The sequence below is a fragment of the Bacteroides sp. OF04-15BH genome, assembly GCF_003477995.1.
Classification (GTDB): domain Bacteria; phylum Bacteroidota; class Bacteroidia; order Bacteroidales; family Bacteroidaceae; genus Paraprevotella.
The window spans coordinates 1-57671 of the sequence record NZ_QUEM01000004.1; the positions used below are offsets into that span (position 1 = coordinate 1).

General features: G+C 47.5%; 43 protein-coding genes and 3 tRNA genes (1 of these 46 running past the window's edge). 16 read left to right on the top strand and 30 right to left on the bottom strand.

The genetic code is table 11. From position 1 onward, the window contains the following. Window positions 1–168: 168 nt before the first annotated feature. The 18 genes from cas2 to DXA74_RS02735 all read right to left on the bottom strand — a co-directional run bounded on the left by cas2 (window position 169) and on the right by DXA74_RS02735 (window position 25457). Complete coding sequence (gene cas2, locus DXA74_RS02650) at window positions 169–504, bottom strand: CRISPR-associated endonuclease Cas2 (RefSeq protein WP_233550431.1); 336 nt, start codon at window positions 502–504, stop codon at window positions 169–171. Between the two features lie 25 nt (window positions 505–529). Continuing rightward, window positions 530–1477 (bottom strand): type II CRISPR-associated endonuclease Cas1, encoded by a 948-nt coding sequence (gene cas1 / locus DXA74_RS02655; RefSeq protein WP_118525395.1) that lies wholly within the window; start codon window positions 1475–1477, stop codon window positions 530–532. Between the two features lie 17 nt (window positions 1478–1494). Continuing rightward, window positions 1495–5793, bottom strand: coding sequence for a type II CRISPR RNA-guided endonuclease Cas9 (gene cas9, locus DXA74_RS02660; RefSeq protein WP_118525287.1), 4299 nt, complete (start codon window positions 5791–5793; stop codon window positions 1495–1497). 408 nt (window positions 5794–6201) lie between these two features. Then, window positions 6202–7311: a sulfotransferase gene (locus DXA74_RS02665; RefSeq protein ID WP_118525288.1), complete on the bottom strand. Its 1110-nt coding sequence runs from the start codon at window positions 7309–7311 to the stop codon at window positions 6202–6204. 14 nt (window positions 7312–7325) lie between these two features. Beyond that, a complete protein-coding gene (gene cysN, locus DXA74_RS02670) occupies window positions 7326–8750 on the bottom strand; it encodes a sulfate adenylyltransferase subunit CysN (RefSeq protein WP_118525289.1) in 1425 nt (474 codons plus the stop codon). Between the two features lie 12 nt (window positions 8751–8762). After that, complete coding sequence (cysD, locus tag DXA74_RS02675) at window positions 8763–9674, bottom strand: sulfate adenylyltransferase subunit CysD (RefSeq protein WP_199666064.1); 912 nt, start codon at window positions 9672–9674, stop codon at window positions 8763–8765. 5 nt (window positions 9675–9679) lie between these two features. Then, a complete protein-coding gene (gene cysC / locus DXA74_RS02680; RefSeq protein ID WP_118525290.1) occupies window positions 9680–10285 on the bottom strand; it encodes an adenylyl-sulfate kinase in 606 nt (201 codons plus the stop codon). 12 nt (window positions 10286–10297) lie between these two features. After that, window positions 10298–11845: an SLC13 family permease gene (locus DXA74_RS02685; RefSeq protein WP_118525291.1), complete on the bottom strand. Its 1548-nt coding sequence runs from the start codon at window positions 11843–11845 to the stop codon at window positions 10298–10300. Window positions 11846–11857: 12 nt separating this feature from the next. Continuing rightward, complete coding sequence (carB, locus tag DXA74_RS02690) at window positions 11858–15079, bottom strand: carbamoyl-phosphate synthase (glutamine-hydrolyzing) large subunit (RefSeq protein ID WP_118525397.1); 3222 nt, start codon at window positions 15077–15079, stop codon at window positions 11858–11860. Window positions 15080–15095: 16 nt separating this feature from the next. Then, window positions 15096–16172, bottom strand: coding sequence for a glutamine-hydrolyzing carbamoyl-phosphate synthase small subunit (carA, locus tag DXA74_RS02695; RefSeq protein ID WP_118525292.1), 1077 nt, complete (start codon window positions 16170–16172; stop codon window positions 15096–15098). 413 nt (window positions 16173–16585) lie between these two features. Beyond that, window positions 16586–17716, bottom strand: a complete 1131-nt coding sequence (locus tag DXA74_RS02700; protein ID WP_147401008.1) for a DUF6057 family protein — start codon at window positions 17714–17716, stop codon at window positions 16586–16588. Window positions 17717–17765: 49 nt separating this feature from the next. Continuing rightward, window positions 17766–19805, bottom strand: a complete 2040-nt coding sequence (locus DXA74_RS02705) for an alpha amylase C-terminal domain-containing protein (protein ID WP_118525294.1) — start codon at window positions 19803–19805, stop codon at window positions 17766–17768. Window positions 19806–19847: 42 nt separating this feature from the next. Beyond that, window positions 19848–20960: a phosphatidylinositol-4-phosphate 5-kinase gene (locus DXA74_RS02710; RefSeq protein ID WP_118525295.1), complete on the bottom strand. Its 1113-nt coding sequence runs from the start codon at window positions 20958–20960 to the stop codon at window positions 19848–19850. A gap of 459 nt (window positions 20961–21419) precedes the next feature. Next, window positions 21420–21797, bottom strand: coding sequence for a VOC family protein (locus DXA74_RS02715; RefSeq protein WP_118525296.1), 378 nt, complete (start codon window positions 21795–21797; stop codon window positions 21420–21422). 15 nt (window positions 21798–21812) lie between these two features. After that, window positions 21813–22574, bottom strand: coding sequence for an MBL fold metallo-hydrolase (locus tag DXA74_RS02720; RefSeq protein ID WP_118525297.1), 762 nt, complete (start codon window positions 22572–22574; stop codon window positions 21813–21815). Beyond that, the gene (locus DXA74_RS02725; protein WP_118525298.1) at window positions 22561–24225 is read right to left on the bottom strand and encodes an AMP-binding protein; all 1665 of its coding nucleotides are present in this window, start codon (window positions 24223–24225) and stop codon (window positions 22561–22563) included. The genes DXA74_RS02720 and DXA74_RS02725 overlap by 14 nt, the downstream gene beginning before the upstream one ends. A gap of 62 nt (window positions 24226–24287) precedes the next feature. Further along, the gene (locus tag DXA74_RS02730; protein ID WP_118525299.1) at window positions 24288–24959 is read right to left on the bottom strand and encodes a YggS family pyridoxal phosphate-dependent enzyme; all 672 of its coding nucleotides are present in this window, start codon (window positions 24957–24959) and stop codon (window positions 24288–24290) included. A gap of 18 nt (window positions 24960–24977) precedes the next feature. Continuing rightward, the gene (locus DXA74_RS02735; protein WP_118525300.1) at window positions 24978–25457 is read right to left on the bottom strand and encodes a DUF4494 domain-containing protein; all 480 of its coding nucleotides are present in this window, start codon (window positions 25455–25457) and stop codon (window positions 24978–24980) included. A 223-nt stretch (window positions 25458–25680) separates the two neighbouring features. Between DXA74_RS02735 and DXA74_RS02740 the strand changes: the two genes are divergently transcribed. From DXA74_RS02740 to DXA74_RS02765, 6 genes are all read left to right on the top strand, one after another. Further along, window positions 25681–26883 (top strand): pyridoxal phosphate-dependent aminotransferase, encoded by a 1203-nt coding sequence (locus tag DXA74_RS02740; RefSeq protein WP_118525301.1) that lies wholly within the window; start codon window positions 25681–25683, stop codon window positions 26881–26883. Window positions 26884–27023: 140 nt separating this feature from the next. Further along, on the top strand, window positions 27024–28274 hold the full coding sequence (locus DXA74_RS02745) for an ABC transporter permease (RefSeq protein WP_118525302.1): 1251 nt from the start codon (window positions 27024–27026) through the stop codon (window positions 28272–28274). Between the two features lie 270 nt (window positions 28275–28544). Further along, entirely contained in the window at window positions 28545–30782 is a 2238-nt protein-coding gene (locus DXA74_RS02750) for an inorganic phosphate transporter (protein WP_118525303.1), read from the top strand. Between the two features lie 90 nt (window positions 30783–30872). Further along, on the top strand, window positions 30873–31568 hold the full coding sequence (locus DXA74_RS02755) for a response regulator transcription factor (RefSeq protein WP_118525398.1): 696 nt from the start codon (window positions 30873–30875) through the stop codon (window positions 31566–31568). Window positions 31569–31571: 3 nt separating this feature from the next. Continuing rightward, a complete protein-coding gene (locus tag DXA74_RS02760; RefSeq protein WP_118525304.1) occupies window positions 31572–33371 on the top strand; it encodes a cell wall metabolism sensor histidine kinase WalK in 1800 nt (599 codons plus the stop codon). A 67-nt stretch (window positions 33372–33438) separates the two neighbouring features. Further along, the gene (locus tag DXA74_RS02765) at window positions 33439–33825 is read left to right on the top strand and encodes a 2-amino-4-hydroxy-6-hydroxymethyldihydropteridine diphosphokinase (RefSeq protein ID WP_147401009.1); all 387 of its coding nucleotides are present in this window, start codon (window positions 33439–33441) and stop codon (window positions 33823–33825) included. 114 nt (window positions 33826–33939) lie between these two features. Here DXA74_RS02765 and DXA74_RS02770 read toward each other — a convergent pair whose 3' ends face one another. The 4 genes from DXA74_RS02770 to DXA74_RS02785 all read right to left on the bottom strand — a co-directional run bounded on the left by DXA74_RS02770 (window position 33940) and on the right by DXA74_RS02785 (window position 37273). Further along, window positions 33940–34548 carry a Crp/Fnr family transcriptional regulator gene (locus DXA74_RS02770; protein ID WP_118525306.1) on the bottom strand — a complete coding sequence of 203 codons (609 nt, stop codon included), beginning with the start codon at window positions 34546–34548 and terminating at the stop codon, window positions 33940–33942. 4 nt (window positions 34549–34552) lie between these two features. Further along, a complete protein-coding gene (gene lepA / locus DXA74_RS02775) occupies window positions 34553–36334 on the bottom strand; it encodes a translation elongation factor 4 (RefSeq protein ID WP_118525307.1) in 1782 nt (593 codons plus the stop codon). 92 nt (window positions 36335–36426) lie between these two features. Continuing rightward, complete coding sequence (locus tag DXA74_RS02780) at window positions 36427–36633, bottom strand: winged helix-turn-helix domain-containing protein (protein ID WP_199666066.1); 207 nt, start codon at window positions 36631–36633, stop codon at window positions 36427–36429. Window positions 36634–36793: 160 nt separating this feature from the next. Next, window positions 36794–37273, bottom strand: a complete 480-nt coding sequence (locus tag DXA74_RS02785; RefSeq protein WP_118525308.1) for a C-GCAxxG-C-C family protein — start codon at window positions 37271–37273, stop codon at window positions 36794–36796. A gap of 74 nt (window positions 37274–37347) precedes the next feature. On the opposite strand from DXA74_RS02785, the gene DXA74_RS02790 reads away from it, so the two are divergent. Then, entirely contained in the window at window positions 37348–37782 is a 435-nt protein-coding gene (locus DXA74_RS02790; protein ID WP_233550432.1) for a hypothetical protein, read from the top strand. Between the two features lie 96 nt (window positions 37783–37878). Here the strand turns inward: DXA74_RS02790 and tilS are convergent, their stop codons facing one another. Then, on the bottom strand, window positions 37879–39201 hold the full coding sequence (gene tilS, locus DXA74_RS02795; RefSeq protein ID WP_118525309.1) for a tRNA lysidine(34) synthetase TilS: 1323 nt from the start codon (window positions 39199–39201) through the stop codon (window positions 37879–37881). 173 nt (window positions 39202–39374) lie between these two features. On the opposite strand from tilS, the gene DXA74_RS02800 reads away from it, so the two are divergent. From DXA74_RS02800 to DXA74_RS02810, 4 genes are all read left to right on the top strand, one after another. After that, window positions 39375–39581 carry a hypothetical protein gene (locus tag DXA74_RS02800; protein ID WP_118525310.1) on the top strand — a complete coding sequence of 69 codons (207 nt, stop codon included), beginning with the start codon at window positions 39375–39377 and terminating at the stop codon, window positions 39579–39581. A gap of 43 nt (window positions 39582–39624) precedes the next feature. Beyond that, window positions 39625–39695: transfer RNA gene (locus tag DXA74_RS16265), tRNA-Cys, on the top strand. A 25-nt stretch (window positions 39696–39720) separates the two neighbouring features. Continuing rightward, window positions 39721–39791, top strand: a tRNA-Cys gene (locus DXA74_RS16270). Between the two features lie 25 nt (window positions 39792–39816). After that, a tRNA-Cys gene (locus DXA74_RS02810) sits at window positions 39817–39890 on the top strand. Window positions 39891–40009: 119 nt separating this feature from the next. Here the strand turns inward: DXA74_RS02810 and DXA74_RS02815 are convergent. Both DXA74_RS02815 and DXA74_RS02820 read right to left on the bottom strand, forming a co-directional pair. Continuing rightward, on the bottom strand, window positions 40010–41641 hold the full coding sequence (locus DXA74_RS02815) for an RluA family pseudouridine synthase (RefSeq protein WP_118525312.1): 1632 nt from the start codon (window positions 41639–41641) through the stop codon (window positions 40010–40012). Between the two features lie 356 nt (window positions 41642–41997). Beyond that, window positions 41998–43665 (bottom strand): formate--tetrahydrofolate ligase, encoded by a 1668-nt coding sequence (locus DXA74_RS02820; RefSeq protein ID WP_118525313.1) that lies wholly within the window; start codon window positions 43663–43665, stop codon window positions 41998–42000. Between the two features lie 141 nt (window positions 43666–43806). Here DXA74_RS02820 and DXA74_RS02825 point away from each other — a divergent pair, with 141 nt between their 5' ends. Beyond that, window positions 43807–44682, top strand: a complete 876-nt coding sequence (locus tag DXA74_RS02825; RefSeq protein WP_118525314.1) for a hypothetical protein — start codon at window positions 43807–43809, stop codon at window positions 44680–44682. Between the two features lie 89 nt (window positions 44683–44771). On the opposite strand, the gene DXA74_RS02830 is transcribed toward DXA74_RS02825, so the two are convergent. Further along, window positions 44772–45689 carry a glycosyltransferase family 2 protein gene (locus DXA74_RS02830; protein ID WP_118525315.1) on the bottom strand — a complete coding sequence of 306 codons (918 nt, stop codon included), beginning with the start codon at window positions 45687–45689 and terminating at the stop codon, window positions 44772–44774. A 218-nt stretch (window positions 45690–45907) separates the two neighbouring features. Here DXA74_RS02830 and DXA74_RS02835 point away from each other — a divergent pair, with 218 nt between their 5' ends. The 3 genes from DXA74_RS02835 to DXA74_RS02845 all read left to right on the top strand — a co-directional run bounded on the left by DXA74_RS02835 (window position 45908) and on the right by DXA74_RS02845 (window position 50737). Beyond that, window positions 45908–47176, top strand: coding sequence for a replication-associated recombination protein A (locus DXA74_RS02835; RefSeq protein WP_118525316.1), 1269 nt, complete (start codon window positions 45908–45910; stop codon window positions 47174–47176). Window positions 47177–47564: 388 nt separating this feature from the next. Further along, complete coding sequence (locus DXA74_RS02840) at window positions 47565–49292, top strand: glutamine--tRNA ligase/YqeY domain fusion protein (RefSeq protein ID WP_118525317.1); 1728 nt, start codon at window positions 47565–47567, stop codon at window positions 49290–49292. A gap of 2 nt (window positions 49293–49294) precedes the next feature. After that, complete coding sequence (locus tag DXA74_RS02845) at window positions 49295–50737, top strand: lipopolysaccharide assembly protein LapB (RefSeq protein WP_118525318.1); 1443 nt, start codon at window positions 49295–49297, stop codon at window positions 50735–50737. 137 nt (window positions 50738–50874) lie between these two features. Here DXA74_RS02845 and DXA74_RS02850 read toward each other — a convergent pair whose 3' ends face one another. The 4 genes from DXA74_RS02850 to gyrA form a co-directional block, all read right to left on the bottom strand. Next, on the bottom strand, window positions 50875–51810 hold the full coding sequence (locus DXA74_RS02850; RefSeq protein ID WP_118525319.1) for a tRNA-dihydrouridine synthase family protein: 936 nt from the start codon (window positions 51808–51810) through the stop codon (window positions 50875–50877). 9 nt (window positions 51811–51819) lie between these two features. Beyond that, window positions 51820–53046 (bottom strand): hypothetical protein, encoded by a 1227-nt coding sequence (locus DXA74_RS02855; RefSeq protein ID WP_118525320.1) that lies wholly within the window; start codon window positions 53044–53046, stop codon window positions 51820–51822. Window positions 53047–53138: 92 nt separating this feature from the next. Then, window positions 53139–54341, bottom strand: a complete 1203-nt coding sequence (locus DXA74_RS02860; protein ID WP_118525321.1) for a hypothetical protein — start codon at window positions 54339–54341, stop codon at window positions 53139–53141. Window positions 54342–54366: 25 nt separating this feature from the next. Beyond that, window positions 54367–56958 carry a DNA gyrase subunit A gene (gene gyrA / locus DXA74_RS02865; protein ID WP_118525401.1) on the bottom strand — a complete coding sequence of 864 codons (2592 nt, stop codon included), beginning with the start codon at window positions 56956–56958 and terminating at the stop codon, window positions 54367–54369. Window positions 56959–57210: 252 nt separating this feature from the next. On the opposite strand from gyrA, the gene DXA74_RS02870 reads away from it, so the two are divergent. Further along, a protein-coding gene (locus tag DXA74_RS02870; RefSeq protein ID WP_118525402.1) for an ATP-dependent Clp protease ATP-binding subunit crosses the window boundary here: on the top strand, window positions 57211–57671 show its 5' portion. Its footprint extends 2080 nt past the window's final position; 461 of the gene's 2541 nt are visible here — the first part of the coding sequence; it begins with the start codon at window positions 57211–57213; the stop codon falls past the right edge of the window.

Consider the following 57671-nt stretch of genomic DNA (forward strand, 5'->3'; position numbering starts at 1 on the left):
TTTGCTTACATTTTAGTATCTTTGACTTGTTGGAAACAACAGACTTGCTATAACAAACATTATATCAAGCAATTAGTTCGACTCCTTCAATTTAAAAAAGCAAAGCTATAGAAATGATAAATCCAGTAGCATTACAGGATTTATCATTTCTACTTACCAACAGTTCTTTTAAAACAGTTCCAGTTGCTGCTCAGAAGCAATTACATCTATAGTTTTTTTTCCATAAAAAAGTTCAATATTTCCAAACTGCTTATCGGTTATACAAAGAATTCCAACACTTCCGAACTCCGGTAAAAATGCTTTTACCCTTTTAACATGAACAGCCGCATTCTCGCAACTGTTGCAGTGCCTGATATATATTGAAAATTGAAATTTCGTAAAACCATCTCTTAAAAGGTTATTCCGAAATGTTGTATAAGCCTTTTTATCCTTTTTGGTTTCTGTAGGCAAATCAAAGAAAACAAGCAACCACATAATCCTATATTCACTAAGTCTGTCTTTCATACACAATCATTACTGCTAAACATGATTACATCTCCGGGTAAGATATTTTGCGCAATTCTCCTGCAAAACATTTGTATAATGACGATGTTGTTATACTTGCTGCAACCATCAGAGGACTACGTTTACCATTAATTACGACCTCTAAGGTAGGAATAGACAATAGTTTGGCTTTCAAATCTCTTGACAGTTCAAAATCATTGTTATAAGGGTTGGCAAGCATTTCGGTTTTCCAAATTCCATAGACCAAATTATCAACATATGGTCTATAAGGCTCCATAATATCATCCGCTAAACAATAAGCATTATATCTATTATGATGATGTATTCCTAACGTAGGTAATAAACCACTTGATACTAAACTTCTTGCAATTATTGCACGCAGTATTGCATAACCATAATTCAACAGATTATTAGGCGGCATGCCTTCCCTATCTCTACAGAAGCCTTTTATGGGGAACAGATTTTTCCAATAAAAAGCCGCAGCCCGGGCTTCCATGTTCTCTGCATCACCACTTTTAACCTCATCTACCCATACTCGCATACACCGAATCTCATGATCGCAATAAATTCCCAAGACCTTCCACTGATTATAAATTTTTGCTTTAATTGTTTGTTGCCATAATTGTTTTTGAAGAGGAACAGAAGCATCCAATTGCATTCTAAAGCGTTCATTTTGAGTTGTATTTCCATAAAGCGGAAGCATTAACCCAACAGGCATATTTTTATGATCACAAGTGATAATAGCACAATTATTCTCAAGCAAAGCTTCCAATAATCCAGATGTTATTGTAATCTGTCTATTATCAATAACCACCACACCGATATCTTCTATGGGCTTGGTTACTTCAGAAGCCTTTTTGAAACTATCAGAAACGGAGGTGCATTTCTGCACCTCCGGAAGCTTTATTACCATCTGATTGTTTCTCAACGAGAGATATGCCGGATTTCCAAAATATAGTGTTTTCTTGATCATGGTAATAATGTTAGTCATTAATATTCACCGACAGAAACTATTTTGCCAATATGATTAACTCTGACCTTGACTATTTTATCCAATCCTTTTGAACTTCGAAAATCAGTCCAGGTAATTCCTTTCATTTTGGTAGAACTATTATCAATAGTCGTTTCTAAATGGTGTCTGAAAACATATTTTCTATATGATATTTTCTGAACACGGAATAAATTCGGACTAATCAAACTATAATTATCTGGATTGAGTAAATCGATATTGGCAGGATCAAACCCAGTCTTTGCATTCGGAAAAACAAAATACTCATTCTGTTTCATCGTAAACAGGAATTGCCATCCTTCATCAGTTTTATAATTCCGATCTACAGCAGGCAAACCTTGATTAACCCTTTCTACCACCTCAAAGAAAGGCACCACTTTTTCTGTTATTTCATATTCTATATTCCCTTCTTTATCTAATTTTATCTGTCCATTCTTGTCTTGTTTTGGTTTCTTATATACAGCAACATGATGATTATTGCCTGTTGACACAAAGTCACAGCCTATCATATCACCATTTTCGTCCAAAAGTGCTTGGCCATCCTTATCTTTTTTATGATGCAAAGCAACAACCGTGCTTGGCCCTTCGACTTTCACACATTTTATACAGATACCCTTTTCTTTATTCAGCCATATTGGATTCTCTTCTAAATTAGAAAATGCTTTATCTTTGTTTCCTCCGAACTCAGCAAGTCTCTTTTCCAGAACTCTTCTTATTGAAGGATCGACAACTTTCTCCAAATTCAAATCTTTACTTATAGGCTTCCGAACCGTATATAGTATTTCCCAATCTGACAATCTAACCTTTTCCGGCACCTGTTCACGCTGCCGTTCATCTATATACAAGGGAACTTTCTCCAGCGAATTTGATCCGGTAAAGGCTTTCTTTGGATTTCCATCGAACTCTCCCAGTCGCTTCAACAATGCGTTTCGATATTTTTCGTTACTGACACGCATAATTTTTTCTTGCGTGAAGGATGCGTTGACACATTCTTCAGAAAAAATTCGACGCTTTGACACACCATAAATAGTTTCCAAATGTAACTGCCCACGTGGTGTTAACTGGATTTTACTCCTTTCTCCATTTTTAAATTTACCACGGTTCACATTATTGGTAACGACCTTATTTTTCGCTTTTACAGAAACAAGCAGGCTTTCCATGAGACGTTTGGTTTCGGCACGGAATTTATTTAAAGGCATGGGAGGATTTATTCTTCCATCCTTAAAATACTTGTTCTTAATAGCCATAATATTGCTGTGTTCTTTATGTTCTGAATCATACGCAGCATTTCTATAATTAAAGAACTGCACATAAGCTTCTTTGGTAAAAGCAACAGTCAACGCATCCATGGCATGATGACGATGATCATTTCTTTTTGTCCAGTTCACAATTCTTTTTACAGTCCGCCCGTCTCGGTCTTGATAAGTTTCCACTTCTCCCAATGCTTCATACTTCGAAAGATTCAGTTCTTTCATAACATCAACAAGCTGCCAATCCTGGCGTAATTGTTCTGTTATGGACCCCGATGTGGCAATAACTCTGCGACAAATCTCATTCAGCATCTCAAGCGCTTTCTTGGCTATATATTGTGTATTCCGCAAATCACGGTCAACAAAACCATCAGGAATTTCAAGGGCACTCATTTTCAATTTTCTAAGTTTGGTGGGCTTTCCTCTGAAGATATTTTCACAGCGGTTCACATATGCTTCTAGTTCTTCCTCTCCATACTTAGACTGAACAAAATCATACGCAGTCATTAGTCCTTTTTCAATATTTACAGAACGATATTCCAAAGTTTTATTGGAAAGTGAATCGTCAAAAATCCTCGCTTTAGGAATAATGTGCTCTATGTCTATCTCCTTAGAAAACAAAAGTTCTCTGGGGATATATTTATTTGAATATAAAGTATGGTAATTGTTCTCCTTCAATTCTTCATACAATTTATATCTGATAATATCTGTCCTGCTTACGGTTGACAGATTGAACTCTTTAAGAAGAATCTCACGAATCTTCTCATTTTCCTTAGTGTTTGAAGCAATGGATTTTATTAATTCCTCTCTTTCCTTAGAACTCTTTTTGAGTTCACGTGCCAATTCTATACGTATCTCATCAGGCCTTCCATATTCATTTATAATCTGATTGACCACATTAATCATCTGGTTAAGAATTTTTTCTACAACAGGATTACGCAAACCGTTTTTCGGTATCAGCTGCAGTTTGTCCTTTAAGACCTTATTGGCTATTTCTTCTTTTGTCAGTGATGATCTTGAATGACGATATCCGGCATAATCGCAAGCGACACTATATTGATTTCCTTCTTTCATATAAGGCAAAATCTTACGAATAGCCTTGGCACTCAAACTTGCATAATCACCCTCAAAAGTAACATTAGCTATGGACTGCGCATAGTCGCGTTCCATGCCGCACAAGCTCATCAATTTCTGTATCAGACTTTCGTTTCCTGTACGAGAATTATCCCCTTCGAAAGAATATAACAGATGCCATAACCGGAAAAAATCTTTGCGCTCCATTTCTTTATTGCTTTCGCCCAAATCCATGACCAACAAATTCGTATTCCAACCCAAATCGGTAAAAATTTGGAAAAGCATATCCATTATTTCCTGAGAAGACTTCTTGAAATCAACAGGTTCATAACCATAAGTTTCAATAGCTCTACTAAATGCAGAGAATAAAGCAAACCCCGTACGATTACCTTCTATTGATTTGAAATTCAAATCCAGATTCAAATCGCTTTCATCAAACAACAGTTTCAAGACATCAGACTTTTTAAGACTGCTCTTGATCATCAGTTCCTTGGCTAATATTTCCTTTTCTTCTAAATAAAGAGGCCTTCTACCATTTGTCAGCAAAGCATCCTCATAATCTTCAAATAATGTCTGCGGTTTCTTGGTTTTCTTTCTTTTTGTATTCTTATCTACAACAAAAACCTCTATATCATTGAGACATTGCCATATTTTGAATTCCTGAAATAAAGGATGAGAGCGTGATATTACTTTGGCTCCTATTATTTTTTCTCTGCCATCAGGAAGAATCCGTTTTTCCCTTTCAAGTTCACACACACTGACAAGTCCTTTCTGACTCTTCAACTTTCTCTGATAGAAAATAACAACGTCTCTTATCTCATTTTTTAAAGATTCCGTGAGTTCCCCATGAAACTTAGCTTGTGTTTCCCAAATCTTATCAAACTCATCCATGTAGTCCTGTCGGTAAAATACTATATTACGTAAACCTCTATTGGGATTCTCTTGGATAATTCTCAAAAGATATTGGCCGACAGTTTCACGATTGAAGTACAATTCCTTACTTCGGTCACTAATTGCACCGAGATAACCACTCGAAGAACTAATCTGACCATTGATTTCCTGAATCACAATGGCCAACATCTCAGGTGGAAGTTTCTCCCTTTGTGCTTGAACTCTCCAGCTATAAGTTTCTATTTTCTGTTCCTGCCCTTTTGTTGTTCTTTTTAATCCGGATAAATGTAAATCCTTTATTACATATTGAGTTTCTGCTTTTTCTTCATTCCACACTTCAACAGTTTCTTGCCAAACAAAATTTTCAGCAAGTTTAGTCCAAGTTTGGGTTTTATTTTTTCCACGCAACCCTTCTTTAAGAATATCCGTTAATACATCTGGATAAAAGGTTTTCTGAAAATCCCAAAGACGATTTAATTCATTCTGTAAATCAGAACGGTAAAAATCAGGCAAGATTTTTCGTCCTTGTCGCAAATATTCCAAACAGAGCTCTCCAGGTGTCAGATTATCTTCATAAAGCTTTTTAGCTATGTCCATGGAATCAATCAGGCTGCCATCTTCTTCTGTTTTTTTGATTTTACGCGAACTTTTATATCCTCGCTTTTTATTTATCATCAGCAAGACTCTTGCAAGATCTTTCAATGATATCTCTTCGGAAACAGCCTTTGCCCGTAAATGATAAGTTTCAAATGTAGATTTATTACCAGATTCTGATAAAATATCAGAATCGGTAATGAAGCCATGCTCTTTCAAAATCTGAATAAGAATATCTCTTCTGTATTTATATCTTTGCAGATTATGTCTGGCACTTCTTTTTTGGGTTCTTGCCGCATTCGTGGTTATGCTTTTACCTTTCTCAAAATCCTGAATCTCATCAGAAGAAAGAGGATTCACTCTTACACCAGCTTTTATTATATTTGACTCCTCCTGAGGATTTTCAGCTTCATTAACCAATGCCCAACCGATACTTGTCGTACCTAAATCAAGTCCTAATATCTTTTTCATTGCTTATTGTATTTTATATATTTCTATTTCATAAACAGAACAATAAGCCAAATATAATAAATATATCTATAAAAAAACAAACAAAATATTGTTTTATTAATCTACATCTATTATTTTTGCAATACTAAAATGTAGCAAATCACAATAAGGTTTATCCGTTGTGAAAACATTAGGTTCCCTCGTCCTTTAACGGGGGATTTTTTATTTATATAATCTCACAGCCCTATATTTATCTCATTGATTATTCCGTTCAGATATATTATTTAATACAAACTAATTTTCAGAAGATTTGAAAATCAACGATAGAAAAGAATCCGATATACAAAAAACTCCGTCCCCTCTCCCGAATCGCTCGGAAAAGGGGACGGAGCCATTTTATACAATAATATTCGTCAAGCCATGCTCAGCTTAGTGCACCGGGTAATCCCAGTCCTTCAAGGCATAGCCCCAGTTGTCGTTCACCAGCTGAACGGTGCGCGGCTTGTATTCATACTTGTTCTTCTTGTAGCCTTTCTTCTTGCCCACATAAGCCTCAATGGCCGGACGGGCTTCTTCCCATCCCGGAATATTCAGCTTGCGGTAAATATCCTCGGTGGTGGCCAAAGCGTCACGCTCAAACTCCTCAAACTTCACCTCATAGAGATTGCCTTCGGGGATGAACTTCTTCTGCTCCTCGTAAGCGCGATACAGCTGTGTATAGGCATCGAGAATGTTCTGCTCCATCACGTTCTCATCGTAAGGCTGGAGCTCCAGCGGCTTGATGGTGTTGTTAAAGAAGCTGCGGGTACTCTCGAACACGGTGTAGGGATTACGCATCAGATAGATGAACTTGGCGTTGGGGAACAGTTCCACCAGGGCCTTTACACGACCAGTGTGTGGCGGGTTCTTGGACAGATACTGTGTACCGCCGGTATTCCACAACGAAATCTTCACCAGTTTGAGGAAGGTCTCCTTAAATACCTTCAACTCCTCGGGGGTGATCTTCTCAAAAGTGAGGTAACGCTCGCAATACTCCATCATGCGCTCCGGGAAGAACCAGAAGTCATAATAAGAATAAGGCATCATGTTCGACAGGGCGAACTCTTCCTCCTGAGGCAGATCGGGCGCCAGCTCCATATTGTCGGTCGGACGCTTGTCCGGCATCAGCCAGCCCATGGTCTTCTTGAACATAGGTTGTCCGAACATCATCAGGTGCGGGAACACAGTCTGATAAGTAGTGGTGTAACCGAAATGCTTGTCCTGCGCAAAGATGTTGTGCACAAAAGTGGTTCCGCTGCGCCAGTGGCCCAAGATGAACACGGGGTCGTTCTGCAACGGCTGTGAAGCCAGCAGCTTTTCGTACTTCTTGTCCTGCAAACCCTTGAGGGTGCTCAACAGGCGGCACACGCCCTTGGTCAAATAATACTTGTTCTTGTATTTGGAACCGATATTCTGCCCGTCGGTCATCTTCTTAAATGTATCCCAGTCTGCGCCTACAAGCGTATTGACCGGCAATTTACTGAATTCCAGTAGTCCCATTCCTTCCTCCTCTCTTATTTGATGATGTTAATGGCGATACCCTGACGTGAAAGGTCTTTCACAGCCTTCTCAATCGCGTCGTAATGCTCCGGAGCAATGCCCAGTTTCGGCAGGTTCAGTTCCGGAATATCTTCGTGCTCGATGTCGGCTACATCTGTAGGACCGATGATCATACCCACCGCACTGGTGTTGTTGGTAATCGGGTCGATCAGGATGAATGAACCGGTAGCCTTGTTCTTGGAATAAGCGTCGAAGAACAGGGTCTTGGCTGTGGTGATCTGCACACGTCCGATCTCGTTGAGTTTGAAGAACTCGGCCGGGCTTTGCTCCATAGTGTTCACGTCTACCTTATAGGCAATCTGATCGATGGTGGCACGGGTGGTATTGGTATTGTGCTTCAGATAGAACTGCTTCTTGCGATCCATAGGCTCCTCGTCCATCCACACGAGCATGGTTTCTACATGACGGCCGATCTCCGGCAGATTGTCGCTTTTGACAATCATCTCGCCACGGGAGATGTCGATCTCATCCTCCAAAGTAATGGTGACACACTGCGGACAGAAAGCTTCTTCGAGCTCGCCCTCGTAGGTCACGATGCTCTTTACGTGTGATTTCTTCTTGGAAGGCAGGGCCATGATTTCGTCGCCCTTACGGATTACGCCGGAAGCGATCTTGCCGCAGAAACCACGGAAGTCGAGGTTCGGACGCAGCACGTACTGTACCGGATAGCGGAAGTCGTCCATATTGCGGTCGGTGTGGATAGGCACAGTCTCCAGGAAGTCGAGCAATGCCGGTCCTTCGTACCACGGAGTGCGGTCGGACTTCTCTACCACGTTGTCGCCATCAAGGGCGGACAGCGGGAAGCAGGTTACATCGTCAATACCCAGGTAATCGGTCAGCTTGCGGTACTCGCCCACAATCTTGTCGAACACTTCCTGACTGAAGTCTACCAGGTCCATCTTGTTTACAGCCAGCACAATGTGCTTGATGCCGAGCAAAGACACCAGGAAGGTGTGGCGACGGGTCTGGGTGATGACACCGGTACGGGCATCCACCAGAATGATGGCCAGATTGGCGGTAGAGCCACCGGTAATCATATTGCGGGTATATTGTTCGTGTCCCGGAGTGTCGGCAATGATGAACTTACGCAAATTGGTTGAGAAATAACGGTAGGCCACGTCGATGGTGATACCCTCCTCACGCTCGGCTTTCAGTCCGTCGAGCAACAGGGCGTAGTCGATGTGCTCACCGGCATTGCCCACACGCTTGCTGTCGCGCTCCAACGCCTGCAACTGGTCTTCATAGAGCTTCTTGCTGTCGAACAGCAGACGGCCGATCAGCGTAGACTTTCCGTCGTCTACAGAACCGGCGGTCAGCAAACGCAACAGGTCTTTCTTTTCATCCTGATCCAGGAATTCCTTAATATTTTGAACTGCCATAATCTTTCTGTTTTAAAAATATCCTTCACGCTTTTTCTGCTCCATGGATGCTTCCTGGTCGAAGTCGATCACACGGGTGGTACGCTCACTCTTGGTGGTGGTCATCATTTCCTCCACAATCTTCTCGATGGTGTCTGCCTCGCTCTCGATGGCTCCGGTCAGCGGCCAGCAGCCCAAGGTACGGAAGCGGATCTTCTTCATCTCGATCTGGTCGCGGTATTTCTCCGGCAGACGGTCGTCGTCCGGCATGATGAGCTGACCGTCGATATTGACCACCGGACGTTCCTTGGCGAAGTACAGCGGCACAATAGGAATGTTCTCCAGACGGATGTACTGCCAGATGTCGAGCTCGGTCCAGTTGCTCAACGGGAACACACGGATGCTCTCGCCCTTGTGCACGCGGCTGTTGTAGATGTCCCACAACTCCGGACGCTGGTTCTTCGGGTCCCACTGCTGGAACTGGTCGCGGAAAGAGAAAATACGCTCCTTGGCACGGCTCTTCTCCTCATCACGGCGAGCGCCACCGAAAGCGGCATCGAACTTGTATTTTGCCAAAGCATCTAGCAAGGCCTTGGTCTTCATCAGGTCGGTGTGTACCTTACTGCCGTGGGTAAACGGACCCACACCGGCATGGAAGGCTTCCATGTTAGACTCTACAATCAGGTTCCAGCCGTACTGCTTGGCGTAGTTGTCGCGGAACTCGATCATTTCCTTGAATTTCCACTTGGAATCGATGTGCATCAAAGGGAACGGAACTTTTCCGGGCGCAAAGGCTTTCTCGGCCAGACGCACCATTACAGAAGAGTCCTTACCTATGGAATAAAGCATCACAGGATTTTCAAACTCGGCGGCCACCTCACGGATGATGTGGATGGACTCGGCCTCGAGCTCCTGCAAATGACTCAAACTATATTCTGCCATAATCAATATTATTTGTTGTTATTTGATTCGAAAATTAACTGAAGCACCTGGTTCACGGCTTCCTCCAAAGAGAGTTTGGAGGTGTCGAGCGAAAGGGCGGGATGCTCGGGTGCCTCAAACGGAGCGCTCACTCCGGTAAAGTCCTTGATCTCACCGCGACGGGCACGGGCATAAAGGCCCTTGACATCGCGCTGCTCGCAGACGCTCAGCGGGGTGCTGACATAAATTTCACGGAAATCGTCCTTGCCGATAATCTCGGCTGCCATCTCACGAAGCTGGTTGGTCGGGCTGATGAAAGCGGCAATGGTCACAATGCCGGTATCTACAAACAGCTTGCCCACTTCGGCAATACGGCGGATGTTTTCCACACGGTCTTCTTCCGAGAAACCGAGATTGCGGTTGATGCCCGAACGGATATTGTCACCGTCGAGAATGCGGCACAGAACGCCGCGCTTGTCCAGTTCGCGTTCCAGACTCAGAGCAATGGTACTCTTGCCGGAACCGGAAAGACCGGTGAACCAGATCATCATACCTTTCTGACCGAGCAAGGCCTCCTTGTCGGCACGGGTCATCATCTTGTCATAGATGGGATATATGTTATTCTCTTGTGTCATCTTCTGTTCGTTTTAGAAGTTCCAGAACATAGGGATTAGTATAATGGATAATATGAATACGATGATATTCAGCGGCAAACCGATACGTACAAAGTCGGTAAACTTGTAACCTCCGATACCCTGCACAATCAGGTTGGTCTGATAACCGATCGGTGTGGAGAACGAAGCCGAAGCGGCGACACAGATCACCACAAAAAACGGCGTAGGGTCAACACCCAACTGACGGGATACGGCCAGTGCTATGGGGAAAGCCAATGCAGCGGCGGCATTGTTGGTGATCAGCTCCGTACACAGATTTGTAATCAGGAAGATGATGGCCAACAGGGCGTGCGGTCCCAGTGAATCGGTAAGTCCGATTATCTGATTGGCAATGAATGTTGCAAAACCGGAGTTTTCCATAGCCTTGCTGATGGCAAAGGCGCAGGCAATCGTAATCAGTACATCCCAGGAAATATACTTGGTATAGTTCTTGGGAGAAAACATCTTTGTCCATGCCATAATGACTGTGGTGATACACACGAAGAAAAACATGTCGAGCTTGACTCCGGGAAACAGATTGGCCACAAAGGGAAGTTCGCCCACAGTGGCACCCACAATCATAAACAACAGCAGGATCATGGCAAAATAGCGCTTCTTGCGCTCCATCTGCATGTCGGCATCCATCACGGAAAGCATCAGGAAGACACGGCTGTCGCCCCAGGTAGGAATGAACTTGTCGTCGGTCTCCAATACCAAGGTGTCGTTTTCACACAGACGGATATTCATCCAGTCGCCTTCCAGACGCACACCATTGCGGTGCAGACTGCGTACTGTAGCACCATAGTGACGCGGAAAGTCAAATTCCTTCAAAGTCTTGCCGTTGCCCGGAAAACGTGCTCCGATAACGGCTTCTACACAAACCACATTGCTCTCAGCAGTGAGATCTTCCAGTTCTTCGTCCTTGGCATTTACCTCAGGCAACAGTTTCTTGGAGAAGAAAACCAGATAGGTGATTCCGATTACAGCAATGATCACTCCGATTTTACCGAGTTCGAAAATCGTAAAACCTTCGTAGCCCGCATCCTGAATCATACCGTCGACCACCAGATTGGTTGAAGTACCGATCAGGGTACACATACCGCCCAATATAGTGGCATAGGAAAGCGGAATCAGGAATTTAGAGGCAGAGAGTCCGGTCCGTCGGGCCCAGTTCTTGATGATCGGGGCAAAGATCACGACAACCGGTGTGTTGTTCAGGAAAGCAGAGATAAAGGCAATAACAGGAAGCATGTGCATGTTGCCCTTGGCCACACTGCACTTCTCCTTCGGGAGCAGCCGGTAAATGAACTGTTCCAATACCCCACTCTTGCGAATACCTTCGCTCACCAGGAAAAGCAGGGCTACCGTGATCATGCCTTTATTGGAGAATCCTTCGAGACACTCCTTCGGAGAAATGATTCCCGTGCACAAAAAAAGCACAACCACCGAGAAAAGGACCATGCCTGGTCGCATACGGTCGTTGATTAAAGCAACGACCATTGCAACCAGACATAGCAATACAAAGATGATTTCAAAATTCATACATATCCTTTATTACTTGTATTCAGACCAACTCTTGATGACAATGTCATCGGTCTTGATCTTGCAGAATGCATGGATAAAGGCACTCGCCAGACGAGCGTTGGTGATCAACGGAATATTCAGGTCGATGGCGGCACGACGGATCTTGTAACCGTTGCTGATCTCGCCTTCGGTGAGGTTCTTCGGAATGTTCACCACCATATCAATCTGTTTCTGGTGCAGCATATCCAATGCCTGAGGATGTCCCTCCTCGTTTGGCCAGTATACCAATGTATTTTCAATGCCGTTTTCTGTGAGGAAGCGGCTGGTACCTCCGGTAGCATACAGGTTGTAACCATTCTCTTTCAGCTCGCGGGCCGCATCGAGCATGCTTGCCTTCTGCTTGGCGCCTCCGGTAGAGAGCAGGATGTTCTTCTCCGGAACACGGTGACCTACTGAAAGCATGGCCTGCATCAGAGCGTTGTCGGTATCATCACCCAAACAGCCAACCTCACCGGTTGAAGCCATATCTACACCCAATACCGGGTCGGCCTTCTGCAAGCGGTTGAATGAGAACTGGCTGGCCTTGATTCCTACATAATCGAAGTCGAACAGACTCTTGTTCGGCTTGCTTACCGGCAATCCGAGCATTACCTTGGTAGCCAGCTCAATGAAGTTTATCTTCAATACCTTGCTTACGAATGGGAAGCTTCGTGAAGCACGCAGGTTACATTCAATTACCTTGATGTCGTTGTTCTTAGCCAGGAACTGGATGTTGAACGGACCGCTGATCTTCAGCTCACGGGCAATCTCGCCAGAGATCTTCTTGATGCGGCGTACAGTCTCCACGTACAGTTTCTGTGCCGGGAACTGGATGGTAGCATCTCCTGAGTGAACACCGGCAAACTCAATGTGCTCGCTGATGGCGTATGCCAGGATTTCTCCGTCCTTGGCCACAGCATCCATTTCCACTTCCTTGGCATTCAACAGGAACTTGCTGATCACCACCGGATGCTTCTGGGATACGTTGGCAGCCAGTTTCAGGAAGCGTTCCAACTCTTCCTGGTTAGAACATACGTTCATGGCAGCACCGGAAAGTACGTATGAAGGACGAACCAATACCGGGAAGCCAACCTTCTCGATGAAGGCATTTACATCTTCCATATTGGTCAGGGCGCTCCACTCCGGCTGGTCTACACCGATGCGGTTCAACATGGCTGAGAACTTCTCGCGGTCCTCGGCGTTGTCGATGCTCTTGGCAGTAGTTCCCAACAATGGAATGTGCTGGCCGTCGAGACGCATGGCGAGGTTGTTTGGAATCTGACCACCGGTAGATACAATCACACCGTGCGGGCACTCCAGATCCAGAATATCCATGACACGCTCGAATGTCAACTCGTCGAAGTACAGACGGTCGCACATATCGTAATCGGTTGACACGGTTTCCGGATTATAATTGATCATGACAGAGCGGTAGCCTTCCTTGCGGATGGTGTTCAGAGCCTGCACACCGCACCAGTCGAACTCTACGGATGAACCGATTCGGTAAGCTCCGGAACCCAATACCACGATGCTGCGCTTGTCGTGCTCGAACTTGATATCGTTGGCTACACCGCTGTAAGTGAGATACAGATAGTTGGTCTGTGCCGGATACTCGGCTGCCAAAGTATCGATCTGCTTCACAACCGGAACAATGCCGGCTGCCTTACGGCGATTGCGGACAATCAGGATGGCATCGTCAATGTCGAGCTCGTCTTCCATACCCAGAGCGCGGGCAATCTGGAAGTCGGTGAATCCCTGAACCTTCGCCTTGCGGAGCAGCTCGTTGTCAAGCAGGTTGATATTCTTGCAAGCGTGCAACTCGCGTGAAGTCTGCTTGATGTTGGCCAGTTTCTCCAGGAACCAACGGTCAATCTTGGTCAGTTCGTGAATCTGGTCCACAGTATAGCCTTTTGAAAGGGCTTTAGAGATAATGAAGATACGCTTGTCGGTCGGTTCGCGCAGAGCAGCGTCGATATTCTCGATCTCCAGCTCCTTGTTTTCTACGAAACCGTGCATGCCCTGACCGATCATACGCAGACCCTTCTGGATAGCCTCTTCGAAGGTACGGCCGATAGCCATCACCTCGCCGACTGACTTCATGGATGAACCCAATTCGCGGTCTACTCCACGGAACTTACCCAAGTCCCAACGAGGGATCTTGCAGACTACATAGTCCAATGCCGGCTCAAAGAAAGCTGAAGTGGTCTTGGTAACCGAGTTCTTCAACTCAAACAGACCGTAACCCATACCCAACTTGGCAGCTACGAAAGCCAACGGATAACCGGTTGCCTTTGAGGCCAAAGCTGAAGAACGGCTCAGACGGGCATTCACCTCGATCACGCGGTAGTCCTCAGATTCCGGGTCGAATGCATACTGTACGTTACACTCTCCCACGATACCGATGTGACGCACGATCTTGATACTCAAGGCACGCAACTTGTGATATTCAGAGTTGGTCAGTGTCTGCGACGGAGCGATTACGATACTCTCACCGGTGTGGATACCCAGCGGGTCGAAGTTTTCCATATTACATACGGTAATACAGTTGTCGTACTTGTCGCGCACTACCTCATATTCAATTTCCTTCCAGCCCTTCAAACTCTTCTCCACCAATACCTGCGGTGAGAATGAGAAGGCTTTCTCGGCCAGTTTGTTCAGTTCTTCTTCGTTGTCGCAGAAGCCGGAACCCAGACCTCCCAGTGCATAAGCGGCACGGATGATGACCGGATAACCCAACTCGGCAGCAGCCTTGCGTGCCTCCTCGATGCTTTCGCAAGCCTGGCTCTTGATGGTCTTCACATCAATCTCGTCCAGCTTCTTCACGAACAGCTCGCGGTCCTCTGTGTCGATAATGGCCTGAACCGGAGTACCGAGCACCTGCACATTATACTTCTCCAGAATGCCGCTCTTGTAAAGCTGCACACCGCAGTTCAAGGCAGTCTGTCCACCGAATGCCAACAGGATGCCCTGTGGTTTCTCTTTCTCGATTACCTTCTCTACGAAGAACGGAGTTACCGGCAGGAAGTAAATCTGATCAGCCACACCCTCACTGGTCTGCACTGTGGCAATGTTCGGGTTGATCAATACGGTTTCAATACCTTCTTCCTTCAGAGCCTTCAAGGCCTGAGAACCAGAATAATCAAACTCACCGGCTTCACCGATTTTCAAGGCTCCTGAACCTAACAGCAGGACCTTCTTAATATTTTTGTCAATCATTTAAAGTCAAGAATTAAAGAAGTTTTACAAAATCATCGAATAAGAACTCAGTATCAATCGGACCGCTGCAAGCTTCCGGGTGGAACTGTGCGCTGAACCAAGGATTTGTCTTGTGGCGGATACCTTCGTTAGATCCGTCGTTCATGTTCACAAACAATGGTTCCCAATCCTGTCCCAGAGTATCGCTGTCTACTGCATATCCGTGATTTTGACTGGTGATGAAGCATTTGTTGGTACCGACCATGCGAACCGGCTGGTTGTGGCTACGGTGACCGTACTTCAGTTTGTAGATCTTAGCTCCTGCTGCCTTGCTCAACAGCTGGTTACCCATACAGATACCCATGCAAGGACGCACCTTGTCTGAGTTGAGGAACTTGCGGATGTTCACTACAGCATCCTCGCAAGTGTCCGGGTCACCGGGACCGTTGGCCAGGAACAGGCCGTCGAACTCCATATCATTGAAATCGTAGTTCCAAGGCACTCGGATGACCTCTACTCCACGATTGATCAGGCAACGGATAATATTGTGCTTCACACCGCAGTCCACCAAAACGACTTTTTTGGGAGCGCCGGTGTTGTAACGGATGATTTCCTTGCAAGACACGCGGTCCACGAAGTTCACGCCGTTATAGTCAGCATGAGGAATATTCTCAGGTTCGTCGTCGAAGATGATCTTACCCATCATAACACCATGCTCACGCAGCACCTTAGTCAGTTCGCGAGTGTCAATGCCGGTAATTCCCGGAATCTGCTCACGCTTCAGCCAGTCGGCCAGACTTTCCTTGGCATTCCAGTGTGAATACTCATTGCTGTAATCCGACACAATGATTGCAGAGGCATAAATCTTGTCGCTTTCCATAAAGGTTGCCAAACCGTTTTCTTCGAAGGTGAAGGCCGGAACGCCGTAATTTCCCACCAACGGATAAGTCAGCACCATAAGCTGTCCGGCATAAGACGGATCGGTCAAACTCTCGGGATATCCCATCATTGCTGTGTTAAACACAACTTCGCCTGCCACCGGCTTCTCATAGCCGAACGACTTTCCACAAAATTTGGTCCCGTCGTCGAGGATAAGTGTTACATTTCTCATTGCACAATACTATTGTATAAAGAATAATTATAGTTATTATTGTTTGGTTCTTGCCAGAGTGAAACGTACGGACACAAGAAAGACCACTCATTCCGGTAAATAAATACCGAAAGGTGGCCTAACAAACAATATGTCGTAAAGTTGGAGAAACTGTGAAAGGAAAAAAGGCCGACACCTTGCAATCTAAACAAATTAGTTTGCAAAAGTCAGTTTTTCGTTCTGTTGTTCCGCCGTACGTTTTCCAATACGGCTGTACACATTTTTCTCCTTCTATATGCATCCCTTTGAACTATTTCTATTTAGTGTGCAAAGGTATAAAAAAAAACGAATCAACCATATACTTTTTGCTTATTCTCGCCGAAAAAAAACGAAAAAAAGCCCGAATGCGGCCGTCTGAAAGCTGCTACCCCCGTTTACCGGTAGTTATAATAGTACCAGTAAGTCCGTCCGAAGGACTGGCGGATCTTGTTCTGCACTTCCTGTGCAGACACTTTGTTGCGGGACATGGTGAGATAATCGTTGTAGTTTTCTTCCAGCGACTCATTCTCATACACACAGACCGGAGCCGTGCGTATCCGCTTATACAGAATCAGAGCCTCGCGGTAGTGTCTCGGCAGAGAGTCATTCAGCGGATAATATTTCACCACAGACGAAGCGAACTGGTCAATCTTACGGTCCAGAAGCAGACTGCTCAGGTAGAGGTCCTGCACTTCCTTGCGGCGTGTAGAATCACACAGATTGCGTTCCAGAATAATCTGGAAGAACAGTTCGGGATTCTGCTGCAGGTGTTTGCCGGGACGCGCTCCCCAGAAATCATAGAACTTATATTCCAGACTGTCGCATGACAAGAACTCATGTTCCGACACCAGCAGGTCCGAAGAACCGGAAAGTCCGCGGGCACGGAAGAGTTCCTCGCCCAAACGCTGATCCTGCGACAAGGCCAAAGCGCGTATGGCATGAAAAGCGGGAGACATGCCCGTACTGCCCGGTCGCATCTCCAGAATCTCATCATAACACTCATCGTTCAGCAGGCTTTCTGCCTTGAGCTGATAATGCAACCGGTCGTTCGTATTACCGACCTTGCCCACAAAGGCAAACATCAGGAAAAACAGCAGGGCATTGGGCCAGGAGTCTGTATAACGGTATTTGTCTTGCACGATGTATGAGGCATATTTCCGCAGCAGAAGCATACATACCCCCACCACGACAGCCGTCACAGCCACCCACGTCCAGCCGGATGCCGCAAACCCGATTCCGTCACTTTTCGGAGTGCCTCCGCTGATCACCGCCAGCAATACAGCCGAAGGGAAATAAGACAGAGCCACAAAAGGTGTGGGCAACGAACAGGCATAGGCAAGCAGTTCTCCCAGAAAAACCAGAAGCAGCGTGATGATCAATCCGCCTACAAGCGGACTGTATGACGTGAGGCCATCAGACAGGATGTACTGAAAGCACGCCAACAAGTCCGCCTGCATGCAGTATAGATATAAGAAAGAAAAGAGGGCGAACAAAAGAGTCGCACAGAGCTTTGTCGCCCTCCACATAAATTTGTCCTTTTCGTTATTACGCATCATTCAACAACTACAATTTGTCTCACTTCTTACGCAGCACCATAGCTGTTCGCGCCGGCAGATACAGCTTCAGCCATCCCTTGCCATCGCGCGCCAGAAGGTCATCGTGCAAAGTGAAATGTTCTATACGATCGTCGTTCAGACCGTGTCCGCCAAACTCCGGTGCATCCGTATTCAGCACGACCTCATACGAACCTTCCGGCATCATGAAGCCATAGTCGGAATATGAGCGGTTGTAGCTGAAGTTGAACACAAAGAGCAAATCCTTGCGGCTGTATGCCAGCACCTGGTCGCCGTCGTTGTGCCATACCTCTACCACCGGTGTCTTTTCAAATCCGGCCTTCTTGCGGATCAGATGAATCATTTCTTTATCAAAATCTCCCAGATATTTAAAGCACAATGTGTTATCATCTACCAGATGCCACTGGCGACGGGCGTATTTATAGCTCCATCCGTTACCTTCGCGCGGGAAGTCAATCCATTCCGGATGTCCGAACTCATTTCCCATAAAGTTCAGATAACCGCCGTTGATTGTGGATGCGGTGAGCAGACGGATCATCTTGTGCAGGGCAATACCACGCTCGGCCTGATAATTCTCGTCGCCAATCTTGAAGTGCCAGTACATGTCTGCATCCACCAGACGGAAGATGATGGTCTTGTCGCCCACCAGAGCCTGGTCGTGACTCTCGCAATAAGAAATGGTCTTTTCATCCTTGCGGCGGTTAGTCACCTCCCAGAACATGCTGCTCGGTTTCCAGTTCTCGTCGGCATATTCCTTGATCAGCTTGATCCAGTAATCCGGAATATTCATGGCCATACGGTAGTCGAATCCGATACCGCCGTCCTTGAATGTAGAAGCCAGTCCCGGCATTCCGGAAACTTCCTCAGCAATGGTGATGGCCTTCGGCTTGACTTCGTGAATCAACAGGTTGGCCAGTGTCAGATAACAGATTGCCTGATCATCCTGCGCACCATTATAATAATCACCATAGTTGGTATAAGCCTCGCCCAGACCGTGGTTGTAATAAAGCATGGAAGTAACGCCGTCGAAGCGGAAACCGTCGAACTGGAATTCCTCCAGCCAATACTTACAGTTAGACAACAGGAAGTGTACCACCTCATTGCGTCCGTAGTCAAAGCAGAGGCTGTCCCATGCCGGATGCTCGCGACGGTCGCCCTGACAGAAGTACTGGCAAGGATCGCCGGCAAAATTGGCCAGACCCTCCATTTCGTTCTTCACAGCGTGAGAGTGAACCAGGTCCATAATCACGGCAATACCCTTGGCGTGGGCGGCATCAATCAGCTCCTTCAGCTCTTCGGGAGTACCGAAACGGCTGGACGGAGCGAAGAAGCTAGACACATGATAACCGAAGCTGCCGTAATACGGATGCTCCTGAATGGCCATAATCTGAATACAGTTATAACCGTCGGCCACGATACGCGGCAACACATTGTCCTTGAATTCCTTATAAGTACCCACCTTCTCTGCATCCTGAGCCATACCTACATGGCACTCGTAAATGAGCAGCGGGGCGCTTGACTTGATCTTGAAATTGCGTTTCTTGAATACGTATGGATTCTCGGGATCCCATACCTGAGCAGAAAAAATGTGGCTTTCCTCATCCTGCACCACGCGCTTGGCCCATGCCGGAATACGCTCACCACAACCGCCTTCCCAGTAAACCTTCAGCTTATAGAACTGACCGTGTTTCAGGGCAGACTTGCGCAGCTTCACTTCCCAAACACCGGCGTCGTTGATTTTCTTGAGCTCGTATTGGGGAAGCTCTTCCCACTTGCTAAAATCACCAACCAGGAACATGGAAGTGGCATTGGGAGCCCACTCGCGGAACACCCATCCCTTATCGGTCTTCTGCAGGCCGAAATACAGATATCCGGTTGCAAAATCAGAAAGGGTCTGTGCCCCGTTTCCTGTCAATTCATTCATTCTGCGCACAGCATATTCATGCCGGTCATTGATGATCTGCTCGTAAGGTTCGAGCCAGGGGTCGTTCTTGACCATTTTCAATCTGGCGCAATTGGGTCGTTTTGTTTTTTCTGCCATAAGAATAAGATTTTATAAGGCCTTTTAAAGGTCGTTTTTAGATTAGTTTTTCTTTACTCCGCGAGCGTATGTTCCTTTCTCCAGAATGTTTCCATTCTTGTCTTTCAGCACATACTCTCCGTCTTTTTCGTTATTCAGGAATCCTCCTTCATATCGTTTTCCGTCAGCGTCCACCAGGATTCCGGGACCGTTTTTCTCACCTTTCCGGAAGGTACCCTTGAACTTGGTTCCGTCGGCCAGTCGCAGAATGCCCTGTCCGTCCATCTGACCGTTTTTCCATTCGCCGTCATACACATCGCCGTTGCTCCAGGTGTAAACACCTTTGCCGTCGCGGCGGTTTGCCTTCCAGGTTCCCACGTAAGACGCACCGGTGGCCCAGGTAAAGGTGCCGGTTCCGTCCTGCTCTCCTGCCTTGAAATGTCCCACATACTTGTTGCCGTTGGCAAAAGTGAACACTCCTTCGCCGGTTCTTTCTCCCTGCACATAGTCGCCTTCGTACACGTCGCCGTTGTGGAATTTGTAGGTTCCCTTGCCATGCTGCACATCGTCTACCCACTCACCGCTGTACACGTCACCGTCTGAGTAATAGAAGGTTCCCTTACCGTTTCTCTGGTTGTTTTTCCAGGCACCTTCGTAGCGCGAACCGTCATTCCAGTCGAACACACCCTTACCCTCTTTCCGGTCGTTCAGCCACTGGCCCTTGTAGAATGCGCCGTTGGCAAAGGTATAGGTGCCCTGCCCTTCGCGCATATCTCCGCGCCAGTTGCCCACATAAACGTCACCGTTATAATAGTACATGGTTCCCTGTCCCTGCTGATAGTCACGGAACCAGAGACCGTCATATTTGTTGTTGTTCACAAAATAATAGATTCCCTTGCCGTGCTGCTGATCCTGAAACCACTGTCCTTCGTACTTCTCACCATCGGAAAAGGTATAAACGCCAAAGCCCTGACGCTTTCCCTTGACATATTCTCCCTGATAAGTGTCTCCGTTCTGATATTTTGTGATTCCTTTACCATAGGGCTTTCCCTTGAAAAGCTCTCCCTGATATTCACCACCATCCTTGAAGGTGTAGTTACCTATAGTTATTTTCTGAGCTCCTGCATCCAGAACAAAAGCAAGGGCAATGCCGGTAAGATAATATTTAAAGTTCATTTATATCCAATATTATACAATTATATATCAAAAATAAGCATAATACCTTAAACGAACAAGATTTTTACAAACATTTAATGCTTTAACGTTACTTTAGATTAAAAATCACACCAAAACGGACCGTTATGACAACCGAAAACCGGCGGTTTTGCATACAAAATGTCCGCATCGGCCCCACCTCTTTTCCCCGAAGATAAAACGGAGGACACGGTTGGTCCGGAACGGTGCACCACCGACACGTTCGGTCATCCGCAAGCAGACCGATGCAACCGCTTCAAAAAATCATTCCAATGAACCGGGAAAATCATTTTGATGTTTTGCACAATTCATCAGCATCTTTTTTCAGGAGCACTTTTTCAGGACAAAACCGCTGGCGGAAGGATAAAACACACGCGCCGCAACAGCCCTTTGACAAAGGCTGCCGCGGCGCGTGATATGTTTCCTATATTTCGGTCTGCATTATTTTGCCGGAAGGATTTCAATCCAATAGTCGTCGGGATCGTTGATAAAGTACAGTCCCATCTCGTGGTTCTCAAAACAGATGCATCCCATCTCGCGATGGTAGGCACGCACCTGGTCATAATCTCCTTCTACACGCAGGCACAGGTGGGTTTCGTTCTCTCCCAACTCGTATGCCTGAGGATGGTCCTTGAGCCAGGTCAGTTCCAGAAAGAAAGTCTTGGCCTCGTCGCACAGATAAACCAGCACGAACGAACCGTCGGCGGCTTCCTTACGATGATGCTCCTTCAGGCCAAGTGCCTGATTGTAAAAGGCAATACTTCTTTCCAAATCAGTTACATTTACGTTCAAATGATCAAATCTAGACTTGATTTCCATAATTTTTCTTATCTTTTATTTTTCCAAAATAACAGAGTCACATTCATGGGCGGCGCACCAGAAGGAAGCGCCGTATTTCCGGGCCACCGGTCCGAAAGCCAGCGGATCTTCAGGACGACCGGAAGTGAAATGAATCGGCACGAACCAACGCACCGGCACCGCCGAAACAAACTGTTCGGCTCCGCGCATGTAATCGTGCCCCAAACGGGAGTCTACCGGAAAGCAAAGCACATCCAACTCCTTGATTTCCTGAGTAATCAAAGTCAGTTCATCCTGATATTCCTGTTCGCTTTGCCGGATCTCCTCCTCGGTGGATTCCTCATTCCAATGCCAGTTGTTCAAATCGCCGGCATGAAACAGTTTCCATCCCTCGGTCTGTATATAAAAGGAGATGCCCACATCGGTAGAGCCATACGCCTTGACTGTCAGGTTCTCGTCCTGAAAAACTTCTCCTTTCTTCAGGAAATGCACCTGTGCCTCCCTACCTCGCAAAGCCGGAGCCACGTCGGCAGAGAAAACATAATGCACCTCATCTTCCTGCTGCCAGTTCAGGACGACCGGATCAAAATGATCGGCGTGAACATGAGAAACCAGCACGTATACCGGCTTTCCACAGCCCAGCAACCGGCGCACCTGCGACTGCAAAACGGCAGTCACGGCCTCCGGCTGATAGTAATCCACAATGAGGATGCAATGCTCCAGCTCAAAAGCCATGCCGCTATGATACAGATAAACCACTTTCATCGTGATGTCTCCGCACGTTTTAGATTTCCACATCGGTATAAAGGAAACGCTTGATACTCTTTTTAGGAGTCTTTTCAAACTCTTCCTTGCAGATCTTGATTCCGGACAGCTGACTGTATCCCGGAATCATGGCATTCAGTTCCTGACGGTTCTGCTCCATAATCTGCACCAGATCAGCCTCCTGAAGTCCCAACTTGGCGGCCTCGTCAAAATCCGGATACACCAGTCCGTAGAGCTTTTCATTACGCTGGATCACCAGACTCTCGGCCACCAGAGTGAGGTTGTTCAACTTGTCTTCGATTTCCTCCGGATAGATATTCTGTCCGCTGGCACCCAACAGCATGTTCTTGCTGCGGCCCTTAATGAAGATGTTTCCTTCCTCGTCCATCAGACCCAAATCGCCGGTGTGATACCAGCCTTCAGCGTCTATCGTCTCGGCGGTGGCTTCTTCATTCTTATAATAACCCAGCATCACATTGGTTCCGCGCACCAGAATCTCGCCCACCTCATGAGCGGGATCATGACTGTTGATGATGACTTCCAGACGCGGAGCTGCCTTGCCGCAAGAACCTTCCTTAAATTTCTTCCAGTCTTCATAGGCTATAATCGGCGCACACTCCGTAGCACCATAACCCACGGTATAATTGAAGCCGATGTCATTCAGAAATGCTTCCACCTCGTGGTTCAGAGCCGCACCACCGATAATCACCTCGTAATAGTTGCCTCCCAAAGACTCGCGCATGGTTTCGCGGATACGGTCCTTGACTTTCTGTCCGATGACCGGCAGCTTCATCAGCATCTTCACACGCGAATTGATTTTAGGCCATACGGCCTTGCGCACAATCTTTTCGATAATCAGCGGCACAGCGATGACAATCACCGGCTTCACGTCGGCCAGAGCCGCCAGCAAGAGTTTCGGAGTCGGCATCTTGGTCAGGAAATAAACGTGAGCACCCTGACAGAATTCGAAGATGAATTCAAAGGCCATGCCATACATGTGCGCCATAGGCAGCATGGAGAGCACTGTGGAACCGGCCTTGCAATGTCCGCCCAAAGCTCCCTGAGCAAAGGCGTAGTTCGACCACAGGGCGCGATACGGAATCATCACTCCCTTGGAATAGCTCGTGGTGCCCGAGGTGTAGTTGATTACTGCCAGCTCCTCCGGCTCGTCCAAATGATAGCTCACATGGTTGGGACGGAAAAATTTCGGGAACTTCTCTCCGAAAAGACGGTTCAGGTTCTCGCGGGCATAAACCACCTTGTCGGTGCGGCTCACGAAAAGAGAGTAATCAATGATGTTGATGACTCCCTCCACCTGCGGCATGGCTTCGGCATCCAGGTTCTTCCAGATCTGCTCGCCGACAAACAGCAGTTTGGCCTCGCTGTGATTCACGATGTTGTGAATCTGGTCGGCCTTGAATTCATGCAGAATAGGCACCGCTACGGCACCATAAGTCAGTGTAGCCAGAAAGGCGGCTCCCCAATGGGCAGAATTCTTGTCGCAAAGAGCAACTTTATCCCCCGGGCGCACACCGCTATATTCAAAGATGATATGTAGTTTCTCAATTACCCGCGCCACATCCTTATACTGCATGGTGGCACCCTGATAATCAGATAAAGCATCAAGGTTCCAATTATCCTTGATGCTTTTCTCTATACACGCGTTAAAACTCGGTATGTTCATTGCACAAAAAAGATTGGTTTGCGCAAAAATAAGAGATTTAACTGGTTTCTCCAAAAAAATTGTCAATAAACACGCATTCCGAAAATCATTGATCCGATACGCACCATATTGCTACCCTCTTCAATAGCCAGCGGGTAGTCTTCGCTCATACCCCAGGAGCATACCGAAAAGGCTTCGCAACCGGAAAAGAACTCCTGTCTGGCCTTGTTGAAAAAGGCTGAGGCTCGGCGGAATTCTCCACGCACCACCGCCTCGTCGTCGGTATTGGTGGCAATGCACATCACACCGCACAACTGCACAAACGGCAGTTCCTTCCATGCGCCGGATGCCAGATAATCCCAGCACTCGTCTTCGGTAAATCCGTACTTGTTCTCCTCACGGGCCACATGCAACTGCAACAGGCAGTTGATTTTCCGTCCGCACTTCTCTCCCTGCTTGTTGATCTCCTGAAGCAGCTTGACGGAATCCACGGAATGAATCAGCGAAATATAAGGGGCAATATACTTTACTTTATTGGTCTGCAAATGACCGATAAAGTGCCACTGGATACCCTCCAGCTGAAGCTCTTCATGTTTGCGCTGCAACTCCTGAACCTGACTTTCTCCAAAAATACGCTGACCGGCCTCATAAGCCTCTCTGATGGCAGAAGCCGGATGGTATTTCGAAACCGCCACAAGCGATACATGCTCGGGCAGCTCGCTCTTTAATTTAATGATTTCCTGAGTAACAGACATGATTTCTGGCTTTTGAGATTAAACATTGGCTGCGTCGGGGAACTCGGGTTTCTCCACCTCGGCAGTCTTATAGTGGAACACGTCCATAATCGGAGTCTCCATCACAGAGGCGATTTCGTAGTCGGCCATCGTGCCTTCCATTCCCTTGTCGAGACGCTTTACCGCATCGCGCAGGTCGGAAGCCTGAATCAGCATGTTCTGGGCGCTTTTCTTCTCCACACCGGTCTTCTCGTCCAAAGTGATAAAAGCCACCTTGGCCTTAAACCACTTGTCTGCCTCTTCGTCATCGGTCTCGAAGAGTTCTGCATATTTGGCTCTCTTGATATCCGAAACCTGGTATTCTCCCGACATAAACGGTTCAATCTCCTCCAGGAAGCGTCTTTCTGCCTCAGTGAAGCTCAAGGCGTCTACCAAATAAGGCTCGGTGACTTTCTTCACCATTCCGTTCTCCATAGTCTTCTCGTACTTCACCTTGCATTCAAACCATTCGTTCATCATAACTTTTTATTTCCTTTTATATTTTAGTAAATCCTAATTAGTTGCCTTCAGTGAAAGCAACCGCAAACTTACACATTTATTTTCATTTATTATCGTGTTTTGCCCATTAAGATAAGAGAACGGCCAATTAAAAACCCTTTTATTTGCCGAATTGAAGTCAATATCGTATATTTGCAAGTTGATAACAGGAAATCAATATTATTCTAAAATAAGTAAAGATAATATGCCAAAAATCTCAACGCGCGGCCAGGAAATGCCGGAATCGCCTATCAGAAAGCTTGCTCCCTTGGCACAGCAGGCTAAAGAACGCGGAATACATGTGTACCATCTAAATATCGGGCAACCTGACCTGCCCACTCCCAAAGCGGCGCTGGATGCCATCCGCAACATAGATCGCACCGTATTGGAATACAGTCCCAGCCAGGGATATCTGAGTTACCGTAAAAAACTGGTCAAGTATTACGAGAAATACCGCATCAGTCTGACTCCCGACGACATCATCATCACTTCAGGTGGTTCGGAGGCCGTGCTCTTCGCCTTCATGTCGTGTCTGAATCCCGGCGACGAAATCATCGTGCCCGAACCGGCTTATGCCAACTACATGGCTTTTGCCATTTCGGCAGGAGCGGTTATCCGCACCATCTCTACCACTATCGAGGAGGGATTCTCTCTGCCAAAGGTGGAGAAATTCGAGGAACTCATCAACGAGCGCACCCGCGCCATCCTGATCTGTAACCCGAACAATCCGACCGGTTATCTGTATACACACCGCGAGATGAACCAGATTCGCGATCTGGTCAAGAAGTACGACCTGTACCTGTTCTCCGACGAGGTGTATCGTGAATTCATCTACACCGGCTCTCCTTATATCTCGGCCTGCCATCTGGAAGGCATCGAGAAGAATGTGGTGCTCATCGACTCTGTTTCCAAGCGGTACAGCGAATGCGGTATCCGTATCGGTGCTCTGATCACCAAGAATGCCGAAGTGCGCAAGGCGGTGATGAAGTTCTGTCAGGCCCGTTTGAGCCCTCCGCTCATCGGTCAGATTGCAGCCGAGGCTTCTTTGGACGAGCCGGAAGAATACAGCCGCGAGGTGTACGACGAGTATGTAGAGCGACGCAAATGCCTGATTGATGGACTGAACCGCATTCCGGGAGTCTATTCTCCAATTCCGATGGGTGCCTTCTACACGGTAGCCAAACTGCCGGTTGATGATGCGGAAAAGTTCTGTGCCTGGTGTCTCACGGAGTTCAACTATGAGGGAGAAACTGTCATGATGGCTCCGGCATCGGGTTTCTACACCACTCCGGGATCGGGAAAGAACGAGGTGCGTATCGCTTATGTATTGAAAAAGGAAGATCTGAACCGCGCCATTGTGGTGCTCCGGAAAGCTCTGGAGGCTTATCCGGGTCGGGTTTCTGAATAATGTATGTCCCAACATACTTCGAAAACAAGCCCAGAAAGAGTCTGCGTGTTCTTTTTGGGCTTGTTTTCTTTTCAGAGCGGTTTCCCCGTTTTCCCCTGAGGGATTAGAATAGATGCATTAATATTAAAAAGGTCCTAAAAATGAATTTTGTTGTTTTTATAGCCAAACGACTCTTTAAAAACAAAGGAAACGAAAAAGGCGCTTCCAAACTGGCCGTCAACATTGCCATCGGAGGAGTGGCCATAGGCGTGGCCGTGATGATTATCTCCGTGTGCGTGGTGCTCGGCTTCAAGCAGGAGATCAAGAACAAGCTGGTCGGATTCGGTTCGCACATCCAGATACAGAACTATGAAAGCCAGGCTTCGTCCGAGTCTTATCCCATCGCGGTGAACGATTCGCTGCTACGCATCGTAAAAAGTACTCCCAACATTGCACACTGGGAACGCACTTGCTACAAGGCCGGTATCCTGAAAACCGACGAGGTATTCAAAGGCATTCTTCTGAAAGGCGTGGGAGAAGAATTTGACACAACCTTCATCCACAAGAACCTGCTTTCGGGAAGTCTGCCCGACTTTTCCGACCAAAAAGCCTCGAACGAGGTGCTTATCTCGGAAACGATTGCCCGCGAACTGCGCCTGAAAACAGGCGACAGAATATCTGCTTACTTTTTTGACCGCACCCTGCGCGCCCGACGCTTTCTGGTGAAAGGTATCTACCGGACCAATCTGGCCGAGCTGGACAACAACATGGTGCTGACCGACATTTATACCTGCAACCGACTGAACGGCTGGCAAAAGAACCAATGCAGTTCGCTCAATATTACCGTGAAGGACTACAACGCCCTGAAAGCAACGACACAAAAGCTGGCGCGAAGAATCAATGTGGAACTCGGAACAGACGTTTACGGGGCTTCTTTCTCGACCATGTCCATCGAAGATCTCTACCCTCAGATGTTTACCTGGCTCAGCCTGCTGAACACCAACGTGTGGGTCATCCTGATTCTGATGACGGGAGTAGCGGGCATTACCATGATATCGGGCCTGCTGATCATCATCCTGGAACGCACGGTCTTTATCGGAACCCTCAAGGCTCTGGGAGCACGCGACAGTTCCATCCGCAGCATCTTCCTCTGGTTCTCTACCTTCATCGTGGGTAAGGGACTCCTCTGGGGTAATCTTTTGGCCTTCCTGCTCATCTTCATCCAACAGCAGTTCGGCATCATCAAACTGGATCCGCAGGTTTATTATGTAGAAGAGGTACCTCTGATTATCAACTGGCTTTATGTCTTGCTGATCAATCTGTCTACCCTGCTGATTTCCGTATCCGTACTGGTTCTGCCCAGTCTGATGATTTCCCGAATCAACCCAATCAAGTCCATCCGCTTCGATTAAGCAAAAAAAGATATTTGTCTGTCAGGTCGCTCCGGCATTCCCGATTCTGGAATGCAGAGCGACCTGATTTTTGTATATGGGCTTTCTCTCTTTCTATCAGGCCTCTATATATAAATAGGAGAAAAGGTTTATTCAGATTATCTATAGATAATTTTAATGCAAAGCGCTCCTTTCTTTTAAAAAAATTAAGAAATACAGATAATACAAACCTGTTACAAAACTATGAATTTTCGTATCTTTGCATCAATAAATTATTAAATTCATTATTTTATGGAATTTGTGTATTTGGGAATTGTCATATTCCTGTTTGCTTTATCTATCTTCGATTTATCGGTCGGAGTTAGTAATGACGCGGTAAACTTTCTCAGTTCTGCCATTGGCTCCAAGGCAGCCCGTTTCAAACTTATTTTAGCAGTAGCCGCAATCGGTGTATTTGTCGGTGCCACTACAAGTAACGGCATGATGGATATCGCCCGTCACGGCATCTTCCGTCCGGAATGCTTCACCTTCGAACAGCTGATGTGCATCTTTCTGGCTGTTGTTGCCTCGGACGTAATTCTGCTGGACATGTTCAACATGCTGGGTATGCCCACTTCCACCACAGTGTCGATGGTATTCGAGCTGTTGGGCGGTAGTACGGCATTGGCTTTTGTAAAGATGATGCACGATCATTCACTGACCTACGCTCAACTGATCAACACCGACAAGGCCCTTTCGGTAATCATGGCCATATTCATATCGGTGGCTATCGCTTTTATTTTCGGTTTGATTGTGCAATGGATTGCACGTTGCATCTTTACTTTCCACTATACCAAACATCTCAAATACACCATCGCCGTATTCGGTGGTCTGGCTTTTACCTCAATTTCTTACTTCCTGATGGTAAAAGGATTCGGCACAGCCTCTTTCATGACACCTGCTATCAAGGCATGGATAGCATCCAACACTTCTACCATACTGATCTCGTTCCTGATCGGTTTTACTATCCTTACACAAATACTTCATCTGCTGAAGGTCAACATATTTAAAATCACAGTATTATTCGGTACATTCTCATTGGCTATGGCTTTCGCCGGCAATGATCTTGTAAACTTTATCGGAGTTACTCTGGCCGGTTTCTCTTCTTATCAGGATTTCATGGCTCACCCGGGAGCAGACCCAACGACCTATCTGATGGGTTCCTTGAATGATGAGGCAAAAACGCCATTGATATTCCTCGTGATGGCCGGTGTGATCATGATCACAGCACTGACCTTCTCAAAGAAAGCCCACAACGTAATCAAAACATCTGTCGACCTGTCTCGCCAGACTGCCGGTGACGAAATGTTCGGCTCTTCCCGCTTTGCCCGCCGCCTGGTGCGCGGAGTGATGAATTCCACAGAATATGTCATTGCACACGTTCCTGAAAACGTAAAGACTTGGGTGAATTCCCGCTTTAACCAGGACGAGACTATTCTGGAAAAAGGAGCAGCCTTCGACCTGGTTCGCGCTTCTGTAAACCTGGTTCTCTCTGGCTTGCTGATTGTAGTCGGAACTTCTCTCAAACTTCCGCTCTCAACTACTTACGTAGCTTTCATGGTGGGTATGGGTTCTTCTTTGGCCGACCGCGCCTGGGGACGTGAGAGTGCCGTATTCCGTGTTACCGGTGTAATCTCTGTAATCGGTGGCTGGTTCATGACAGCAGGTGCAGCATTCTTCCTTTGTTTTATCGTCACCATGATTGTATATTATGGAGGTATCGTTGCCATGATTCTGCTGATGGCCACTGTAGTCCTGATTTTGTGGAACAACAGCCGTAGCTATAAGAAAAAGATGTCATCTGTCAAGAAGGACGAGATCTTTACCGAACTGGTAGAAACACAAGACCCGAAGGTGGCTTGGCCATTGCTGAGCAAACACTTCCTGAACACACAGACCGAGGTGGTTCGCTTCGTTGCCGATACTTATGTGCTCATTACCGACGGTCTGGTGGAAGAGGATGTCAAAAAGCTGCGCAGAGTATTCAATGACCTGGACACTCAAAAGAAGCACTGGAAGGTGCAGCGCCGCAAGGAAATTATCGGTCTGCGCAAAATTGATCCGCTGGTTGCTGTCGAGAAAAACACTTGGTTCTATCTTGCCTGCAACAGTTGCGAACAAAGCTTCTACTGCCTGAAACGAATGTGCGAACCGATTTTCGAACACGTGGACAATAACTTCAATCCGCTGAATGAAGAATATGAAAAAGAATTTGCGCCCATCAAGAGCGACATCATCACCTTCATTCGGGACATTGCCCAGATGATTGAAAGCAACGAATACTCCCGCGCCATTGAACTGCGCGAAAAGGGAAATGAAATGAAGGCAACCTTGTCAAACCTGCGCAAAGAGCAGCAGCAACGCATCGCCAAAAGCACTGCTACCAGTCTGAAGGTAGATTTCCTTTATCTGAGCATGCTGCAGGAAAGCCAGGAACTTATTGGTCATTTCCGCCATCTGGTACGTGCTTGCAGAAAATTTCAGCACTAATCGGGTGCTGAAATAATATTGTAACATGGACTTTACAATCATGTAACAATAAGGTTATACTTTTGCAGTAGATTTTTAAAAGTTATGTTTATGAACGATTACAAAATTTTGGTTGTAGACGACGAAGAAGATTTGTGTGACATCCTGCGCTTTAATCTCGAGAACGAAGGGTATAACGTGGATATCGCCTATTCTGCAGAAGAAGCACTCAAACTAGATCTTACGCAATATCATCTGATTCTGTTGGATGTGATGATGGGAGAAATCTCCGGATTCCGTATGGCAAAGATGCTCAAGGAATCCAAGAACCTGAATCACATCCCCATTATCTTCCTGACGGCACGTGATACGGAAAATGATGCGGTGACCGGTTTTACACTCGGTGCGGACGACTATATTTCCAAACCGTTCTCCCTGCGTGAAGTTGTTTTACGCGTAAAGGCCGTATTGCGCCGCACATCGCCAAAGGCTGTTCCTCAGGCATCCTTAATCGGATACAAGGATCTGAAGATTAACATGAAGCTGAAAGAAGCGATTCTGCATGGCGAGGTATTGCAGCTGACCAAAACAGAATTTGAGTTGCTGCGCCTGTTTATCGAAAACGAAGGACGGGTATTCTCACGTGCGGAAATATTGCGTAAAATCTGGCACGACGACGCAGAAGTATTGGACCGAACCATTGATGTCAACATCACGCGACTGAGAAAGAAGTTGGGCGACTATGGCAAGTATATCATGACAAGACAAGGCTACGGATATTATTTCGAAGCCGGAGCAAAGGAGTAAGAGATGCATTTCAGATTAACATTTTCCAATAAACTGTTTCTTTCGATCATCCTGCTCTTCTGGCTCTTTGCCGGCTGTTTCACCTTCTATCAGTATACGCGTGAAAAAGAATACAAGATAGAACTCCTGAATGACCGTCTGGCCATATTCAACAGTCAGTTGCATGAGATGCTCGCAAAGAAGCCTATGGCTGAATATGAAGAGCTGGTAGATACGTTTGTAAATTTCTCTCATATAGAGAACCTGAGAGTCACTCTGATTACTCCTACCGGAAGAATCATTTATGACAATCAGCAGGCTGCCCGGACAATGGCAAATCACTCTGGCCGTGAGGAAGTCATCAAGGCTCTGAGGTATGGTTCCGGATACTCGATTATGAGAAACTCAGAAACGATGAAGGCCCCTTTCTTCTACTATGCCAGCTATTTCAAAGATTCGAAACTCATCATCCGTTGTGCACTGCCTTATGATTTCAGTCTTTCCAAACGGCTGAAAGCTGACATGAACTACCTTTGGGGGATTTTGCTTATTACCTTTGTGCTGACTTTTGTCTTCTACAAACTAACGGCACGCCTTGGTAAGACCATCACCCAGTTGCGTCTGTTCGCCAAAAAGGCCGATATGGACGAACCGTTTGAACTGAAGCAGCACTCCACCGGAGACAATGAACTTGACATGATTGCCCGCCACATTGTAGATATCTACTATCGTTTGCGGCGCACGAAAGACGAGCTCTACATTGCCCGTGAGAAACTGATTGCCCACTTGCAGATATCGAATGAAGGACTGGCCATCTTCAATCCGCGCCGCGAAGTCATTCTGTCGAATGCCTTGTTCACGCAATATGCCAACCTGATTATCGACAAAAACATAGAATGTATTCAGGACGTGTTCAACATTCCGGAATTTGCCAAACTGATTCAGTTCATTGAAGACACCTGCAAAGACTATGCAATGGCCGAATCCAAGATGATGACCGAAGTCATTGATCGCAACGGTTACATCTTCTCCATTGATGCTGTCGTATTTCAGGATGCCAGCTTTGAGCTGACCATCAGCGACATCACCAAGCAGGAAGAGCAAGCCCGCATGAAACGGCAGATTACCCAGAATATGGCACACGAGCTGAAAACGCCGGTAAGCAGCATTCAAGGTTATCTGGAGACCATCATCAACAATCCGGATCTTCCTCAGGAAACGATGAACCAGTTCCTGCAAAGAAGTTTCGCACAGAGCCAGCGGCTCACAAACCTGTTGCGTGACATCACCGCATTGACGCGTCTGGACGAGGCTTCCTCACTCATTGATGTAGAACTTCTGAACCTGAGTCAGATTATCCACAATATCGTGTCAGAACTGGCTCTCCCTCTGGAAGAAAAGCAGATGACAGTGACCTGTTCGTTCCCCGACAACATGATGATCGACGGTAACTTCTCCCTGCTCTACTCGATATTCCGGAATCTCACAGACAATGCCATTGCCTATGCCGGAATCGGAAAGAAGATAACCATCAGCTGTATTTTTGAAGACGAAGATTTCTATTTCTTCAGCTTCAAGGACAATGGTGTCGGAGTGGACCCAAGCCACCTGCCTCGCCTTTTCGAACGCTTCTATCGCGTTGACAAAGGACGCAGCCGAAAGATCGGAGGTACCGGTCTGGGACTGGCCATCGTAAAGAATGCCATCATCTTCCACGGCGGAACCGTGCATGCAAAACAAGTTGCCGATGGCGGACTTGAGTTTATCTTTATGCTGAAGAAAAAGCATAATGCAACACTGACAACGAAAAAACTGAATTCATAGTACACCTGCGACCAGGCAAACGGGAACCATCAAAGCCCGATTGTCTGGTCGCAATAAATTTACCGATATGCCCCAACCGAATATCCTTATCATTGGCATGGGATCGAACCATAATGCCGCAGCCAACCTGGAAATGGCACGCCAGGAACTGAAGAAACGCTATCCTCAAACGGTTTTCAGCAATGTCCGAGATACAGAGCCTGTAGGCTTCAAAAGGAATACAGCCCTATTCACAAACCAACTGGCACTGCTAAAAACCGAAGACGATATCCCGGCCGTACGCTCTTTTCTCAAATCCTTGGAGCAGCTGGCCCAGAGAACTGCCGCAGACAAAGCAAACGAGATCGTACGGCTTGACCTGGATATACTACAGGCAAACGAAACAATCATTAAAAAGGAAGAATTGCAACGCTCCTATTATCAGGATGCTCTTTCGGAGCTACCCCGCTTCTGATCTTAAAACACCGAAATCCATAAAACCAGAAATCCCCTGTCTCTGCATTCATCATGCTTCGAGACAGGGGATTTCCATATCTAAAAAACCTTCGGCAGTCTGCTTCACATTCTGTCAGGCATCCTTATTTGCCGTTGCAGCACCACCATCCACATGAGCACCGCGCACGCGGCTTAATGTTTCCGGCGACATCTGCAAATAAGAAGCAACATGCACCATTGGAGCACGCAGCAGGATTTCGGGCTTGCTGTCCAGCAGGCGCTGATAACGCTCCGTGGCATTCTCAAAGCGCTGGCTGTCGGCATACACCTGAGAACTGATCAGGGCATGTTCGAGAATCTTTCTGAACAGCAGTTCGATTTCGCGGTTCTCCTCGGCCTTACGTTGCAATTTGTCATACGGAATGCCATAAAGCACACTGTTCTCCAAAGCCTCCACAATCAGTCTTGACGGTTCCTGCTTCAGAAAACTTTCAATGCAGATCACAATTCTTCCTTCGTAGGAGAAGTGTTCCGTTACGTCCTTATTATTCTTATAATAATACTGACGCACCATGCCCCGGCTAACAAAATACATATACTGGCAGACATGCCCTTCCGGCATGATCACATCTCCCTTTGCGTACTTAAACGGTACAAGCATTTCTGCCAATGCATTTATACCGTCTGGCGTAAGTCTGCAATAAATTCGTGCTATTTCACGAGCGACATCCCTGGTATCCATAAGATTAATCTAATTTGAGAACGGCAAGGAAGGCTTTCTGAGGCACCTGAACATTACCAATCTGCTTCATACGTTTCTTACCTTTCTTTTGTTTTTCGAGCAATTTTCTTTTTCGGCTGATATCACCACCATAACATTTGGCAGTTACATCCTTTCTTACCTGTTTTACTGTTTCGCGGGCAATGATCTTGGCACCGATAGCAGCCTGAATGGCAATATCAAACTGCTGTCTGGGCAACAGATCCTTCAGTTTCTCACACATTCTGCGACCAAAGTCGGTAGCATTGTCAAAATGAGTCAGCGTAGACAAGGCGTCCACCGGTTCACCATTGAGCAGAATATCCAGTTTCACCAGTTTTGAAGGCCGGAAGCCATCCTGATGATAATCAAACGAAGCATATCCCTTGGAGATACTCTTCAGTTTATCGTAAAAGTCAATCACAATCTCGCCCAAAGGCATGTTGTAATGCAACTCCACGCGGTTTCCGCTAATATACTCCTGTTTCAGAAGTTCGCCGCGCTTGCCCAGACACAGCGACATAATCGGTCCGATAAAGTTTGTAGTTGTAATGATGGTTGCCTTGATATAAGGTTCTTCGATGTGGTCAATCAGGGTCACGTCGGGCATTCCCGCCGGATTGTGCACCTCTTTCACCTCACCTTGCTTGTCGTATACCATATATGATACGTTCGGCACGGTGGTAATCACATCCATGTTAAACTCGCGGTCCAGACGCTCCTGGATAATTTCCATGTGAAGCAATCCCAGGAATCCGCATCGGAAACCGAATCCCAGCGCAACCGACGATTCCGGCTGGAAAGTCAGCGAGGCATCATTCAGCTGCAGTTTCTCCAGCGACGCACGCAAGTTCTCAAAGTCTTCGGTTTCTATAGGATAGACACCGGCAAACACCATCGGTTTTACCTCCTCGAATCCGGCAATGGCCTTGTCACAAGGTCGGGCCACATGCGTGATGGTATCACCCACTTTTACTTCCGTGGCCGTTTTAATTCCGGAAACGATATAGCCCACATCGCCGCAATGAAGCTCTTTCTTGGGCATCATGTCCATTTTAAGTACACCGATCTCATCGGCTGAATATTCTTTTCCGGTATTGATGAACACCACCTTGTCGCCGGCCTTGATACTTCCGTTTACAATCTTGAAATATGCGATGATACCTCGGAAGGAGTTGAACACAGAGTCAAAAATCAAAGCCTGCAGCGGAGCGTCCTCGTCTCCCTTCGGGGCCGGAATGCGTTCCACCACCGCTTTGAGAATTTCGTCCACTCCCATACCGGTCTTTCCGGATGCGCGGATAATATCCTCACGGTCGCAGCCCAGCAAATCGATGATTTCATCTTCCACCTCTTCGGGCATGGCATTCACCATATCACATTTATTGATCACCGGAATGATCTCCAGATCGTGATCAATCGCCATATACAGGTTGGAAATGGTCTGTGCCTGCACTCCCTGAGTAGCGTCGACAATCAGCAAAGCACCTTCGCAGGCCGCAATAGAACGGGAAACTTCATAAGAGAAATCCACATGCCCCGGAGTGTCGATCAGATTCAGCGTATATTTCTCGCCCTGATATTCATATTCCATCTGAATAGCATGGCTTTTGATGGTGATACCACGCTCACGCTCCAAATCCATATCATCCAACATCTGTCCTTCGGTTACCTTAATCGTGTTGGTATACTCCAGCAAACGGTCGGCCAATGTTGATTTTCCGTGGTCAATGTGCGCAATAATACAGAAATTTCTGATATGTTTCATTTTTACGATTCTTTGTTTTTATGCAAAGATAAAAAAAATATGTCCATGAACGAAACAGTCATGAACATATTTTATATCATTACGAAACAGTTTTATTTTTTCAGAGAAAAAACAGGATCTTTCTCATCACCTGTAATATTCAGTTTGTCTTCTCTGAGCAACCAACCAAGGCCAAGATAGAGTTCTTTCTCAGTCTTTAATTTCACTGCTTTCTTCAGGTCTTTTGCACTCATAGATTCTACCTGATCCAGAACATTCCAAATTGCACCTGCAATTACTCCAGCTTTTTCTTGCATAATCATTCTCCTTTATTTAAACTATAGATATTAATCTAGGCTATTTGCAATATTTTTGTCGATGCAAATGTAATACTTTTTACGAGAATAACGATAAGTTTTTGGATTAAATATTTCTTTTTTTCAAAAAAATCAAAAGAAAATTCAAAATCGTTACAAAAAATCAGGCCTTCTGCTCCTCTTTCTCTTCCAGATAGCGGGCGAAAATGCGTGCAGCGGTCTCCACCATTTTGGCACAGGGGCGCTTGGCATAATATTCTGCCGTGCGTGCCTCGGCCTGAGCCACTACCGGAGTCTTGGGTTTCAGTCCCAACAATTCCGCGCAGATCGTCGAACCGTTCTCAGTCTCAAACTCATGCGCCAAATGTTGCACCACGGCATAATTGTGCGATTTACCCTCACGGTCTTTTCCTTCAGTCACTCCGCAATCCAGTCCTGCCAACAGAAACATGCCGCAGGCGGCTCCGCAGGTCTGGCGCATGCGGCCGATTCCTCCACCAAACGATGCCGCCATTCTAAACGCCTGTTCTTCAGTAAATCCATACAAGTCGGCAAAAGCGCCGGCAACCGACTGAGCACAATTATAGCCTTCATGAAACAAAGCTACTGCCTTAGCTACTCTTTCTTCCTTATTTATTAACATATATATACTTATTTACGTTGCAAATGTACGATAAAAAAATTAACTTCGCAGAGATATTCAATGAAATGTAACCAATGATGAAGAAAAAGAGTTATTTATTTCCTATCCTGGCTGCAGCCCTTTTTCTGGGTAGCTGCCAGTTTGAAAACTTTGACGAGCGCTGCGCACGCGAAGCAAAAGAATACACCGAACAGCATTGCCCACTGCGGATTGACCCCTGCACAGTGCTGGACAGCATGACCTACGCCTCGGACAAGCGTACCTTGCAATATTACTACACGATGGAGGGTCTTCTTGACAGCACCCAGATTCTGACACCGGAAGTTATTGCCGACTTCAAGAAACAGCTGGAAGGCGAGATTGTAAACTCCGTGCAACTGCGAAAATACAAGGAGGAGCGCATCAACTTCCGTTATTGCTATAAGTCAAAGAAGAGCGGAAAGACAGTATTCGACCTTCGGTTCACTCCTGAGGATTATGAAACCGCAGCAAAATCCGAGAAACAATAAAGACACATACAGCAACGCGGCATCCGATCAATCTGAAAAGACTATCGGATGCCGCATTTCTTATCTTTTATATCAGGCACCGCTTTGGTCTGCCGCTCAGAGCAGCTGGATGCGCAGGATGTGGCGGGTATGTTCCGTCACCCGGAAACGGTCATCGGGGCGTTCTCCCACCACCCAGGCAATCTTGTCGCCGCTGCAAACCAGCAGTTGACGTTCTTTCTCAAACACATTTTTCTTCAGATCGGTCAGAAAGTCACTCACCAGTTTCATTCCTTTCATCCCAAAGGGCATAAAGCGGTCTCCCGTCTGCGGCGTGCGCACCACCAGCGGAAATTCCACTTTATCCAGATCCATGCAGATGACATTCTTTTCGCGCGGCAGCGGACCGCCACTGCTGTATGAAGAACGTGAAATAAGGAAAGTAACATCGTCGGTCACACGCATGATGCCTTCCAGAGGCAGCACTTTTTCCAGACGCGCTGGTCGCACAGCCTTTTTCTCAAACACCAAAGCCTCGCGGTCGCGCAGCAGACGATGGGTGGGGCTCTCATACACTTTTCCGGATTCGCCTCCCTGCTGCTCATAAATGGCTGCCACCTGTGCCGGATTGAAATCCATTCGGCTCAAGATTTCATACAGCACCGTCTCCGGAGCCGGAGTCCGGTTCAGTTCCTCAAGCAGGATTTTATTGCCGTGCACCACCTGTTGCATCAGCAAATCCATGCCATATTCATAAATACGGAATGCATCGCTCAGACGGCGTGCTCCCTGATGAATGCTCTCGTCGGCATTCGGATAGATTTCCCTCATGCGCGGCATCACGTTCAGACGGATTTTGTTCCGCTGCACCTCGTCCTGCAGGTTGGTACTGTCGGTCACATAATCCTGATGGCATTCGGCCAGATAGTCTTCAATCTCTTGCCGGCTGACATCAAGCAACGGACGCACCACTTTTCCGTTCCGATACTGTATGCCCCGCAATCCGCGGATACCGGTACCGCGCAACAGATTCAGCAACACCGTCTCCGTATTGTCCTCACGGTGATGGGCCACGGCCACACAGTCCAGATCCCGTTCCTGCAACAGCTGCTCAAAGAAATCATAGCGCAATGTGCGGGCTGCCATCTCGATGCTGACATGATGCTCGTGCGCATAGGCATGTGTGGAAAAACAACGCCGGTGCAACACAATCTTCCGCCGCTGGCAGAAGTCCGTCACAAAAGCCTCATCACGGTCCGACTCCGCACCACGCAGACAGAAATTGCAGTGCGCCGCCTCAATTTTATATCCCAGGTCCTGCAACACACAAGCCAGGGCCACCGAATCTGCTCCGCCACTGAGGGCAACCAGCACAGGATGCTCGCGCCCCAGCAGTTCATGGCGGGCAATACAGTTCTTCACTTTTTCCTTGAAATCCATAGACACTACATGTTTGATGAAACAAAGATACGCCCAACTCTCGAAACACCGTAATTTTTCAGCAATTTTATGATGCGGAAAAATCCTTTCACCATAATATTTTGTGCAAACAAAAAGATTCCACTATTTTTGAAGAAGCGTTTTTATTCAAGAATCTCTATAATATATAAGGTATGATACAGGAAATCATTGTCGGAGTCGTCCTGCTCCTTGTCGCCCTTTGGCTGATGCGCCGCCTATACCGCATGCTCTCCCAGCACGACGCTCATCCGTGCAGTACATGCTCCACTCCCTGCAAATTGAAGGACGAAATACACAAGAATAAAGGGAAAAAGAACAAAAAGTGCACTTTTTATGAAGAAAATGTGCCCAAAAATTAGTTTATTTCAAAAAAAGTAGTACCTTTGCATGCGAAAACAAAATGGTGCCCTGACCGAGTGGCTAGGTAGCGGTCTGCAAAACCGTCCACAGCAGTTCGAATCTGCTGGGCACCTCTTAAAGAAAATAGCACAGTGATATGGTGCCCTGACCGAGTGGCTAGGTAGCGGTCTGCAAAACCGTCCACAGCAGTTCGAATCTGCTGGGCACCTCTTAAAGAAAATAGCACAGTGATATGGTGCCCTGACCGAGTGGCTAGGTAGCGGTCTGCAAAACCGTCCACAGCAGTTCGAATCTGCTGGGCACCTCCAAGGAAAAGAGATGATGAAAGTTTTTCATCATCTCTTTTTTTATGGCTGTAACAGCCGTCCAAACAGCAAAACGCCTTGCCGGAAGTCATCTGCACATCCGGCAAGGCGTTTATTTTTTCTTAAAAAGGAACAGGCACTTTCAGCGTCAGGCGTTGCCCGGTTACGGGATGCGCCAGCTGCACCTGCTCGGCATGAAGATACAGCCGGTCGGAAGGACGGCCATAGAGCTGGTCACCACGGATGGGACATCCCAGCCCGTCAGGATGGGCGGCATGCACACGCAACTGGTGCGTGCGTCCCGTTTGCGGAAAAAAGGCAATACGGGTGGTCTGTCCGGATCGTTCGAGCACCCGATAACGGGTCACGGCCGGTTTACCGTATACCGGATCGACCATCTGCATCGGCCGGTGTTCGACATCCGGGCGCAAGGGCAAGCGGATCAGTCCTTCATTCTGAGGCACTATGCCGTCGAGCACGGCTATATAGGTCTTACGAATCTGATGGCGCTCGAACATTTGCTGCAAGGCGGCATGTGCCTCCTTGGTCTTACCGATAAGCAGCAGACCGGAGGTGTGCATGTCCAGGCGGTGCACCAATAACGGACTGTCACTGTCGGGGTAACGGTTCTGCGCCCAGCTCAGCACGGAAGAAACAGCCTCATCCTTACCGGGCACGGAATACATGCCGGCCGGTTTATATATCGCTGCCAGATATTCGTCTTCATAAATCACTTCCACCTCACTGTGTGCTGAGGCTTCACGCACCACCGGATCAGGTTCCACCTCCAGTCCTTGCAGCATAAAGCCCAGAATCGGCTTGCATTTGCTGGTACACGAAGGATAGAACCGTCCGTCTTCACGGAGCACACCGCGCGGTGAGTCTCCCCACCAGAATTCGCCCATAGCCAGCGGCTGCATGCCGTTCAGATAAGCATATTGCAACAGTTTCGGAGCGGCACACTCCCCTGCTCCGGCAGGCGGTTCACCGCGTCCGGCCTCGCAGAATATCTGTTGCAGGCTTTGTTCCTCTCCCAATGCATTACGGAAAGTGAAGTTCCGGAATATCTGTTGCTGGAGTTGTTCGGACAATCTCTTCCGCTCCTGTTTCAAAGCGGTGAGCGCCGCCTCTTGTTCTTCCACCAAGGCACGGCACTCGGCCATGCGTCCGGCCCATGCCTTTTCGCGCCGCTTGAGTTCGGCTTTCTGAAACTGGCTCTCGCGGTTCAGCAGCTGCAACTCTTCGGGCATAGCGGTAGCACGCCGCTCTTCACGCCGCAAACGGGCCTTCCGGAACTCTTCTTTCATGCGCGAAAGTTCCTCTTCGGCCTCTCTGCTCACAGCCGTCAGCAACTCATGTGCCTTGAGATAAGCCTCGCTCTCTTTCAGTGCCGCCACCTGCCGGTTCATCTCCGTAAGCTGTGCCTCGCCCTTCTTGAAGAACCCTTGCGGATCGAGAAAATCAAAAACGGGCGGCACAAAATAAGGCTGACGGTTGCTGCCGCCAAGCAGACCCGAAAAAGCCGCCAGAAAACCAAGTTCTCCCGCAGCATTACGGACCAGCAGCACACCAAACATTTTTCCGCCCTGCAACTCGGCCTGCCAGGAAGAGCAGGAAAGCAGATAGGTGCGCAGCTCAGCTGCCGCCCTTTGAATCAAAGGATGAGGCGTATAATGAAACGGATAAGTAAAAAGGTGGGGCAACTCTTCAGCCAAAGGCTGCGGTGCGAATGGATGAAAACAGGAATGGCACATCTGAAATTTGCTTTGATGGAATGAATCCTGCCACAAGAATCCGGAAAGGACTCTATGCCGGCAGGGAGTAAAAAGGACTTACATTTTATAAAGTAAGCCGCAAAAAAGAATAATTTCACTTAATACATTGATTTTCAACTCCGTTTAAGACTCCTAAAAACAACGGGAAGTTTTCAAGGAATCGCCCCGTTAATTTCAAAGAAACATCGGGATGTTTTTAAAAAATCCACGGCATCCTTTTCTTTTACCCTCGGAATGCCTGGTTTCAGAGCCTTTGAGACCGGACTAAAAATCAACAAAACGGAGCTGTAACCGCAGGCGGCACAGCTCCATTCTGAATATGTTTTTATTTCTGATTAAGACAAGCCTTCAATCTCGCCGTTTACGATGTCGATACGCTCGGCCTGAGGAGATTTAGGCAATCCCGGCATACGCATAATCTCGCCGGCAATGAGCACAATCATCTCCGAACCGCAGTTCAGCACAATATCCTTGATATTGATGTTGAAGTTCTTAGGCACACCGTATGCCTTGGCATCGGCAGAGAAGGAATATTGGGTCTTGGCCACACAGATCGGATAATGACCCACGCCCAACTCCTCTATCTTGGCCAGCATCTTCTTGGCGGCAGCAGAGAAAATCACCTTGTCGGCGCCATAAATCTTCTGCGCCAGCTTGGTAGCCTTCACCTCTACGGAGTCATTGTCATCGTAAGTGAAGTTCAGCGGAGCAGACGGATTCTCTTCGATAGTCTTTACCACCAGTTCTGCCAGTTCCACAGCACCGGCACCGCCTTCTACGAAAGCATTGTTCACGGCAAATCCTACGCCCATTTCGGCACAGTGTGCGCGGCAGAAGTCAATTTCCTCGTCCACATCGGTAGCATAACGGTTGAAGCAAACCACCACTGTCTGTCCGAAACTCTGGATGTTGGCAATATGCTTGTCCAGATTGTCGAGTCCCTTCTTCAGTCCTTCCAGGTTCGGTTCCTTGATCAGAGCCAGATCCACGCCTCCGTGCATCTTCAGTCCCTGAGTGGTAGCCACGAGCACAGTCAGCTTCGGAACGATACCCGCCTTGCGGCATTTGATATTATAGAATTTCTCCGCACCCAGATCGGCACCGAATCCTCCTTCGGTGATGACATAGTCACCATAGGTCATGGCCAGACGGGTTGCCAGCACGGAGTTACATCCGTGAGCGATATTGGCAAACGGACCGCCGTGTACGAAAGCCGGTGTGTTCTCGGTGGTCTGCACCAGATTCGGATGCAGGGCATCTTTCAGCAGCACACAGATGGCTCCGGCCACGCCCATATCCTTCACGCGGAACGGTTTGTTGTCGATGGTAGTACCGAGCAGAATGTTTTCAATGCGGCGACGCAAATCCTGTTCATCCTGTGCCAGACAGAGAATGGCCATAATTTCAGAAGCCGGAGTAATGTCGAAACCGCTCTCCATAGTCACGCCGTTTGTCTTGGCTCCCAGGCCGGTTACGATGTAACGCAGGTTGCGGTCGTTCACGTCGAGCACGCGCTTCCACAGAATCTCCTTCATGGCAAAGCCTTCGTCCTTGTGCTGGTAGATATAGTTGTCCAACAGAGCAGAAATCATGTTGTGGGCCGAAGTGATGGCATGGAAGTCACCGGTGAAGTGCAGATTAATCTTGTCCATCGGGAGCACCTGGGCATATCCTCCTCCGGCAGCTCCTCCCTTCATTCCGAAGCACGGGCCGAGTGACGGTTCGCGCAGGGCCACTACTGCCTTCTTGTTGATTTTGTTCAATCCCAGAGCCAGACCGATGGATACGGTGGTCTTGCCGATTCCGGCCTTGGTCGGGGTGATGGCGGTAACCAGAATCAGATTGCTCTTCTTCACTTTCTCGTCATCAATCAGTTTCTCAGGCACCTTGGCCACATATTTTCCATACTGTTCCAGTTCGCTTTCTGGAATATTCAGTTTGGCGGCGATTTCGGTAATCGGAGCCAACTTGCATTCGCGGGCGATTTCTATGTCACTCTTCATTCGTCTTAAGATTTTAAAAGTTATCGTTTACCTGCTACAAACTTAATAATTTTTATTCAGAAAAGCTTCAAATAAAGAAAGTATTTTCATAATTTTGTCATCGAGAACATAATGTATAACCTATTTTTTTGACCGTGAAAGATGAGAACATTATCTAATGGAATACTCGAAATCGAGGTCTCAGAACTGGGAGCCGAGATACAAAGCCTGCGCAAAGTAGCAGGCAACAGAGAATATATATGGAATGCCGATCCGAAGTATTGGGGCAAACATGCTCCGATTCTGTTCCCCATTATCGGAAATCCCGGTGCGGAAGGAATCATCTGCGATGGAAAAGCCTACCCGATTGCCAAGCATGGCTTCGTGCCCGGCCTGAAATTTTCATGCACCGAAGGCGACCGCATTCTGGAATTTGTGACCACCGACAACGAAGATACGCGCAAGGTGTTCCCCTATAGCTTCCGCCTGGAAGTTATCTTCCAGCTGAGCCGCAACAAAGTCATCCAGAAATTCCGGGTGCAATATACCGGCAGCGAAGGTGTCATGCCTTTTCAGATTGGCGGCCATCCGGCCTTTTTCCTGCCGGACTTCAAAGAGGAAGATGCCGTGCACGGCTATCTGTCGTTCAACAATATCGACGAGGTACACTCCAATGAAATCAATCCAAACGGACATTACACCGACAAGATTCTGCTCTTTGAGTTGGATGAAAAGGGAATGCTTCCGCTGAAAAAGGATACTTTCGACTGCGACACGATTCTGGAAACCCGCGGAATTGTGAACCGTACCTCACTGTATGACAAGAACCGCAAACCGATACTCACCGTAAAGGCAAATGCCAAAACCACTGCCTACTGGTCGCCAACCGGACAGAACGCTCCGTTTGTATGTATCGAACCGTGGTTCGGCTGCTGCCGCAAGGAAAACGAGACTGCCGTGCTGGCCGACCGCGAAATGACCAGTCTGCTGCAGCCGGGCGAGGTTTATGAGGCCGAAATGGAAATCATCATTGAATAAGAACGGAACAGTAGTTTCGTGTTTATCATCAAGAAAAGGAAAGCCGTTTTTACGGAGTCAGCATACAGACTCCGTAAAAACGGCTTTTATCATGCTTTGCGGGAAGCGCACTCCAACGTGGCGTAATATCCCAGCTTATAGAGATTAAACAGAAAAATAGAAGGCCGGACACTCACCAGATTCCGACGCACCCAAGGAGAAAAGCACCGGTGCAAACCGGCCAACACCGGCAACAACCCCATCCGTTTCAGCTTCAAGGCCGTGCGCGACACCGTGACAAACGACTGCAACTCCGGCCCCAGACTATGCAGGGTGCGCAGTGCCGTCTCGGTTTTGGCCAGAAATACATCGTTATGCTCCACTCCGGCATGAATCATCGCATTGTCGATATGCAGGATGGACACCTGGCGACGCTTGATTTCCATACCGAAAAACACATCCTCATAGCCGTAGTGCACAAAGTTCTCATTAAAACGGATAGACAGAAAAAGCGCACGGCGAATCAGAAAGTTAAAGGTGCTGAAGCGGGCACAGGGGTTCTTCATGCGCTCGCGGGCCAGTCGCCCCTCGCCCACGCTCTCTTCATAATAATAACGCAAGGAGCAGGCGGGATCTTTCAGACTAGGGATATTGGCCACTCCCCCGCAAATCACCTCGGCACCGCTGGTGCGCAACGCGCGCAAATAGTTTTCCAGAAAATGCGGATCGGCCACCTCGGCATCGCTGTCCAGAAACAGCAGATAGTCGTAGCGGGCCTGGTCGGCCAGATAATTGCGGATGCGCGAACGCCCCTTATTTTCGGGCTGCGGCAGATAACGGCAGTGCTCCAAACGGGCTATCTGCTCGTTGTCCTTACAGACATCGGGCCGCGTAGACGCATCATCGGCCACCAGAATCTCGTATTCGAAGGTGGAATCGGAGCGCTGCAACCGGACACACTGGGCCTGCAAATCACAAACCAGCGCGTGGCAGGAGTAGTTATAGGTGGGTATCAGTATGGATATCATCTTCTCTTCTCGGTATTATCGGGGCAAAGATAAAGAAAATAGCACGAAGAAACGAAGAGAGAAAAGAAAAACCGACCGGTGAAGGCCGGATTCTGCGGAAACGGCGGCACGAGCAAAGAGAAAAGTTTTCGCGACAAATAAAACTTTGGTTCGAATTTAATATGTACCTTTGTATGGCTGCAAACAGCCGTTTTTCACCGAATTAAAAATCAGAAAACATGAATATACCTTTAGCCGAAAGAATGCGCCCCAAAACGCTGGACGACTATATCGGCCAGAAACATCTGGTCGGCCCGGGAGCCGTATTGCGGAAAATGATTGACTCCGGAAAGATTTCCTCGTTCATCCTGTGGGGACCGCCGGGCGTGGGAAAAACCACGCTGGCGCAAATCATCGCCAACAAACTGGAGACTCCCTTTTATACGCTGAGCGCCGTGACAAGCGGAGTGAAGGATGTGCGTGAGGTCATCGAAAAGGCCAAAAACAACCGTTTCTTCTCCCTGAACAGTCCGATTCTGTTTATCGACGAGATTCACCGCTTCAGCAAGTCTCAGCAGGACTCTCTGCTGGGCGCTGTGGAACAGGGGGTCATCACCCTGATTGGTGCCACTACCGAGAACCCCTCGTTCGAGGTCATCCGCCCTCTCCTCTCGCGCTGTCAGCTGTATGTACTGAAATCGCTCGACAAAGAGGATCTGCTGGCATTGCTCGAACAGGCCATAAAAAAGGATGTGGTGCTGAGAGAAAAGAAAATCACCCTGAAGGAAACCAACCTGATGCTGCGCTACAGCGGCGGAGATGCCCGCAAGCTGCTGAATATTCTGGAACTGGTCACTTCGTCGTGCAACGATGAGGAAATCGTCATTACCGACCAGCTGGTGTCTGAACGCATTCAGGAGAACCCGATGGCTTATGACAAGGAGGGCGAGATTCATTACGACATCGTGTCGGCCTTCATCAAGAGCATCCGCGGAAGCGACCCCGACGCAGCCATCTACTGGCTGGCGCGCATGATTGAGGGCGGCGAAGACCCGGCATTCATAGCCCGCCGACTGGTAATCTCGGCCAGCGAGGACATCGGACTGGCAAACCCCAATGCACTGCTGCTGGCCAACGCGGCCTTTGATGCGGTCATGAAGATCGGATGGCCCGAAGGACGGATTCCTCTGGCCGAAGCTACGGTCTATCTGGCCTCCAGCCCCAAAAGCAACTCCAGCTATATGGCAATCAACGGAGCACTGGAACTGGTGCGCCAGACGGGTAACCTGCCCGTGCCGCTGCACTTGCGCAACGCACCGACCAAACTGATGAAGGAATTGGGATATGGGGAGAACTATAAGTATGCCCACGATTATGAGAATCATTTCGTAGAGCAGCAGTTCCTGCCCGACGATCTCCGGCAGACGCGCATCTGGCAGCCACAGCCCAACGCTCAGGAACAGAAACTGAAAGATCATCTCAACAAACTTTGGAAAAACCGATTCTGACTCCGGAAAGCGAAACCCGCTGGGGGATAAATGCAGGAAGGGCTTGTCTCACGACAAGCCCTTCCATACTAATTAGGTATTAGTTTCGTTTAAGGTAAAAAGATTGTTTTCAGGATAACGGGTGCAAATATCGGGCTTTGTTTTGAAACTTCCAAACTTATTTTTATGTTTGATAACATATTTGCAAAAATCTTTTTAGCACCGGTCTTCTGGAAGCATCTTTATCTTCCGGCAAAACTCTCCAGCCGACTTTTCCAAAAGCAAAAGTACCCGCCCGCCGAAAAACTGCAACAATCTTTTGTACCTATATTATTTTTAAGAGGTATGTTGGGCCTAATTTGAGAAAGTTTACTAATTTTGCATTTAGAATTATAGTATTTAGATGAATATGACAACAGAAACATCAGAAAAAAAGAGCTTAAACTTTGTTGAAGAGATCGTAACAGCCGATCTGGCTGCAGGTAAGAACGACGGAAGACTGCAAACCCGTTTCCCGCCTGAGCCCAACGGATATCTGCATATAGGACACGCCAAAGCCATCTGCATGGACTTCGGTATCGCACAGAAATACGGCGGTGTATGTAATCTGCGCTTTGATGACACAAACCCAACCAAAGAGGATGTGGAATATGTTGAGGCCATCAAGGAAGATATCAAATGGCTGGGATTCGAATGGGGCAACGAATATTATGCTTCGGACTATTTCCAGCAGTTGTGGGACTTTGCCGTGCGCCTGATTAAAGAAGGCAAGGCATATATCGACGAGCAGAGTGCCGAGCAGATTGCCGCACAGAAGGGAACTCCTACCCAGCCGGGTACAAACAGCCCTTACCGCGACCGTCCGATTGAAGAAAGCCTGGAGCTTTTCAACAAGATGAACAGCGGTGAGCTGGAAGAAGGTTCTATGGTGCTCCGTGCCAAGATCGACATGGCTAATCCGAACATGCACTTCCGCGATCCGATCATCTACCGTATCATCAATAAGGAACACCACCGCACCGGCTCCAAGTGGAAGGCATACCCGATGTATGACTTCGCTCACGGACAGAGTGACTTCTTCGAGGGAGTAACCCACTCTCTGTGTACTCTGGAGTTTGTGGTGCACCGTCCTCTCTATAACCTGTTTATCGACTGGTTGAAGGAAGGCCAGGATCTGGAAGACCATCGCCCACGCCAGTATGAGTTCAACAAGCTGAACCTGAACTATACGCTGATGAGCAAGCGTAACTTGCTGATTATGGTTCAGAACGGACTGGTAAACGGTTGGGACGATCCTCGTATGCCGACTCTGTGCGGATTCCGTCGCCGCGGTTATTCTCCAGAGTCTATCCGTAACTTCGTAAACAAAATCGGTTACACCACTTACGATGCACTGAATGACTTCGCATTGCTGGAAAGCGCCGTACGCGAAGACCTCAACAGCCGGGCAACACGTGTTTCTGCCGTGATCAACCCGGTTAAGCTAATCCTTACCAACTATCCGGAAGGACAGGTTGAGGAACTGGAAGCCATCAACAATCCGGAAGATCCGAATTCAGGCACACATACCATTGAATTCAGCCGCGAATTGTGGATGGAGCGCGAAGACTTCATGGAGGACGCTCCGAAGAAATATTTCCGCATGACACCGGGACAGGAGGTGCGTCTGAAAAATGCCTATATCGTAAAATGTACCGGATGCAAGAAGGACGAGAACGGAAACATCACCGAGGTATACGCCGAATACGATCCGACAACTAAAAGCGGCATGATCAACAGCAACCGCAAGGTTAAGGGTACTCTGCACTGGGTAAGCTGCAACCACTGCCTGAAGGCTGAAGTACGCCTGTACGACCGCCTGTGGAAATGTGAGAACCCGCGCGACGAGTTGGCCAACATCCGCGAGGCACAGAACTGCTCTGCACTCGATGCCATGAAGCAGATGATGAACCCGGATTCACTCAAGGTGCTGAACGAGTGCTACGTGGAGAAATTCCTGAGCGAGGCCAAGCCTCTGGACTATTTGCAGTTCCAGCGCATCGGATACTTCACTATGGATAAGGACTCAACTCCGGATCACCTGATCTTTAACCGCACGGTGGGACTTAAAGATACTTGGAACAAAATCAATAAATAAATATGAGGGAAGAGGATTTCTCTTTTTTCGAAGAAGAAGATTTCAAAGAAAACCTGGCTCGATACGAAGCCATGCTAAACGGCGGACCGTCGGCTTATCTCGAAGCAGATGAGCTGACGGATATCGCCGAATATTACCTGACTCAGGGGGATACGGACAAGGCCAATGCGTGCATTGACTATGCACTGACCTTGCATCCCGACAGCATCGACCCCCTGATCTTCAAGGCCCGACAGCACATGTTCTCGGGAAATCTTGCCAAAGCGCAGAAGATTTGCGACAGCATTCAGGAGCAGAACGACCGCGAAGTAATCTTTCTGCATGCAGAACTGCTCATCAGAAAGCGCGACATCAACGAGGCTCTGAACTATCTGACAGAGCAGAAGAAATGGTTTGCAGACGACCGGAAGGATTTGTATGCTTACCTGTATGACTGTGCGTGCATCCTGGAGGATTATGCTTATTATGAGAAAGCTCTGGAATGGACAGAGGAAGCAGAAAAGATTTCCGGTCCGAACCTGAAGCTGATGTTTCTCAAAGCGGAAATATATTCCATTCAGGAAAAATATGAAAAGGCGGCCGAATATCTGGACAAAATACTGGATGAGAATCCGTATTCTCTGAAATCCTGGAATATGCTGGCCGACACGTTTTTCATGCGGGAAATGTATGACAAGGCAATTGAGGCAGCAGAATTTTCTTTGGCAATCAAAGAAAAGGGAAATCCCGAAGCGCTGTTTACAAAAGCAAACAGCGTGTATCATCTGGGCAATTTCGAGAAGGCCCATCAGCTGTATTCGCAATATATCGATGAATTTCCCAAATCGGATGAATATCCTTATCTCTTTGACGGACTTTGTCTGAACCAGATGGAAAGATATGAGGATGCCTGCTCGCGTCTGGAAGCTGCCGAAGAGTTCTCCAACGACTGCTCACCGGAACAGCTTCAGATTTACTTGCAGCTGTCCTTCTCATACAGCAAAGTGGGAAAATTCCAGAAGGCTCTGCTATATCTTGACCGGGCCCGGAATTATGAACCGGACGGTTTTGACTATGAAGTGTTGAAGGGCCATGTGCTCTTGGAAAACGGCTTCATTCAGGAGGCTATGGAATGCTTTCAGAAAGCTAAAGAAGAAAGTACGGACCGCGAACGGGCCTACTTCCTGATTGCCGTATCTCTCTTTGAGAATAACCTCTATGCCGATGCTCTGGAGAATTTTTACGAATTGCTTGAGTTTTGCAGTGCACAGACCGAAATCAACTGCACTCCGTACATGGCTTATTGCTTCTATTATGCTAAAGATGAGGTGCAGTATCTGAAATATCTGGAACGCTCATGCGCAACAAATCCGGAAGGTACCAAAATGGTATTGGGAAGTCTGTTTCCCGAGGCACTGGATCCCAAAGAATATTATGCGTATGTCACCCGGCATAACAGAATGTAAGGCAAATGTATTGCTCTGAAGAATCAAAGAGGTGTTTGAAACAGAAACATGTAATTATAAAAAGAAGCGCAGAAAACTCCAACCGGAATTTCTGCGCTTCTTTGTTTTGTTTTTCCTCATTTCTGGAATATGGAAGATTAATGCAAGCCGGCAATCAGCTCGTTTACTGCCTGACAATAGGTAGAAAGATTCTTGGCTTTCCGGATTTTCTTTAAACATTTCCGGTCTTCGTTTGCCAGAAGATACTCCCAGAAGGAAACCATCTTTCCCAAAAGCTGCTGCTCTCCTCCTTCAATCTTCTCTGTATAGGCCGACAGAAGTTTCTGATGGAAATTGCGGAAAGCCGTACGCTTTCTATCGGATGTCCAAGGCTTCTGTTCCTGATACTCCGCAGCCAGCCAGGGAGTCGTCAGAAGTCCCCGCCCGATCATCACGCCCTTGATGCGCGGAAATTTCGTCTCCAGCTCCTGAAGGGCAGACAAACTGCTGATGTCTCCATTATAGACCAAAGGCTTCCGGCATAACTCATAAAAACGCGAAAAGGCTTCCGACATGCAGGTTCCCTTATACTGCTGAATTCCCAAACGGGGATGAAGGGTAATCTGCCGCAAAGGCAGCTCATTCAGCAAGTCGAGCAAAACAAGACTCTCTTCCGCAGAATCCCAACCTAAACGCATCTTTACAGAAAACTGTATTTCGGGATAACGATCTGTCACAGAAAGCACCTGGGCCACTTTATCGGGATGCGGTAAAATACCGGCTCCTCGTCCTTTCCGCACCATAGGCAGAAAGGGACAACCCATATTTATATCTACCTCACGGTATCCCCATTCCGCTACTTTTTCCACCAGACGGACAGCCTCATCTTCATCGGCCGCAATAATCTGGGGAATCAAATGCCCTACCCGATTATTCGCAGGGTCAGCATCCTTTAAATCCTTGTTCCGGAACTGTCCTTTCTCAAGTCGGATAAACGGCGTGTAATATTCCGCAATGCCTCCAAAGCTTTCTTCAAATGCATTCCGCACATTAGCCTCGGTAAACCCCTGGAGAGGTGCCATCAATAATTCCATGCTTCCAGACTATTTGTTTTTATAAGCTTTCAGGATATTCTCAATACTCTCAAACTGCGGTCCCATATTCAGATTTAAGTAGATACGGTATAAAGGCTGAGCCCAGCGCAACGTATCCTTGGGTGCCAGCACACGGACAATTTCCATCGGACGAAGAGCCTGTGCATAGTAAGCCACCGACTTCTGACGCAGGTCCTGATAATCCTCACTGGCTATATGAGCAGCCGCAGAATCGCTCATCTTCGTTGCCAGATTACAAAAGGCCAACCCTTTATTATAATAGGCATACATGTAGATGGAATCATAGGCAATGGCACTGTCTGCAGCCACGATACATTCTTCATAACGCTTCAGGTTCAGTAAAACCAGACTTTTCGCATACCAGAAGAACGTGCTCTGCGGACGGAAAGAAAGCATGGTGTCCGTCAGATGCAATGCCTCTTCATAGCGGCGATTGGCATTCAGATAATCTGTCAGGCTGGCAAAGAAATAAGAATAATCGGGATCGTGCATCAAGCCGTCCCTTAAAGTTGCCAACCACTTTGTCGTGTCTCCCAAAGCCAGATGGGCCTTGGCCTGATATTCATAGATAAAACGACGTACCGCCGAATCTTCCAAGGCCAGAGAAGAATGGGCCAGTACCTTGGTCGGATCATTCAGCTTATAGGCAGAAGAGGTAGCCCAACGTGCAATTCTCCGTGTCACAGAATCCTGATGAGTCGTATCGTCAAACTCAAAGAATCCTTTATCTGCCGCCACGAGATAGCAACTGAAGAAGTCATAAGCCTTTGCATAATCCTTCTTCATGAAGTAGAATTTTCCTCCATTCAACAGGTTTTCCTGATAAGAACGGAGAAGGCGACGAGCCTTTTCCTTGTAGCGTCTCATCTTTTTTGCAGACGACAAGCTATCCGTAATGGAATCATAACGGTTGATATGTTGGAATATTGAAAAGATACTGTTGAAGAATTTAGCCGTATCGTAAGCCTGCTTCAAATACAGTTTCTCGTTTTCAATATCATTTATCTTGCGATTCAGTAAAGCAGCATAATAGTAGTAATCCAACCGCTTGTAAACGTTATCCTCAGTTTTTACCGCTTCCAGCAATTTGGTTTCCGCCTGTTCGAGATTTGATCCATTCTTAATAGCTTCCTTTGCTTCCTTCAGGACATTTCCGCCACTGACAACCGTGCAGACCAAAAGGAGCAAAGTAGCTAGAGCATATTGTCTCTTCATTGATTTTTTAAAGAAAGGGTGATGTGTCATTATGTCCACACCACCCCCAAATAATTACAAATTATTATTTCGGATAAATCCAAGTCTCCTGATTACATCTTCAAGAGAGCATCCATTTCTTTCTGTTTAGCCTTGTCGCCCATGATGTAGTACACTGTGCTCAAACGGCTAGCCCAACGGCTTACATTGTCCGGCTCCAGTTCTTTCACCTTCAGGAAGAATGGCAAAGCTTTCTCATAATATGCCTTTACCTTCTTGATCTCTTCATTGTTCTGAGCTGCAGTCAGCTTCTTGTTGTTAGAGATCTTTTCGTTCAGCGCATAACCCTCGTTACAGTAGCATACGCCGGCATTGTAAAACGCATCAGAGAAAGTAGGATCAATTTCCGTAGTCTTAACGAAATAAGTTACAGCATCTGCAAACTTATTCTGTCCGAAAAGAACCACACCCTTTGAGTAGTTACCGATCTTGCTCTTCGGATCCTTTGCCAAAAGCTCATCTGCAAAAGCCAGGGCAGAAGCCTCGTCCTTCTTATCCAGATAGTAAGCCAACAGGTTCTGGGCAACTGTTTCAGCCTTCACACCGCTCAGGGCAAATTCCTTTGAACTCTTTACCCAGTTGGCAGTATCACCCTGCTCCAGGTAAGTGGTAAGGCGCAACTGACGAACTGTCTCCAGTTCCTTGTCATACTTCAAGGCCTGGTTGATATACTTCTCTACGTTCTGATAGTTCTTGTCGTTATAGGCAGCCAAACATGCGTAGTAAGCAATCTGATTCTCATCAAATACAGAATCCTTCAAGATCTTCGGCTCATTCTCTACCAACTTCACAGTCTGAGGATAGGTCAACCACTTGTCATAAGCGGTGAAAGCATCGCTATACTGTCTGTTGTTAAAGAAGAACTGTCCGCAGTACATATAGAAAGTACGGAACTTCATGGCGTTGCCCTTGTTCTTCTGATAGAATTCCTTGTCCTCGTCAAGTTCGTTACACTTCTCGTAAGCATCGATACATGCATAGAGGTTCTTGGCAAACTTCATGGTGTCCAGCGGCTGACTGGCTGCAGCCTTATTCAGCTCAGCAGCAAAAACACGCTGGTAGATATCACCCTGAACGTCCCAGGCCAAAGCGATTTTCTTAGTCTTTCCGCTCGTCAGAGCCTCTGTCAATACAGTCTGTGCCTCGTCCAACTTATTTTCCTCGATTAAACTCTGTGCCTTACGGACCAATTTATCCTGACCGAAGGCAGTAGAAACAGCCAGCATCAAGGCAATAGAACATAAAATTTTCTTCATAACACTAATGTTTTATATAAAAGAATTAATTGTCACTGTCGTTATCTTCCAATCCGTCGAACAGAGAGGCCGGTGCCTGTGGCTGCTCCTTTACCGATGCATTCTCAGCGGCATTGTCTGTAGTCTCAACACTTTCTTCCAGTGTTTCGTCTGCCGGAATCTCCTCTTCATCCTCTGTCTGTACCTTACATACGCTACTGATATGATCGTTGCGTTTCTCCAGATTGATGAGGCGCACACCCTGAGTGGCACGACCCATAATGCGCACGTCAGCCACCTTCAGGCGGATTGTGATACCGCTCTTGTTAATGATCATCAGGTCGTTCTCGTCAGTAACTACCTTGATAGCCACCAGTTTACCGGTCTTATCGGTAATATTCAGGGTCTTCACACCCTTGGCACCACGGTTCGTTACGCGATAGTCCTCAATATCCGAGCGTTTACCGTAACCCTGCTCGCTGACTACCATAATGGTTTCTGTCTTCGGATCGTTCACGCAAACCATTCCTACTACCTCATCGCAACCGTCATCGTCCAGAGTCATACCCTTCACACCGGTAGCCGTACGGCCCATGCATCTTACGGCAGACTCATGGAAGCGGATGGCGCGACCGTTCTTGTTGGCAATCACGATTTCGTTTTCACCGTTTGTCAGGCGCACGCCGATTACGCGGTCGTCCTCACGGATGGTAATGGCGTTCACACCATTCACACGCGGACGGGAATATTCGGTCAGACAAGTCTTCTTGATGATACCGTTCTTTGTGCAGAATACCACAAAGTGACGGGCGCAGAATTCTGGATCAGCCAGGTTCTTGATTCTCAGACAAGCATTGATGGCATCGTCCGAATCAATATTCAGCATGTTCTGGATGGCACGTCCCTTGGAGTTCTTCGCACCCTCCGGAATATCGTACACCTTGAGCCAGAAGCAACGTCCCTTCTGGGTAAAGAACAGCATGGTGTTGTGCATGGTAGCCGGATAGATGTACTCCACAAAATCCGCATCACGGGTACTGCTACCCTTGCTGCCCACACCGCCACGGGCCTGTGCCTTAAACTCAGCCAGCGGCGTACGTTTGATATATCCCATGTGGCTGATGGTGATCACCATCTCGTCATCAGCATAGAAGTCTTCCGGATTGAACTCTTCGCTAGAGTACACAATCTCAGAACGGCGCTCGTCGCCATACTGCTCTTTCACCTCAACGAGTTCGTCCACAATCACCTTCTTGCACAGCTCGTCATCGCTCAGAATCTGCTTGTAGTAGGCAATCTTCTGCAACAGATCCTCATATTCCTGACGCAACTTCTCCTGTGACAGGTTGGTAAGCTGAGCCAGACGCATCTCGATGATAGCCTTAGCCTGCAGATCATCCAGGTTGAAGCGCTCCATCAAGCGGGCCATAGCCTCCTGCGGATCCTTGGCTGCACGGATAATGTGTACCACCTCGTCAATGTTGTCGCAGGCAATGATCAGTCCGTCCAGGATGTGTGCACGCTCCTCGGCTTTCTTCAGATCATAACGGGTTCTGCGGATCACCACTTCGCGACGGTGCTCCACAAAGTTAGAGATACAATTCTTCAGGGTAAGGAGTTTTGGACGTCCCTTCACCAAAGCGATACAGTTCACGCTGAAGCTGGTCTGCAACTGCGTCATCTTGAACAGTTTGTTCAGCACCACGTTGGCATTGGCATCCCGCTTCACGTCGAGCACGATACGCATACCCTCGCGGTCAGACTCATCGTTGGCATTGGTAATACCCTCGATTTTCTTTTCGTTCACCAAGTCAGCGATTGACTTGATCAGTTCGGCTTTGTTTACGCCGTATGGAATTTCGGTAATTACGATCTTGTCGTGTGATTCACCGGTTTCAATCTCGGCACGTGCTCTCATGACGACACGTCCGCGACCGGTTTCGTATGCATCGCGCACGCCCTGCATACCATAGATGAATCCTCCGGTCGGGAAGTCCGGAGCCTTGATATATTGCATCAGTCCGTCAATGTCAATTGCCGGATTCTGGATATAAGCCACACAGGCATCGATAACCTCTGACAGGTTGTGTGTCGGGATATTGGTAGCCATACCCACGGCAATACCGCTGGCACCGTTCACCAGAAGGTTCGGGATGCGGGTCGGCATCACTGTCGGCTCCTTCAATGTATCATCGAAGTTGTTCACCATGTCTACCGTCTCTTTCTCCAGATCCTGCATCATGGCCTCACCCATCAGTTGGAGTCGCGCCTCAGTATAACGCATGGCCGCTGCGGTATCGCCGTCCACAGAACCGAAGTTACCCTGGCCGTCTACCAGCTTATAGCGCATATTCCATTCCTGGGCCATACGCACCAATGCTCCGTAAACCGAAGAGTCACCGTGCGGGTGATACTTACCGAGCACCTCACCCACGATACGGGCACATTTCTTATATGGGCGGTCGTGCAGGTTGCCCAGTTCTTTCATTCCGAAAAGGATACGGCGGTGCACCGGCTTGAATCCGTCACGCACATCAGGGAGCGCACGCGAAACAATTACCGACATCGAATAGTCGATGTAGGAACTGCGCATCTCGTCCTCAATATTGACCTTTATTATTCTGTCTTGATCTTGCATCATACTTTATATAGGCTTTTATTTTCTATTAAAATCGTGTAAAATTACAATTTTTCTTTTGAACCGGAAAAGAAAAATGACTTTTTAAGCCCATATTTTAATTTTTGACATTTATTACCAATACGTGTATTAAATTAAATATTTTAGGCACGACTTTTGTAGTAATATTTAAGTATCAAAAGGCGCACCGCCGGGACTTGACCGGGCGATGTACCGAATCACACAAACAAAATACAACAAATTCAAATGATTATGAACAACCAGTTTTCACCTAAAATAACCGAGGTCCTCAATTATAGTAAGGAGGAGGCTCTCCGTCTGCAAAGCAGCACAGTGGACCCGGAACACATTCTGCTGGGCATCCTGCGCTGCGGTGAAGGCAAGGCTGTAGAAATTCTGAGAGAGATTGTCCCTAATCTGCACACAATCAAGGAACAGCTCGATGCCCTTTGCCTTCAGCACCGCCAGAACATGCCGCTTCTGAACGACGAAGACATCCTGCTGAGCGAGAAATCTTCGAAAATCCTGAAATTATGTCTGCTGGAAGCCCGTTTGCTGAAATCGGATGTAGCCGACACGGAGCATGTTCTCCTGGCTATTCTGAAGGAAAAGGACAACAATGCCTACAGAGTTCTCGACGGCATGTCGGTTTCGTATGATGACATTATGAGCAGACTGACACAAAAACCTGACATCAAGTCAGGTCTGGGATT

What these genes read in the sequence shown, in the direction of transcription:
- cas2 (WP_233550431.1), bottom strand. Translation starts at nt 504, where the DNA reads ATGAAAGACAGACTTAGTGAATATAGGATTATGTGGTTGCTTGTTTTC.
- cas1 (WP_118525395.1), bottom strand. Translation starts at nt 1,477, where the DNA reads ATGATCAAGAAAACACTATATTTTGGAAATCCGGCATATCTCTCGTTG.
- cas9 (WP_118525287.1), bottom strand. Translation starts at nt 5,793, where the DNA reads ATGAAAAAGATATTAGGACTTGATTTAGGTACGACAAGTATCGGTTGG.
- DXA74_RS02665 (WP_118525288.1), bottom strand. Translation starts at nt 7,311, where the DNA reads ATGGGACTACTGGAATTCAGTAAATTGCCGGTCAATACGCTTGTAGGC.
- cysN (WP_118525289.1), bottom strand. Translation starts at nt 8,750, where the DNA reads ATGGCAGTTCAAAATATTAAGGAATTCCTGGATCAGGATGAAAAGAAA.
- cysC (WP_118525290.1), bottom strand. Translation starts at nt 10,285, where the DNA reads ATGACACAAGAGAATAACATATATCCCATCTATGACAAGATGATGACC.
- DXA74_RS02685 (WP_118525291.1), bottom strand. Translation starts at nt 11,845, where the DNA reads ATGAATTTTGAAATCATCTTTGTATTGCTATGTCTGGTTGCAATGGTC.
- carA (WP_118525292.1), bottom strand. Translation starts at nt 16,172, where the DNA reads ATGAGAAATGTAACACTTATCCTCGACGACGGGACCAAATTTTGTGGA.
- DXA74_RS02700 (WP_147401008.1), bottom strand. Translation starts at nt 17,716, where the DNA reads ATGTGGAGGGCGACAAAGCTCTGTGCGACTCTTTTGTTCGCCCTCTTT.
- DXA74_RS02705 (WP_118525294.1), bottom strand. Translation starts at nt 19,805, where the DNA reads ATGGCAGAAAAAACAAAACGACCCAATTGCGCCAGATTGAAAATGGTC.
- DXA74_RS02710 (WP_118525295.1), bottom strand. Translation starts at nt 20,960, where the DNA reads ATGAACTTTAAATATTATCTTACCGGCATTGCCCTTGCTTTTGTTCTG.
- DXA74_RS02715 (WP_118525296.1), bottom strand. Translation starts at nt 21,797, where the DNA reads ATGGAAATCAAGTCTAGATTTGATCATTTGAACGTAAATGTAACTGAT.
- DXA74_RS02720 (WP_118525297.1), bottom strand. Translation starts at nt 22,574, where the DNA reads ATGTGGAAATCTAAAACGTGCGGAGACATCACGATGAAAGTGGTTTAT.
- DXA74_RS02725 (WP_118525298.1), bottom strand. Translation starts at nt 24,225, where the DNA reads ATGAACATACCGAGTTTTAACGCGTGTATAGAGAAAAGCATCAAGGAT.
- DXA74_RS02730 (WP_118525299.1), bottom strand. Translation starts at nt 24,959, where the DNA reads ATGTCTGTTACTCAGGAAATCATTAAATTAAAGAGCGAGCTGCCCGAG.
- DXA74_RS02735 (WP_118525300.1), bottom strand. Translation starts at nt 25,457, where the DNA reads ATGATGAACGAATGGTTTGAATGCAAGGTGAAGTACGAGAAGACTATG.
- DXA74_RS02740 (WP_118525301.1), top strand. Translation starts at nt 25,681, where the DNA reads ATGCCAAAAATCTCAACGCGCGGCCAGGAAATGCCGGAATCGCCTATC.
- DXA74_RS02745 (WP_118525302.1), top strand. Translation starts at nt 27,024, where the DNA reads ATGAATTTTGTTGTTTTTATAGCCAAACGACTCTTTAAAAACAAAGGA.
- DXA74_RS02750 (WP_118525303.1), top strand. Translation starts at nt 28,545, where the DNA reads ATGGAATTTGTGTATTTGGGAATTGTCATATTCCTGTTTGCTTTATCT.
- DXA74_RS02755 (WP_118525398.1), top strand. Translation starts at nt 30,873, where the DNA reads ATGAACGATTACAAAATTTTGGTTGTAGACGACGAAGAAGATTTGTGT.
- DXA74_RS02760 (WP_118525304.1), top strand. Translation starts at nt 31,572, where the DNA reads ATGCATTTCAGATTAACATTTTCCAATAAACTGTTTCTTTCGATCATC.
- DXA74_RS02765 (WP_147401009.1), top strand. Translation starts at nt 33,439, where the DNA reads ATGCCCCAACCGAATATCCTTATCATTGGCATGGGATCGAACCATAAT.
- DXA74_RS02770 (WP_118525306.1), bottom strand. Translation starts at nt 34,548, where the DNA reads ATGGATACCAGGGATGTCGCTCGTGAAATAGCACGAATTTATTGCAGA.
- lepA (WP_118525307.1), bottom strand. Translation starts at nt 36,334, where the DNA reads ATGAAACATATCAGAAATTTCTGTATTATTGCGCACATTGACCACGGA.
- DXA74_RS02785 (WP_118525308.1), bottom strand. Translation starts at nt 37,273, where the DNA reads ATGTTAATAAATAAGGAAGAAAGAGTAGCTAAGGCAGTAGCTTTGTTT.
- DXA74_RS02790 (WP_233550432.1), top strand. Translation starts at nt 37,348, where the DNA reads ATGATGAAGAAAAAGAGTTATTTATTTCCTATCCTGGCTGCAGCCCTT.
- tilS (WP_118525309.1), bottom strand. Translation starts at nt 39,201, where the DNA reads ATGGATTTCAAGGAAAAAGTGAAGAACTGTATTGCCCGCCATGAACTG.
- DXA74_RS02800 (WP_118525310.1), top strand. Translation starts at nt 39,375, where the DNA reads ATGATACAGGAAATCATTGTCGGAGTCGTCCTGCTCCTTGTCGCCCTT.
- DXA74_RS02815 (WP_118525312.1), bottom strand. Translation starts at nt 41,641, where the DNA reads ATGTGCCATTCCTGTTTTCATCCATTCGCACCGCAGCCTTTGGCTGAA.
- DXA74_RS02820 (WP_118525313.1), bottom strand. Translation starts at nt 43,665, where the DNA reads ATGAAGAGTGACATAGAAATCGCCCGCGAATGCAAGTTGGCTCCGATT.
- DXA74_RS02825 (WP_118525314.1), top strand. Translation starts at nt 43,807, where the DNA reads ATGAGAACATTATCTAATGGAATACTCGAAATCGAGGTCTCAGAACTG.
- DXA74_RS02830 (WP_118525315.1), bottom strand. Translation starts at nt 45,689, where the DNA reads ATGATATCCATACTGATACCCACCTATAACTACTCCTGCCACGCGCTG.
- DXA74_RS02835 (WP_118525316.1), top strand. Translation starts at nt 45,908, where the DNA reads ATGAATATACCTTTAGCCGAAAGAATGCGCCCCAAAACGCTGGACGAC.
- DXA74_RS02840 (WP_118525317.1), top strand. Translation starts at nt 47,565, where the DNA reads ATGACAACAGAAACATCAGAAAAAAAGAGCTTAAACTTTGTTGAAGAG.
- DXA74_RS02845 (WP_118525318.1), top strand. Translation starts at nt 49,295, where the DNA reads ATGAGGGAAGAGGATTTCTCTTTTTTCGAAGAAGAAGATTTCAAAGAA.
- DXA74_RS02850 (WP_118525319.1), bottom strand. Translation starts at nt 51,810, where the DNA reads ATGGAATTATTGATGGCACCTCTCCAGGGGTTTACCGAGGCTAATGTG.
- DXA74_RS02855 (WP_118525320.1), bottom strand. Translation starts at nt 53,046, where the DNA reads ATGAAGAGACAATATGCTCTAGCTACTTTGCTCCTTTTGGTCTGCACG.
- DXA74_RS02860 (WP_118525321.1), bottom strand. Translation starts at nt 54,341, where the DNA reads ATGAAGAAAATTTTATGTTCTATTGCCTTGATGCTGGCTGTTTCTACT.
- gyrA (WP_118525401.1), bottom strand. Translation starts at nt 56,958, where the DNA reads ATGCAAGATCAAGACAGAATAATAAAGGTCAATATTGAGGACGAGATG.